The following is a 46,152-nucleotide window of genomic DNA, read 5'->3' as shown; positions in this document are numbered from 1 at the left end:
GATAGTAATACCACTACCGATGATCCATCAGAGAATATAGTAGTTGGCAACACCACGGATCTAGTCGTTAGTAAAACAGTAAACAATACAACTCCAGATGAAGGAGATACGGTAATCTATACGATCACCCTTACCAACAGTGGTCCCGCTACTGCGACCAATGTTTCTATCACGGATCTGTTACCAACAGGGGTGACCTATGTATCCGATACCCCAAGTCAGGGTAGTTATGTGAGTGGTACCGGAGTTTGGAGTGTTGGTAGTATCAATAATAGCAGCAATGCTACCTTAAGTATCAGCGCTACAGTAGATGCAGGTACTAGTGGAGATACCATCACCAATACAGTGAGTAGCGTAAGTCTGGATCAGACCGATAGTAATACCACTACCGATGATCCATCAGAGAATATAGTAGTTGGCAACACCACGGATCTAGTCGTTAGTAAAACGGTGAACAATACAACCCCGGATGAAGGTGATACGGTGATCTATACGATTACCTTAACCAACAGTGGTCCTGCTACGGCAACCAATGTATCTATTACGGATCTGTTACCAACAGGAGTAACCTATGTATCCGATACCCCAAGTCAGGGTAGTTATGTAAGTGGTACCGGAGTTTGGAGTGTTGGTAGTATCAATGATAGCAGCAATGCTACCTTAAGTATCAGTGCAACAGTAGATGCAGGTACCAGTGGAGATACCATCACTAATACAGTAAGTAGTGTAAGTTTGGATCAGACCGATAGCAATACAACAACGGATGATCCTAGTGAAAACATCGTAGTTGGCAACACCACGGATTTAGTCGTTAGTAAAACGGTGAACAACACAACACCAGATGAAGGTGATACGGTGATCTATACGATTACCTTAACCAACAGTGGTCCTGCTACGGCAACCAATGTTTCTATTACGGATCTGTTACCAACAGGGGTAACCTATGTCTCAGATACCCCTAGTCAGGGTAGTTATGTAAGTGGTACCGGAGTTTGGAGTGTTGGTAGTATCAATGATAGCAGTAATGCTACCTTAAGTATCAGCGCTACAGTAGATGCAGGTACTAGTGGAGATACGATAACCAATACAGTAAGTAGTGTAAGTTTGGATCAGACCGATAGTAATACCACTACCGATGATCCATCAGAGAATATAGTAGTTGGCAACACCACGGATCTAGTCGTTAGTAAAACAGTAAACAATACGACACCAAATGAAGGAGATACGGTGATCTATACGATTACCTTAACCAACAGTGGTCCAGCTACTGCGACCAATGTTTCTATCACGGATCTGTTACCAACAGGAGTAACCTATGTATCCGATACCCCAAGTCAGGGTAGTTATGTGAGTGGTACCGGAGTTTGGAGTGTTGGTAGTATCAATAATAGCAGCAATGCTACCTTAAGTATCAGCGCTACAGTAGATGGAGGTACTAGTGGAGATACCATCACTAATACAGTGAGTAGCGTAAGTCTGGATCAGACCGATAGTAATACCACTATTGATGATTCTAGTGAAAACATTGTGGTAGGAGGAATAGACTTGGTAATTGAAAAAGGAATTTTGGAGTCTGGACCTTATTTAACAGGAGAAACATATACTTATAATATTCTTGTTTCAAATAATAGTTTAAACGACGCTACCAATGTATTAATAACTGATCAACTTCCTTCAGGAATAACATATTTGTCAAACAATAGTTCCGAAATCTATAATGTTTCAACGGGAGTATGGAATGTGGGAACAGTTACAGCTGGAAACACAATTGAATTAGAAATTAGTTTCTCTGTTGATACTGCTTCTGCGGGGATGACGATTACCAATGTAATTACAGAAATCTCCCTGGATCAAACAGATATAAATGAAACTCCTGATGACTTAGAAGAATCAATTGATGTTGAAGTAGGTGCAGAAGACGGAATTACAATTTTTTCTGCAATGTCACCAAATGGAGATGGAGTAAATGATGTGTTTGTAATTAGTGGACTAGAAAGATTTGAAAACACCTTGGAAATTTATAATAGATGGGGTGTTAAAGTGTATGGAACTGAAAATTATGGAAGAAATGATAATTTCTTTAGGGGGACTTCAAATGGAAGAAATACTATTGAAGAAAGAGATGAATTACCTGTGGGAACATACTATTATATTTTAAAGTATGTAGTTCCAGGAGAAAATAGTAAAAGCAGAGCTGGTTATCTGTATATTAATAGATAAAAACTTTAAAGTGTCAAAATATAATTATACAGTGTTTACAGGATCATATTACAGAAAGTAGACTTAAAAACAACACATCGTTTTTTAGAAACTATAATTAGAGTAATAGGTTATTTTTTACCAGCTTCTCATAAAAAAAATAAATTTGTATTTTTTTATGTAAATTTATCGGTGGAAAATGAAAAAAATCTATACTGATAGTGAATTAACCTTGTTATTATATCAAGGAGAGGAGTTGGCGTTTGACGAAATTTACAAGCGTTATTCTGGTAAAATGTTTAGTTATGCTTTAAATGTTTTAAAGAAAAGACAAATCTGTGAAGATTTGGTTCAGAATATTTTTCTTGATATTTGGAATAAAAAGACAAGTAGAGAAATAGAAAACCTATCTGCTTTTTTGTTTAAAGCTATAAAATTTCAAATATTTAATCATTTTAGAAAAAATTCTTTATCAAAAGAAAATCTAACCAGATTTAATTTGATTCAGGATACCATAGAAATTAATGATACTATGGAATATACAGAACTTGAAACATATATAAAGAAATGTATAGAAGAACTCCCGGATAGATGTAAGTATATTTTTTTACTAAGTAGGTTTGAAAATAAATCAAATAAAGAAATAGCTAAAGAACTTGGGATTTCTGTACAAGGGGTTAAAAATCAAATATCTAAGGCTTTGAAGCTAATAAGAGCTAAATTAATAGAAAGAAAATTTTTACTACCGTGAAATAAAACATACTATTTTTTAATATGTATATAGAAGAGCAATGAGCAAGACTGATAAAAATAAAATCATTAGTGATTTTTTGAAGGATGAAATTTCTTCTAAAGATGAAAAGATTGTAGATATTTTCTTGGATTCTTACCAGAAAGATACTTCTTGGGAGGAATGGAAACCTTCAGACGAGGATGATTATAACCCATCAGAGTTTGATAAATTAAAGAACCAAATAAAATCTCAAGAACAAACACCAATAAAAAAGAATAATACTAATGTATGGTATCGATATGCGGCGATTTTTGTTGTATTAATTGGTGTTGGCATGTTTTTTTATTTGATAAACCCTATTAATGTAAAGGGTGATTTTGAAAAAGTTACATTGCTATCTGAAGATGGAAACTCTAAAACCTTTGAAGAAACTACAATACTTGATTTGACCAAGGAACAAGATCCCTTTGCTATGGGAGATACAAAAAAAAGCATAAATAAATACATTACATTACATGTCCCAAGGGGTAAAAAATATAAGGTTATTCTTTCAGATGGGACAGGTGTTTATGTAAATGCTGATAGTGAATTAAGATTTTTGAATAATTTTCAAAATTCCCAAGAAAGACAAGTTTTTTTATCAGGAGAAGCTTATTTTGAGGTAGTTAAAGATTCGTTTAAGCCTTTTGTTGTAGCAGCTAATGATTTAAATGTAAAAGTATACGGAACCAAGTTTAATGTATCCGCTTATGAAAATGAAAGAAATGAAGGAATCTCACTTTTAAGTGGTAAGGTAGGTGTATTTATGAAAGGAAAGCATGCTAATAATAAAGAGATAATGCTGATCCCGGACGAAGTTGCTATATATACTAAAATTGATGATAAAATTACCATATCCAAAGCCAATGCAAAGAGAAGTATTGGTTGGACGCAAGGTATATTGTATATTGATGATGAGAGATTTGATGATTTAATAAATGAATTAGAACGGTCTTTTAATGTTACAATAACCAATAATTATAGTAATTTATCTGAAGAAAAATTTACAGGAGAATTTGAAATGAAAGAAGGTTTGGAGTATATACTTACAGTTTTTTCAGAGAATTATCCATTTGATTTTTCTATAAAAAATAACGAAGTGGTTATTAACCCTGTTTTAAACTAATGTAGTTGACCTGATCTTCAATTAAGGTTTTAAAATGCGATATACATTTCTTTTATATATATTCTTCTTTTTTAATTTAACATTTTCTCAAGAAGAAAAAATAACTTTAACATTAACAGAGACCTCTGTGGTATCAATTTTTGATCAAATTGAGGAAAAGACTGATTATAGGTTTTTTTATAGAAAATCTCAGATTCAAAAAATTGAGAAGATATCAATAAATGTAATAGAAGAGTCTATAACAAAGATTTTAGAGATTATATTAAAGAATACTCCTATAAGCTATAGTATTATAGGGAATCAGGTGATTTTGGTGAAAAAAGAAGAAGTAAATACAAACGCAAAAACCCCAATTACCAAAAAGAATGATTTTGTAATTATTGGAAATGTAAAGAATGATAAGGGGCAACCATTAAGTGAAGTTAATATCTATGTTAAAAGCAGCACAAAAGGTACAGTTTCTGATATTAAAGGTAATTTTTTGATTCAAAAAGTTGATCCCAAATCAATATTGATTTTTAGTTATTTAGGATATGTTACCAAAGAAGTACCGTTAAATAAAAGAAGATCTATTAATGTCGTTTTATATGAAGAAACAACAGATATAGATGAAATAGTATTAGTGGGGTATGATACCTTTAGAAAAAAAGATGTTACGGGAGCTATATCTTCTCTAAATATGAAACATGTTAGTCGTGAAAGTGCAATTTCACCTCAACAACTATTACAAGGACGAATAGCAGGTGTACAAGGGATTTTGGACTCTGGAGAGCCAGGAACAAGCATAACTCTTAGAATTCGGGGGACCTCGTCGATAAGAAATGGTAATGGTCCTCTATTTGTAGTGAATGGAATTCCTCTATCTTCTTTTGCTATTTCTCCTACAGGAACCAATATAGGTAGTAGTGATGATGGGCAAGGAAATACGACCTCTAGAAATCCATTAAACTTTATCGATCCTAATGATATAGAAAGCATAGATGTTTTAAAAGATGCTTCAGCAACAGCAATTTATGGGTCTAGAGGAGCAAATGGAGTGATTATTATTAAAACAAAAGAGGGAGGAAAAGGTATGCGATTACATTATAGTTCTTTTGTGGGAATAAGTACTATAACTAAAAAAGTTAATATTCTATCTCCAAAGGAATTTAGAGAATTTGTTGACCCTTCTTTAGATTTTGGAAGCAGTACTGATTGGCAGGATGTAATTTTTAGAACTGCGTTTAATAACAACCATAATATTTCATTCGAAGGGAATGATAAGAATGAAAAAACAGGGTATAGACTATCCCTTGGAATTATGGATCAAGAAGGAATTATTGAAGATAGTGGAATCCAGAAATATTCAGGAACAATAAATACAACTCATAAAATACTAGATGATAAGTTAAATATTAGAATCTCAGCTATTGGGGCAAATGTTTTAGATCAAAATCCTCAAATTTCTAATGATGCAGGAGCCAATGGGGATTTGTTAAGTGGTGCCTGGATATCAAATCCTACTCGCCCTATTTTTAATGCAGATGGATCATTTTTTCAACCAAATGAAAATGATAGAAATCTTGCCGCAGTTATTGAGTACACCGAGGATAAGACAAACACTTTTAATTTTTTAGGAAATCTTTCTGCAGATTTAAAACTAGGTAAAAATTTTTCCTATGGTTTTGGTTTTGGCTTGGGACGATACAATTCAGAAAGGCAAAGTGCAATTTCTAGAGATCTTAATATATCCAGAATACAAGGGTTAGGAAGAGCTACCATATCCGATGTGCTTTCTTCAAATCTTTTAATAGATCATACTTTAAAATATACCAAAACATTTGCGGGACAGCATCGATTTAGTACTGTTTTTGGGTATTCATATCAAAAATTAAAATTGAAAACGAAGAGGATAGAAGCAACTAATTTTCAGACTTCTGATATAAATGTGATGCTTAATAATCTAGAGTCGGTTCAGACGAATATCCCAGGGTCTATTAAAATAGGAAGCAATAAAGCTATCGACGAGTTTCAATCTTTCTTTGGTAGAGTTAATTACTCTTTTATTGATAAATATATTTTTACTACTACACTGAGAGCAGATGGATCTAGTAGATTTGGAGTAAACAATAAATATGGATATTTCCCCTCTTTGGGGGTTGCCTGGAGGATTTCTGAAGAGAGTTTTATCCCTGAAGTAATAGACAATTTAAAATTGAGATTGGGATTTGGAATAACAGGAAATCAAGATTTTGAAGGAGGTAATCAACTAAGATTTCAACGTTTTGGAAGTAATAATCAACTACAAAACTTACGTTTCGAAAATCCTGACCTAAAATGGGAAACAACAACTCAATTTAATGTAGGAATAGACTATACGTTGTTTAAAAACAGAGTGCGAGGCAGTATCGATCTATACACCAAAAAAACTAAAGATCTTTTGATAAGAACAGAGAGTGCAGAACCCGCTCCAGCCGAGTTCTTGTTTAAAAATATAGATGCAGAGATTGTTAATAAAGGAATTGAGTTTGATATAGAGTCAACAATAATTGACAAAAAGGAATTTAAATGGATGTCTGCATTTAATATAAGTATTAATAAAAATGAAGTGACTAAGATTGATAGAGTAATATCAACAGGAGCTATTAATGGTCAAGGATTAACAGGTGCGTATACACAAGTAATAACTCAAGGAAGACCACTTTATTCATATTTTTTAAGCGATTTTAAAGGACTGGATGATAACGGATTTAACGTTTTTAATAATGGAGGGGAACCTGTTTTTGTTGATAAGACACCGTTTCCAGATTATAGTTTTGGGTGGTATAATTCTGTAGTTTATAAAAAATGGAATTTAAATGTTTTCTTATCAGGACAAGTAGGTGCTCATATTTATAATAATAATACAAATGCTTTTTTTCTAAAAGGAGCTTTGATTAATGGAGGTAGAAATGTAACTCATGATGTTGCTTTTGGGAATGAAAACAGTGAAAATTCCAATAATGTATCGACAAGGTTTTTAGAAGATGGATCCTATCTTAGATTTCAAAACATTGAATTAGGATATACCTTTAATACTCATAATCTTAAATATGTTGATTATTTTAAATTGTCATTAACAGCAAAAAACTTATATACAATTACAAATTATAGTGGTCAGGATCCCGAAGTAAATATCGACAAAAGTATTGATGGAGTTCCATCTTTGGGGATCGATTATTCTGCTTATCCAAAAGAACGTTCCTTTAACTTTGGTTTCTTAGTAACTTTTAAATAATTTCTTTTTTATTTCCTTAATTATCGATCTGATACGAATAACTCAAATAAATTTTTGAGTATTAAATTTATAAAGTGATTAAAGATAAATTTCTTGGTTTTTTAGTCCAAAGTAATTCTCACTATTTTCAAACTTATAAACCTTTTAGCTCAAAAAGGTGTGTTTTTTTATTTTTTTATCAGAAATAAATTATCTCTCCTATCCCTTGATATAACTACAAAAAAGTGAATTATTGTTTCTTTTTGAGTGATCTTTTAAAAAAAAAATGATATCAGAGGTGTACCATTTTCGATTTCATGTTACTTAATTAATGCGTTAACTTCTCAAACGATATAGTATTGATTTAGAAAGAATAACACGTCTGTAAATGAAAAAACTTATTAAAAAATACCTGGATAATTCTGCTTCTAAAAAAGAGCAGAAGATACTCTCTGGGTTTTTGGATTCTTTTCAGAAAAAAAAGTGTTTGCAAGAATATAATCTAAATGAATATATAATTTATGATAAGGATCAATTTTATAAATTAAAGAAAAAATGTGTTGAAGCAGATAGAAGTAAGAAAAACTATTCATTGGCACAGGTTGTTAAATACGCCGCGATTCTTATCGTCTTATTTGGGGTGTCCACTTTTCTTTATTTTATCTCGTATGAGAATAATAAAATTTTCTCGAATTACTTAAACGAAATTACTATTACAGATACTAATGGTGAGATTAAGGTAATAGAAGAACACATTGTTTTTGATCTTCAGAAAAATGACAGCATTATAGATAATATCTCCAATGAGATAGAATATATATCAATAAATGTTCCCAAAGGAAAAACTTTTAATATGGTACTAGTAGACGGTACCAAAGTTTTTTTAAATGCGTCATCCAGTATACAAATTCCTACTGATTTTAAATACACTCAGGAAAGAAAAGTTGTACTAAAAGGCGAAGCTTATTTTGATGTTACAAAAAACAAGGAAAAACCATTTATAGTTGAATCTTGGGCTTTAAAAACCACTGTACTAGGAACAAAATTTAATGTGTCTGCGTACCCCGAAGACCCAAAAAGTTCGATAACTCTTATTGAAGGAAAAGTCGGTGTTCAGCAACAAAATTCTAAATCAAAAAACGAGATGCAAATAATGCATCCAAATCAGAAAGCGGTATATCAAAAAAATAATAATGAAATCAAACTAACATCAGTTAAGGCTATCAATTCTATAGCCTGGATTGAAGGTTATCTATATTTTAAAAATGAAAATTTTACACAGGTAGTAAGAAGAATAGAACGTAACTATAATATTAAAATAATAAATAAATACCCTGATTTAAATAACGAAAGTTTTACTGGAAAATTTGATTCTAAAAAAGGGATAGAACACCTACTAAATGTTTTTTCTCAAAATATTCCTTTCAACTATAAAGTAAATAAAAGTGAAATAATTATAACCTCTAAAACTAATAAGCCAATGAAGTAAAGAAACAAATGGAATCAGGAGATAGTAGTAGTTATAGTATAGAGTTATTATTTCCTATAAATTCTTTTGTATTCTAATTAGTATGAATTGTAGCCAATTGATAAGTTGTTAATTTTTTTTGTTCTCAATGATTTGACAAGGAGAAGATTACAAATGACTAATAGTGATATTATCAGTTTCATTAATTACTTCTTCTTGTTAATGAGAACAAGAAGGAAGAGAATTTTATGACTTTGACCTGATTAAATATTAGGTGTTCATTAGGATATTCAAAAAGAAATTAACCAAGTAAAATTAACTAAACTAAATTTTTAAAATTATGATAAACATATTACCGAAAAATCTCCTTTTTAGCTTGGGATTTTTGCTAATGGGAATAACCACCGTAGCGCAAGATAATATAACCGTAAAAGGTACTGTCTCTGGCAGTGGAGGAGTAATACCTGGAGTAAATATAATAGTTCGAGGAACTGATAATGGATCAGTTACCGATTTTGATGGGAATTATACCATTTCTAATGTAGCACCTGATGCAGTTATTGTATTTAGCTATTTGGGGTTTAAGACTGTTGAAATACCAGTTAATAATCAAACGGTTATTAATGTTGATTTAGAAGAAGACTCTGCCGAATTAGAGCAGGTTGTATTAGTAGGATATGGGTCTGTGGCAAAAAAGGATGTTACAGGAGCGATATCAACTTTACAAGCGAAAGATTTTAATGCGGGAGCAATTTCTTCCCCAGAACAGTTGATACAAGGAAGAACCCCTGGTGTTCAGATTACTTCTGATGGAGGAGAACCGGGTGGAAGTGTAAATGTAAGAGTAAGAGGAACATCCTCTGTAAGAAGTGGTAATGGACCATTATATGTAGTTAATGGAGTACCATTAAATGGGATAGGAGTTTCTCCCACTGGAGCCAATGTAGGAAGCAATGATAATGGCTTAGGAAACACAACCGCTAAAAACCCATTGTCTTTTATTAATCCCAATGATATAGCCAATATAGCAATACTAAAGGATGCATCGGCAACTGCAATTTATGGATCAAGAGGAGCTAATGGAGTGATTATGATTACAACCAAAAAAGGAAAATCAGGGTCTGGAGCATTAACATATACGACATCAGTGAGTGCTAGTACAATTACAGAAAAATTAGACCTGTTAGATGCTGATGAGTTTAGAACTTTTGTAGACCCTGCCTTAGATTTTGGGAGTAGTACAGATTGGCAAGATGTGATTTTCAGAACTGCTCTAAGTAAAAACCATTACCTCTCATATGGAGGAGGAAGCGATGATGGAAAATCAATTTATCATTTATCAGCAGGAACAACAGATCAAGAAGGTATTGTAGAAGGTAGTGGTATGAAAATGTACACGGGAACAATAAATACTTCTTATAAATTGTTTAATGACAGGCTTAATATTAAAGCTTTCGCAGCAGGAACTAATATATTGGATCAAAACCCTCAGATATCCAACGATGCAGGGTTTACAGGAGATATATTAAGTGGAGCTTGGAGAGCAAATCCAACCAGACCTATTTATAATGCTGATGGAACTTTTGCCCAACCGGATATAAACGAACGTAATCCCGCTGCGATACTAGGACTTACAACAGATAGAACGAATACGTTTAGAGTTTTAGGAGATTTTTCTGCCGAACTTGAACTTATGAAAGGCTTATCCTATAAGCTAAACTTTGGGGTAGATAGATCAAATTCGGAAAGACAGAGTGCCTTATCAGGAGACCTCAATGTTGCGAGAGTAGCTGGTCTTGGGATAGCATCTGTTTCTACTGTGTTTTCTTCAAATTTATTATTAGAACATACACTTAATTACAAAAAGGAATTTGGAGATATTCATAGTATAAATGCTCTTGCTGGGTATTCTTATCAAAGCTTTAAAGTCAAAGGAAGAACATTTAGTGCTACTAATTTTCAATCTACCGACCTTAATGTGATGTTAAACAATCTTGAATCAGCTCAATATAGTATTGGTGGTACTGCTAGTGCCGGAAGTATTGCAACAAAAGATGAAATTCAATCTTACTTCGGAAGAATCAATTATACTTTAATGGATAAATACATCCTAACAGGTACACTTAGAGCAGATGGATCCAGTAAATTTGGAGAAAACAATAGATATGGATACTTTCCATCAGTTGCATTTGCCTGGAGATTATCTGACGAAGAATTTATCCCAGATTCATTTAGTGACCTTAAGTTAAGATTAGGGTATGGGATTACAGGAAATCAGGAATTTGATGGAGGTAGCCAGATTGTATTGCAAAGATTTGATTCAAATAATAACCTATCAGCTCCAAGATTTGGAAACCCTGACCTTAAGTGGGAGTCGACAACACAGTATAATGCAGGTATTGATTTTGGTTTTTTTGATGGTAGATTAAGAGGATCAATAGATTTTTATGATAAAATTACAAAAGACTTGTTATTGCGTTTAGATACAGCTGAGCCTGCTCCTGCATCATTTTTCTTTGGTAATTTAGATGCAGAGGTTCAAAACACTGGATTAGAATTTAATATTGAAGGAGATATTATTGAAAGTGAGGACTTTAATTGGACAACTAATTTTAATATTAGCTTCAATAAAAATGAAGTTACCAAAATAGATAGAAGAATACAAACGGGAGCCATTAGCGGCCAGGGGCTAACAGGTGCTTTTGTACAAGTGATTACCCAAGGAGAGCCTTTGTATTCATACTTTCTAAGTGAGTTTAAAGGTTTTGACAGTGATGGGGCTAGTATAGAAGAGCCAGCCCGATTAATAGGAAAAAGCCCATTGCCAGATTATACTTTTGGGTTTACAAATACATTGAATTATAAAAATTGGGATTTGAGTTTGTTTTTTGCAGGTCAGATAGGAGGGTACATTTACAATAATAATCGTAATGCATTATTCTTAAAAGGATCACTAATTAATGGTGGTAAAAATGTTACAAGAGATGTAGCTAACAGCAACGAGAGTCCAACAAATGGAAATAATGTTTCTACAAGATTCTTAGAAGATGGTTCTTTTGTTAGGTTACAGAATATGGTATTGGGGTATACTTTTAATACAGATAAGTTAAAATATTTAGATGATCTTAGAATTTCTGTAACTGGTCAAAATTTATTAACTTTTACAGACTATAGTGGTCAGGATCCAGAAGTTAACGTTGATAAGAGTATAGGCGGCGTACCTTCTTTAGGAATTGACTATTCTGCATATCCAAGAGCTCGCACGTTTACACTAGGTTTAACAATGTCTTTTAAATAAAAAAATATGAAAAATAATAATAACGTAAGAATTTTACTTGGGATATTGAGTATATATCTAATATCTGCATGTACAGATTTAGAGTTTGAAAATGAAGGGGGAATTATCCCAGAAGGAATAGGTGAGTCTACAGAACTTTTAAGCTCTGCCTATGGACAATTGAGAGAGTTTGCTAATGAGCGTGTAATTTTTGGGCTATCAGGGCATAGTACAGATGAAATGCTAGGACCAACCAGAGGTACAGATTGGTTTGATGGAGGAGTATTTCAACAAATGCATTTACATACATGGACTCCAGATCATTTATTTATTAGAACCTCATGGAGTGATATTAATAGAGGAGTTTTTAGAGCAACTCAAGCAATAAGTGGAGATGGAGCAACACCTCAATTGATAGCAGAAGCTAAAACAGTAAGAGCATATTTTATGTTTTATGTATTAGACTTTTGGGGGATTACGGTGTTTAGAGAAGCAGAAGATGGAGTTAGTGTTAATCCAAGAGTACTTACCTCATCAGAGTCTGTAGCTTTTCTTATACAAGATTTAGAAGAAGCATTAGCAGATTTGCCAGAAACATCTAGTAAAAACTTAGCTAATAAAAATACTGCCAGGGCCTTACTTACCAAATTATATCTAAATAAAGCCGTGTATGAATCTGATAATAGAGCCGCAGGGTCATTTAGCTTTGCAAAACAAGATATGGATAAAGTTATTGAGTATGCCAATGATATTATTCAATCTGGGCAGTATTCTCTAACTTCTGGATTAGAAGGGTATTTTAATACGTTTGCCGAAGCCAATGAAGGACAAAGTAGTGAGTTGATCTTCTCTGTGCCAGAATCAGAATTGACTGACTTTAAGAGAAGATGGAACTGTTCTCTGCATTATAACCAAAAGCCGTCAGGATGGAATGGATTTGCTACATTATCAGATTTTTATGATTCATTTGATGCTAATGATGTTAGGTTAGGAGGAGATTATAATAGCGCAACAAACCCTTATACAACTAGCACTGGAACAAAAGCAGGTTTTTTAATAGGGCAACAATTTGATGAAAACGGAACAGCTTTAACAACTAGGAACGGTACTCCACTAGCCTATACAAGAGATGTAGATGTTGCAATTAACACTGAAGAAAAAGGTATTAGAGTATTGAAATATATCCCTGATTTTACAGGAGGAGTAGATAATGCAGATGACCCTAATAATAGCTATGTTTTATTACGATATGCAGATGTTTTGCTAAATAAAGCAGAAGCAATCTATCGAGGTGGATCTGATGCTGCATTAGGACAAGCAGCCAGTGATGTTTTTGATGAAATTAGAGTTGCAAGAGGACTAACTGCAGGTTCATTAAACCTTACAGATGATGAGATTCTAGCAGAAAGAGGAAGAGAATTGTATTGGGAGGGCTGGAGAAGAAATGACCTTGTAAGATTTGGAAAGTATCTAAGTGCTTGGCAATTGAAAGAAGCTTCGGGATCAGAACGAATTTTGTTCCCTATCCCTACGACTGCGTTACTGTCTAACCCTGATTTAAGTCAGAACCCAGGATATTAACCTTGTTTTTTTGTTTGTTTCCTTGTTGCTAATATACAAGGATTAGAAAATAATGTCTCCAAAAAATGATATTGAGGGATGCATTTTTTGAGGCATTATTTTATTAAAAATGTCATTTCTGAACGAATAAGATTTCGAGAAAGTAAGTGATGATATGCTTTATGAGTAAGGTGAAGGTTGAATTTGTTAATTATTCTGACTTCTATTATTAGAAATAGGGTGAAATGAAATCAAGATGTCATATACAGTAATTTCATAGTTAAAAAGGTGATTATGCGTAATACATTTCTTATAATATTTTTAAGTATTCTGACACTGTCTTGTTCCAAACAAGAAAAGCCTATTGTAGATGAGTCAAACAGAGAAATTAAAAAAATGTTTGAGAGGCTTCCATTTGAAGAAACTAATATTTCTTTTACAAATGAAATAGCTAATAATGAAGAGTTAAATATCTTTAAATACCGAAACTTTTATAATGGAGGAGGAGTAGCAATTGGCGACATTAATAATGATGGATATGCAGATGTTTTTCTTACTGCTAATATGAAAAAAAATAAACTATACCTTAATAAGGGCTCTTTTGTTTTTGAGGATATTACTATAGATTCTGGCGTTCAGGGAAAAAACAATTGGTCTACAGGAGTAGTCATGGTAGATATTAATAGTGATGGATGGTTGGATATATATGTGTGCAATGCCGGAGATGTAAAAGGAGATAATCAAAAAAATGAATTGTACATAAATAATAAAGACCTCACATTTACCGAAGCTGCGGAAGAATACAATTTGGCAGATAGCGGTTTTACAACTCATGCAGCTTTTTTCGATTATGATAAAGATGGAGATTTAGATGCTTATATTTTAAACAATAGCTTTATTCCCGTTAGCTCATTAGGATATTCAAATAAAAGAGAAATAAGAAGTGAAGACTGGAATATCCCAGATTTTCTCAAAGGCGGTGGGGATAAATTATTGAGAAATGATAATGGTCATTTTGTTGATGTAAGCGAAGAAGCTGGGATTTTTGGCAGCTTGATAGGTTTTGGATTAGGAGTTACTGTAGGAGATCTTAATAATGATCAATATCCTGACTTGTATATCTCTAATGATTTTTATGAGAGAGATTATCTATATATCAATAAAAAAGACGGAACATTTTCTGAAGAAATTAAAAGTTGGACGTCTCATATAAGTATGTCTTCTATGGGAGCTGATTTATCTGATATTAATAATGATGGTATGCAAGATATATTTGTGACAGATATGCTACCAGAAGATAATGTGAGACTTAAGGAAACTAGCGATTTTGAACGATACGATGTACTTCAGTTAAAAAGAAAACAAGATTTCTATAATCAATATATGCAAAACTCATTGCAACTAAATAATGGGAACAACACTTTTTCAGAAATAGCTTTTTATTCAGGAGTAGCTATGAGTGACTGGAGCTGGGGAGCATTACTTTTTGATATGGATAATGATGGGTATAAAGATATTTATGTAAGTAATGGTATTTATCATGATCTTACCAATCAGGATTTTATGGACTTTTTTGCTAATGATATTCTTCAACAAATGGTTTTGACAGGCAAAAAAGAAGTTATAGATACTATTATTCATAAAATGCCTAGTACACCTATTGCTAACAAAGTTTTTAAAAATAATAAAGACCTTACATTTACAGATAGAGCCCCTCAATGGGGGTTAGAAGAACCTAGCTTTTCTAATGGAGCAGCATATGGAGACCTGGATAATGATGGAGATCTTGATATAATAGTGAATAATGTAAACCAGCCCACTTTTGTTTATAAAAATAATACAGATGAATTACAATCAAGTAATTATTTGAAAGTAAAACTAAAGGGTAAAAATAAAAACACCTTTGCGATAGGAACCAAAGTAAAAGTGTACTTAGATGATAATAAACAGATTCTTCAGGAATTAAACCCTTCTCGTGGGTTTCAATCTTCTGTTGATTATGTGTTGACAATAGGCTTGGGAGATAAAAAAATAATTGACTCTCTAAAAATAATATGGCCCGAAGGGACAGAGTATGTAAAGAAAAATATTGCAGTTAATCAACAACTCACATTTGACCAAAACAAAGTACCAGGTAAGGAATTAAAAAAAATAGAACCCCAAAGCAGAAAATTGTTTAAAAAGAAAGAAATAGCCTTTTTTGATAAACATGAAGAAAACAATTATATAGATTTTGATTACGAATCTCTTATATATAAAATGAGTTCTAGAGAAGGACCAACAATTACGTTTGGAGACCTTAATAATGATGGTGAAAATGACTTATTTATAGGAGGAGGAAAAGATCAGGAAGGACAGATTTATCTCCAAAAGAATAAAAAATATATCAAAAGTATTTCAGAAATATTTGCCGAAGATCGTATGTATGAGGATACCGCAGCATGTTTTTTCGATGCAGATGGAGACAATGATCTAGATCTTATAGTTGGGGCCGGAGGAAATGAAACATCAATGATCGATAGCGAATATGATTTACGCTTATATCTTAACGATGGTAACGGTAAATTTAATAAAAGCGAAACACATCTTCCTGTTAACGTTTATAATACTGCTGTAATTTCCCCCTATGATTATGATCAGGATGGTGATGTTGATCTGTTTGTTGGCAGTAAAGGAATACCTGGCGTTTATGGAGTAAATCCAAAACATTTTTTATTAGAAAATGATGGTCTGGGTAACTTTAAAAATGTAATAAAAGAAAAAATACCAGAAAGTAAACATCTCGGTATGATAAGCGAAGCAGAATGGAAAGATATAGATAATGATAAAATTAAAGACCTCATAATTGCTGAAGAATGGGGACAGGTACACCTATTTAGAAATGAAAAAAACCGTTTTGTTTCTATAAAAAGTAATCTAAATGAAATACATGGTAGATGGTCAGCCTGTAAAGTAGCAGATATTGACAATGATGGTGATATAGATCTGGTGTTGGGAAATCAAGGAATAAATTCTATTTACAAATCAAGCCCAGATAAAGAATTGAAAATGTATGTTCATGATTTTGATAATAATGGAACAATTGAACAACTGTTTACAATAGGAGAAGGCAAAAAAGATATTCCTATACACCTAAAAAGAGAATTGACAGGGCAGCTGAGTTTCTTGAAAAAGAAAAACATGAAATACTCAGAGTATGCAAAAAAAACAATTCAGGAGTTGTTCCCTAAGGAGAAACTTACTCAGGCAATTGTTAAGAAAGTTAATAAGTCAGAAAGTATTGTAGCCATAAATGATGGGAACTTTAATTTCGAAATAAAAGAACTCTTACCACAAGCACAATTTTCTTGTATAAATGACCTTGAGATTATTGATGTAAATAAAGACGGGCATTTAGATATTTTGTTTGGCGGAAATGATTATTCCCTAAAACCTCAATTCTCACAATTAGACGCATCGTTTGGAGGCATTCTTTTAGGTGATGGAAATGGAGATTTTAGTTGGTTAGACTATAAAGATTCAGGCTTTTTTGTAAAAGGAGTGATTAACGATATAGAAGTATTGACAGATGACAAAAACAATTTACAAGTAATTGTAGGAATTAATAATGAGGCACCATTACTGTTTGATAATGAGTAAAAAACTAGTATACATATTAAGTTTTGTATTACTTTTTTCTTGTAACGATAGAAAAAACACACTTTTCTATACAGTACCATTTTCAAAGACAAACATTAATTTTTCTAACACCCTTACCGCTACAAAAGATTTGAATATTTTGGATTATCTGTATTATTATAATGGGGGCGGAGTTGCTATTGGAGATATAAATAATGATGGTTTGCCAGATATATATTTTACAGGAAATCAGGTAAAAAATAAATTGTATTTAAATAAAGGAAACTTTGAGTTTGAAGATATTACTAAAAAAGCAAAGGTAGAAGGGAATTCCCAATGGAATACGGGAGTTACCATGGCAGATGTCAATGCAGATGGTCTTTTGGATATTTATGTTTGTGCAGTGACAGGGATTAATGGACTGCAAGGGCATAATGAACTTTTTATAAATAATGGAGATCTCACTTTTACAGAGCAGTCAAAAGAATACCAACTAGATTATCAGACCTATAGTACGAATGCCTCTTTTTTTGATTATGATAATGATGGAGATTTGGATATGTACCTATTAAATCATGCAGTACATACAGAAGATTCTTATGGTCCATCACAGCTTAGAGAGAAACGTAATTTCAAAACAGGAGATAGACTACTACAAAATAATACCGGAAAATTTAAAGATGTAAGTGAAGAAGCCGGGATTTATGGCGGATTAATAGGATATGGATTAGGGGTGTGTACAGCAGATTTTAATAATGATGGATACACTGATATATATGTGTCTAATGATTTTCATGAGGACGACTATTTTTATATAAATCAGGGAGATGGCAAATTTAAAGAAAGTCTTAAAACATATTTTGGACATATCAGTAGATTTTCTATGGGCAATGATGCAGGTGATATAAATAATGACGGTTACTATGACTTAATAACTCTAGATATGCTTCCAGAAGAGGAACAAGTATTAAAAGCATCAGTAGGAGAAGATAATGCAGATATTCATGACTTTAAGGTTGATAATTTGGGATATCATTATCAATATGCAAGAAATATGCTTCAGCTAAATACTAAGGGAGAGTATTTTTCAGAAATAGCGCTACTCAGTGGTGTTGAGGCTACCGACTGGAGCTGGAGTCCCTTAATTGCAGATTTTAATCTCGATGGAGAACAAGATATAATGATTACCAATGGAATTCCTAAAAGACCTAATGATCTGGATTATATCAAATATGTATCTAATAAAGAAATTAATGCAAAACTTAATGAACCAGGAATAATTGATGAGAAGGTACTTAGTAAAATGCCTTCTGGAGCTTCCTTTAATTATATTTTTGAAGGGAGTGATTCTTTAAAGTTCAAGGATCGATCTTCTCTATGGTTTCCAGAAAAAAAATCCTTTTCCAATGGAAGTGCTTATGCCGATTTAGACAATGATGGAGATCTTGATATCGTGATCAATAATATTAATGAGGCTCCTTTTGTATATGAAAACACAGAAAATAGTGAGAATCATTATCTAAAAGTTAAGTTGGATTATTTGGATAAAAATTCATTTGGTATAGGAACCAAAATGATGGTATATCATGATGATAAAATACAAAGCAAGCAGTTGTTTGCTTCAAAGGGGTTTCAGTCCTCTTCAGAATTGGTATTTCATTTTGGTTTTCAACCTTCTGCAAAAATTGATAGTATTTTGATGGTATGGCCAGATCAGACATTTCAAAAAATATCAATAACCAAACTAGATACCACATTAACAATACGACCTAAAAAGAATAGAGAAAAAGTAGATTATACTAAGCTGTTTTCAAAAGAAAAGCCATTGTTTTTAAAAACAACAAACAATTTTGGAATTGATTATATCCACAAAGAAAATGATTTTACAGATTTTAATAGACAACAATTAATTCCATATAAATTATCAGATAAGGGACCAGCAGTGGCTATCGGAGACATTGATAAGGATGGAGATGAAGATATTTTTTTTGGAGGAGCAAAAGGAACATTGCCTATATTTTATTATCAAGAACAAGGGGTTTTTAAAACAAAAGCAGACACTATTTTTGATAGAGACGCCTCTAAAGAAGATGTATTCGCAATATTAGAAAACCTAGATCAAAAGCAAGGAAAAGATTTATTGGTAATCTCTGGAGGGGGAGAATATTTTGGAAAGAAAGAGCCATTGCTAGATCGATTGTATACCAATGATAGCAAAGGAAATTTTATAAAAAAACAATCATTTCCGAAGTACTATGAAAACGGATCTATTGTCAAAACTTCTGATATAGATAATGATGGAGACCTAGACCTTTTTGTGGGAGGGTATGCAGTTTCTAACGATTTTGGGAATACCCCTGTATCATACCTTATAGAAAATACAGCTTCTGGTTTTAAAATAATTAATAATGCAGAATTGCAAAAAGTAGGAATGGTCACTGATGCTGTATTTTCTGACTATGATAATGATGGAGATTCTGATTTAATAATAGTTGGGGAGTGGATGTCTCCTGTTTTTTTTCAAAACAACTCTGGTGTGTTTACTATGGTCGAGGTTTTTAATTCAAAGCTTAATGGGTTGTGGCAATCTATAGTACCTTTTGATATTGATAAAGATGGAGATGTTGATTATATTATGGGTAATTGGGGAAAGAACTCAAAGTTTAAGGCTTCAAAAAATAACCCGATGCTAATGTATTATGGAGATTTGGATAAAAACGGAGATACAGAAACTATAATTGCTATTCACAAAAACAAGAAATACTATACAATTAATACGTTTGATGAATTGAGTGGGCAATTAAGGTTTTTAAAAAAGAAATTCGTGTCCTATAAGTCCTTTGCAGGAAAATCTATTGAAGAGATTTTTGATAAAAAAGAACTACAACAAATGAGTGTATTACAAGTACATGAGTTGGCATCTGGATATTTGAAAAACAATAAGAATGGAAGCTTTTCTTTTTACCCTTTTGATGATAAATTACAGATGGCACCAATAACAAATATGCTAGTTGATGATTTTACAAACGATATGGTTCCTGAAGTGTTATTGGTCGGTAACTATTTTGGAGTCACTCCATATCAAGGTCGAATGGATGGATTCTCGGGGGCAGTACTATTTGATGATAAAACATATAAAATGGGTAATGAAATAGGACTGGACCTATATCAAAAACAAGTTAGTGGATTACATATAATAAAAATAGGTGGTGAAAGACATCTATTAATAACCCAGAATAATGATTCAATAGCATTATATAAACTAAATGCTAATTAAAATAAAAGCAATATGAAATACAATGGTAAATTAATGAGAATGTGGATGCCGGTGCTAGTACTTTTTATTTCTTGTTCAGATCATACTAAGCCTATTATAATTACAGCAGAAAATTATCATAAATCTGTTGATAAAGTAACAGAAATCATGATCCATGATATTTTTTCACCCCCTGTTGCAAGTAGAATATATGCATACCCTAATATTGCAGCCTATGAAATACTGGCACAAAAAGACAGTACTCTTTCTTCGATTTCTGGACAACTGAATGGTCTTACAAAGATTCCTAAACCTGGAAAGGATGAAGAAATTAATGATAGATTATCTTCATTGGTTGCTCATTTTGAATTAAGCAAGAGATTGATTTTTTCAGAGAATAAGATGCAAGAATTTATAGATAGCGTATATACAAGTTGGGAACAAATAAATAAAGAAGAGTATCTGGTTTCTAAAGCATATGGATTAAAGGTGGTCGAACATATTGATAAATGGAGCGGTACTGATAACTATGCTCAGACCAGAACTATGCCCAAATACTCTGTAGATTATGATGCACCAGAGAGATGGCAACCTACCCCTCCTGCATATATGGATGGGATAGAACCACACTGGAATAAGATCCGTCCTTTTTTTCTTGAATCTGCAGATGAGTTTAAGCCAATAGCTCCTCCAGATTTTTCTTTAGATAAAGAAAGTGTTTTCTATAAAGAGTTGCAAGAAGTATATGATATTAGTACAGAAATGTCTAAAGAAGGAGATGAGTCCGAAAAAATTAAGATTGCACAATTTTGGGACTGCAATCCATATGTGTCTGTTACTCGTGGACATCTTATGTTTGCTACCAAAAAAATTACTCCTGGTGCTCACTGGGTGGGGATTACCAAAATAGCGTTAAGAAAAGAAAATGCTGATTTTAACCAAACTGTTTTTGCATATACCAAAGTTTCTATAGCAATTGCCGATGCCTTTATTAGTTGTTGGGATGAAAAATACCGTAGTAATTTGGTGCGCCCAGAAACCTTAATTAATAGACATATTGACGAGCAATGGAAACCCATTTTGCAAACTCCTCCGTTTCCCGAATATGTTAGTGGGCATTCGGTTGTTTCTGGGGCTTCGGCAGAAGTTTTGACCAATATTTTTGGAGATAATTTTTCTTTTAATGATAACACCGAGATTCCATACGGTTTACCAATTCGGCAATTTTCATCATTTAAAGAAGCAGCCCAAGAAGCAGCAATGAGCAGACTTTATGGAGGGATTCATTATAGAGCGGCAGTAGAAGTTGGGTTGAATCAAGGAATACAAATTGGAAAAAAAATGAATAATAAATTGGTAATGAAGAGATCAAAATGAAGAATAAAAGAAAAATAATAACCACTCTTCTAGTTTCTGCCTGCGTATATTTTTTATGGTTTCTATATATTAAAGAGTATGATTACACCATTACGATCAAGGCAAATACATCACCAGGAGTTGTATATACAAGTGTGATGAAGTGGGCTAATGATTTAGAGTCAACACAAGGTGTTAAAACTATTCATCTTAGTGATAAAAAATTCTCAAGTATTCATCATACTTCCTTCTTAGATTCATTACCCCTGTTTTTTGAATGGAAAATTAGACCACTCACTGATTCTCTTACTGAGGTGAAAATAGGAGTTAAGAATCCAAATAATGCCATAAGAAATCGATTACAGAAATTAGTAATTAGTACACCGCTAGAAAAGCGTATTCATAAAGAATTTATAAGTTTTAATAATGGTCTAATAAAACATGTAGAAGAGTTTAAGGTTAAAATCAAAGGAAAGAGTGCCAGTCCAGAAGCATATGTTGCTTATGTAAATATCGCTTGCGATCAAAAAGAAAAAGCAACATATATGTTAAGGAATAGTGGATATATAAACTCTTTTTTAAAAGAACATAATATAAAGCTCGTTGCTAATCCATTTATAGAAATATCAAATTGGGATATAGAAAATGAAAAACTACAATTTAGCTTTTGTTTCCCTATCTCAAAAATGGATCACTTTCCCTTATATAGTGATATTAAATACAAAAAAGTAGTGTCGGAGCCTTCTATTAAAGCTGTGTTTTATGGTAATTATAGTTTTTCAGATCGTTCTTGGTATGCTTTGCATCAATATGCTATTAATAATAACATAGAAATCAAACCATCATTGGTTGAGGTGTTTTATAACAACCCTCATGTTGGAGGAAATGATTTAGAATGGAAAGCAGAAATATTTATGAAAATTAATTAAAATAAACAGTAAAAATGAGCTTGATATCTTTTATTGGTTTTACACTATTGGTTGGTGTAATATCATATTTATCTACAAGAAAAGTAAATGAAAAATCATCAGATGGGTACTTTTTAGGAGGACGTAGTCTTACGGCATCTGTAATTGCAGGATCACTATTATTAACCAATCTATCAACAGAGCAAATTGTTGGACTTAATGGAGCAGCATATAAAGAAGGAGTTCTTGTTATGGTCTGGGAAACATTGGCCGCAATTGCAATGGTAATTACAGCGATATTTTTACTGCCAAGATATCTCAAAGGAGGAATAACTACCATCCCTCAATTTTTACAACGAAGATATGATACTACTACCAAAGCAATTGCTTCGGGGTTGTTTTTAACGGGGTATGCAGTCATTTTGTTACCAACAGTTTTATATTCTGGAGCACTGGCTATAAATACAATGTTTGAAGTCCCTGAACTTTTAGGAGTGTCTGATAATACAGCATTGTGGATTACCATTTGGGGTATTGGAGGGATAGGCTCTATTTATGCTATTTTTGGAGGATTAAAGGCAGTAGCTGTTTCAGATACCATAAATGCAGTAGGATTACTTATTGGTGGAATATTGATTCCTGTATTTGGATTGTACGCTATTGGAGATGGAAGTTTGGTAGCAGGAATTGACACATTATTTGAATCTCATCCAGATAAATTTAATGCCATTGGTTCTAAAGAAGCTTCGGTGCCATTTTCTACTATTTTTACAGGAATGATGTTAGTGCAATTGTTTTATTGGGGAACCAATCAAGCAATTATTCAAAGAGCATTAGGGGCAAAAAATCTAAAAGAAGGTCAAAAAGGACTTTTATTAGGGTCTTTTATCAAAATATTGGGACCAATTATTGTAGTATTACCAGGAATCATTGCATTCCATATGTTTAAGGGGGAGTTAGCTAACCCGGACGAAGCTTATCCTATGTTAGTAAGTAAAGTACTACCAGTTTCATTAGTAGGCTTTTTTGCAGCAGTATTGTTTGGTGCTATTTTAAGTTCATTTAATAGTGCATTAAATAGCTCGGTTACCTTATTCGGAATAGATATATATAAAGAGTATATAGATAAAGAAGCAAATGAAAAAGGAATTGTTAAAGCAGGAAAAACCTTCGGAATATTTTTAGCGTTAATATCGATGTGCATTGCTCCACTATTAGTATATGCCACAGATGGATTGTTCGGATATTTACAGGAAGCAAATGGTATTTATAGTATACCAATTTTAACGATAATTGTAGTAGGGTATTTAACAAAACGAGTACCTGCCATTGCTGCAAAAATAGGGATTATTTCTGGCTCTCTACTATATGTAATCAGTCAGTTTATTCTTAAACCATTTGTTGTAGGAACTGAAGATTACCCACATTTTTTACATGTTATGGCAGTACTTTTTGTTTTGAATATAATGATTATGCTTGGGATTGGGAAGTTTTACCCTAAAACCAAAGAATATAAACAAAAATATACAGAACAAGTTGATATAGCTCCATGGAAATATGTAAACCTATGTGGAGGTTTAATTTGTTGTATTGTAATAGGAGTTTACCTCTACTTTTCCTAAGTAAATGTCATAAAAACCCAAATTCGATATAAAGGATTTAGAAAAATAGAATACGTTAAAGGTTAGTTTATAATGGTTTTTTATGGTACTTGCTTTAACCTACAATAGGGCTTATTGTATTAGTGTTCTGCTCTATTGTATAAAATCCAAATTTAAAACCTACATCTTCTGCATAGACAAAACTTTGTATGGCAATATCATATTTTATTGGAGCATTTAGTTTTTTCATTGTATCTATAATACGATATAATTTAGTTTTTGAAATTCCTAAACGAGATGCAAATTTTGCCGGAGATCCGGTAGCTTGTAAACGAATGAGTTGATCCATGCGTTCTATGATTTCGATCTGTCTGATAATAATACCCATAAGTTGTTTTCCTTTTGATGATTATTGTTGGTAAATACGGGGAATAGAATGTTTACGTGCTCTTTTTTTGAATTAATTAATTTTTGAGTTTAAAATTTTGAACTCTTTAACTCGCCTTTGTGTTGTTTTTTACTACCATATTATAAGTTTTTAATCGTATTCTATCTGAAAATCAGATTTTAATTCATTTTTTTGTATATTCGCATATATAAATACAAATATAGTTTAAAATATTGAACAAAACAAAAATATTGAGTCAATATATTAAACTTTAGTATAATTTGTAGAACTTAACATTATTGGGTTTAAGATTTTAACTTTTAGTATGGATTTACAAAAAATTAAAGAGATCGCAGAGGAAAAAGGCAAGCTGATTAAAGACTTGATAGAAGAGACAGGTATTAAGAAAGGAACCTTGTTTAATTACATGAAAGGGAAGACGGCTATTACCTTAGAAGCTTTTCTTAAAATATCGGATGTTTTGAAAGTACCCCCTCTGGAATTATTAGCATTGGTTCAAAATATTAAACTAGATAGAGCAACCACTCAAATGATTCAGGATATTAAACCAAATAGTAACATTGAGAAGAGCAATCCAGATAAGGTTAATGTGATGATGATTCCTTTAGTTAACCAATATGCATATGCAGGATATTTAAGTGGGTTTGAAAACGATGGATATGTAGGAGAACTACCTAAAATGCCTTATTTGGCAGATCGGCAATATAAAGGGAACTACCTGTTTTTTGAAGTTAAAGGAGACTCAATGGATAATGGTAGCTATGAGAGCTACTTAGAAAGAGATCTTATCCTTTGCAGAGAGGTAAGACAAGATTTTTGGAGTAGTAAACTGCATATCAATAAGTGGGATTTTGTAGTAGTTCATAAAGAAGAAGGTATTCTTTTAAAAAGAATTGTAAAACATGATGTAGAAAAAGGAATACTAACACTACATTCATTAAATGAGTATTATGAAGATACAGAAGTACATCTAAAAGATGTAGCCAAAATTTTTAATGTAGTAGATGTTAGAAGACATAGAAACAGAAGATAATAACTCTTTTGTTTTAACGGAAGAAGCCCTACGTAGATTCCTAGAGCCATCTGGCTTTTAGGTTTTTGTACTTAGTTCTGCCAATCGGAAGAAACTCTCCATTTTTTAGTTCAGCAATATACTTGCTTCCTGGTTTTACAATAACCTCTTTTACTTCAGACATTTTTACTATGTATGATTTATGAATACGTTCAAAAGTATGAGGCAGTAGTTGCTCTAATTTTTCAAGAGATTTATCGTGTAGTTCTTTTTTTCCGTTGGTAAGAAAAAGTTCGGTATACATCCCTGCTCCCTTAATAAAAAGAACATCTTCTATAGGAATCAATTGTATTCTGCTTCTTTTTTTTATAGCCAAAAGTTTGACTTTATGACTTTCTGTTTTTTCTTTTAATAATACTCTGTTAAAAGCTTGCTCTATTCTTTCTCTATTAAATGGTTTAGGAACAAAATCTATAACTCCATATTCAAAAGCTGAGATTGCCTGATCACTGTTTGCCGAGATAATTATAGTATGAAACGACTCTGAAACAGCAGAACTCAAAATATCAAAACCATTTTCACCATTTAGGTTTAAATCAAGTAGTACGATATCTAAAGAATTATTTTTAATAAACTCTAAAGCATCAGATAATGCTTCTACATGATGCAAAGAGAGTAGAGTATTCGCAAAAAAATCTCTGGTCATTCTCTCTATTCTTTTGGCAATTCGAGATTCATCTTCAATAATTAAAATATTCATAATGCTTATAGGTATATTTTTATTGTATTTTTCCAACCTAGAGAAGTGGTCTCAGAAGAAAAATCCCATTTAGATCCATAACTTTCAGATAATCTCGCTTTTATGTATTTGGTTCCGGTTCCTTCTTTTGTCCTCGTTGTATTGTTTCGCGCATTGGCAATTGTTAAGAATGTATAGCACTTATAGGTGTTTCCAGTTTCATAAATTAACCTAAACAGAATACTGTTGTTATCAAGTGGCATACTATGGGTTATTCCGTTTTCTAATAGGGTATGCAGTATAGCAGGAGGTATTTTTTGATTATAATCTATTCCTTCTTCTTCCCATAGATAATCAACTTCTTTTCTATATTTCATTATGTCAAGATGAGTACGGCATAGTTCTATTTCTTGAGTAATAGGGATAAGAGTTTGGTCTTCAATTTTGTTAAAAAGATCAAATTCTTTGGCTAGAGCTTCAATAAATGAAACTCCTTTTTGAGGGGATTCTTCAACCCAATCTATTAGAGAAGTCAAGGTGTTCATCAAAAAATGAGGCTGAATGTTTTTTTTCAGTAATTCTAATCGAAGGCGAGTGGATTGAACAAGAGAATTTTCATAAGCTATCCGTTGTTCTTTTGTTCTTACAGATAATATATAAAACATCCCTAGAAGAATAACTCCGAAGCCTGCAAATAAACTAATATCATAATAAGTAAGTGCGTTAATGAGTGCGCATAAAAGCAATGCTAATAACACAATAATAGCTCCTTTTATTTTTTTATAAACCCCATATAGGACTATTGAAGTCGAAAAAAACCACATAGTCATTCCCATATTATATGCAGTAAAATCATACCTGTCATGCACAATTAAAAAGACAAATAATAAAACCCCTATATACCCAATCATAATGCTTCTTTTCTTAGGGAAAGGAAACTGCAATGAAAAATATAAAGGAACTAAAATAGCTATACAAAATGTTAGACTACCTATAATCTCTAATCTAAAGTGATGTTGACTATAATGAATAGAGATATAATGATTAATGTATTCTATAACAATAAGCGCAAAAAAGAGGAAGCAACTAATGCTAAATATAAGAATTGGATACTCTTTTTTATCACTCAAGAAGAGAAAAAAGAAATACAAAGAAGCTATTAAAAAGACCCCCGCAAACATATGCATAAAAGAAGTGTCAATAAGAGGATCTCTCAATAAATAATCATAGTAATCTACTATGATTCGTAGTTTTCGGGAATGGTCAGGATAATAGTATAAACTGGTTCTTAACGCTAATACATGTGTTCCTTTGGTAGCCAGTTCTTCAGGAATATGATAAGTAGCCCATAATTCACCAGAAGGCTCGTGATCGGCTTCCTGTCCTGGGTTTCCATTTTTACCAATAAGGACTCCATCCCAAAAAACTTCATATTCGCCAAATGTATTTATAAAGACACCATAGGGCTCAAACGGCTTTGGGGTTTCGGTAATGTTTACTTTGGTTCTCGACCAGAAAATTTCACCACCATCTACAAAAACTTTATTGCTCCAATCTCGATCATCCCAATCTTTGGCAGCCCATTCAGGGTGATCTCCTAATTTATAGATGGGATTATAAGATCTAAAGTTAGTATTCTTAGCGCAAGAGGTAGTTATTAAAACAGTAACTATTACAAAGAAAAAATGTAATGATTTAAAGTCCATCTTTTGTGTTGGTATAAAACATAGTATAAAATTAGTTTAAAAATATGGCTTCGTAGAGTTGTTCATCTGGATATAGAGCAGTTGGTAAAATATTCCTTGAAAAGATAATCATAGAAACCGAGTTTTACCCTAATCATTAAAAAAAACGACAGTATGAAGCATAATTTAATAGTTATTGTAGTAGCATTTATGAGTGTTTTTACAATGGCTCAGGAATCAAAAATAGGGAAAGCAGAAATTTCAGGAATAGTAATTGAAAAATCTACAAATAAAGCATTGCCTTTTGCATCAGTGATTTTAAAAGATAGATCGAAAAAATTGGTCGAAGGGGTAATAACCGATGACGAAGGAAGTTACAATATGATGGAAATCCCTATTGGCAACTATATATTAGAGATAACGTACAATGGATTTGAAACATTTTCTCAGGCTATAGAAATAAAAGAAATTAGACAAAAACTAAAATTAAGCCCTATTGCTTTAATAGAAAAAGCTGTTTCTCTGGATGAGGTGAAAATTACTAGTGAGGTGTCCCAGGTATCTTTAAAATTGGATAAAAAGGTATTCAAGGTGGGTAAAGATGTATTGTCGCAAAGTGGCTCTGTAACAGATGTATTAGGTAATGTGCCTTCTGTATCAGTCGATCCTTCAGGTACGGTACAACTACGAGGCAATACAAATGTTACGATTTTGATTAATGGTAGACGCTCTGGTTTAACTTCTTTTCAAGCCTTAGAACAAATACCTTCGGATCAGGTAGATCGGGTAGAAGTAATTACTTCTCCTTCTGCAAGATATGATGCCTCTGGAGCGGCTGGAATCATTAATATTGTTATGAAAAAAAATACCAAAGGCGGGCTAACGGGACAATTAAGAACCGTTGTGGGAATACCTGATGATTACAGATTATACGGGAGTTTTAGCTATAAGACAGATAAACTAAACTTATTTGCCAATGCCGGAATACGATATACAGATTATGAAGGAGAATATACAAAAGAGCAAACATCAACAAGAAATAACGAAAACGTACACCTTAATCAACGAGAAGATCAGGATAGACATGACGACGGGCAACTTTTTTACATAGGTGCAGATTATTACCTAAACAAAAACAATTCAGTTACTGCTGCTTTTTATAGGAATCAAACAGAAGATACAGACCAAACGAGACTTGTCTATGAGTATGCTTCTTCTAATATGGATTTGGATAGTATTTTGGTAACTAAGGCTAGCTCAAAAGAAAATAGATCCTATAACCAATTAGAGATGAACTATACTAAAACTTTTGACAAAGAAGGAAGAAAGTTAACCTTTGATTTGCAATATGATTTTTGGGACAGTACGAAAAAATGGGAGATACAAACGAAAAAGGAGGCTCCTGTTGTAGCGCCAATTTCTACCTTGCAAACAAGATCTACAAACAAAAATAATGATATCGTTCTACAATCAGACTACATAACACCTTTTGCAAAACACTCAAAATTAGAGGTAGGAGGTAAATATGAAAATAGACATGTCAAAGATGGATTTATTGCTAATGAACTTGTAGATGGAATGTATCAGTTGTTAGATAATTTGGATAATGAATTAAAGTATGATGAGCAGATTATAGGAGGGTATATCCAGTATGGAAACAAAATTAATAAGTTTAGTTACTTGTTAGGAATGCGAATAGAGGATACAAATATTAAGATTAAAGATAAAGAAGGAAGTTTTAATGACACTAATTCATACACTAATGTGTTTCCCACAGCCAGTTTAGGGTATGCAGTTGGGGAGAAAACAGATGTACAGATTAGTTATAGCAAAAGAATAAACAGACCATCGTTATGGCAATTAAATCCATTCTCAGAACTGGAAGATTTCAATGTACGGTTTTTCGGAAACCCAAAATTAAGACCAGCATTTACAGATATTGTTGAATTGTCAGTATTGCAAAAAGAAGCAAAATTTACAATAACCCCAAGTATATACTATTCCTACACAACCGACGATACGCAATGGTATACAAATCAGGATGAAAGAGGTGTATTTGTTAGCACCATTGTCAATCTGGATATAGAAAAGAGATACGGATTTGAGCTTTCTGCTTCGTATAAACCTATAAAATGGCTTAGTATTAATGGTGATTTTAATGCATATCATTTTAGTCAGGAAGGAAAAGTAGGAACTCAAACACTTGATTTTTCTGATGATACGTGGTACACCTCGTTAAATACTAAAGTAAAACTAAAGCATGGTATTTCTTTACAGAGTAGATTTAATTATCGTGCAAAGAGAGGTAATGCCCAATCCAAGATAAAGTCAATATCATATTTAAATCTAGGAGCAAGTAAAAAAATGTTTAAAAATCGAGGAGATTTGATTTTTAATGTTAGCAATGTTTTCGATAGTCGTAAAACTCGAGAAGAGATAAGAGGAACAGATTTTTTTGTTAATGGGGTAAGAAGTCGTAATGCAGCAAGATGGTCATTAAGCTTTGTTTATAAATTCAATGGAAAATCAGTTCATAAAAATAGACGAGTACAAAGGAGCAATAGAAACTAGTTGTGATAGGTCAAATAAAATAACTCTTTTTTAAGCAGAAGTAAGTAATGATTCCCTAAAAGACGGACTTTCCTCTTTTGGGGAATTGATTGAAAACGGATTTATATCCTGATCATTCTTAGGATTGTTAATAACCTATTTAATAACTCATTTTTGATTTTTCTAAAGGAAAACTGATACTTAGTATTTTTATAAAAGATTAAAAGGTCTTTTATTGTTAATAATTTATGTATTACCATAGTTTTAAAGTTGTCTTTCAGGAGGTTCCAGGAGAAATTAGCCTGTGTTTTTCTATTTCGGGATGTACACTTAGGTGTAAAGGATGCCATTCTCCTTTTTTATGGAAAAAAAACAGTGGATCATTACTTACTCTACCCTTGTTCGAATCTATACTCAAACAATATGCTGATCTGGCAACATGTGTACTTTTTATGGGAGGTGAATGGCATAAAGAAGAATTAGTAGCACTACTGAAATTATCAAAAAAGAGAAATTATAAAACTTGCCTTTATACAGGTGAAGATCATGTCTCCAGAGAATTGATAACGCACCTTACATGGGTCAAAACCGGAAAATGGGACCAATCATTAGGCGGGCTGGAAAACGAAAAAACCAATCAAAAGTTTATAGAAGTAAGAACGAATACAATACAAAATTATCTATTCATTAAAAATTAAAACACATGATACGATTAACAGAGGAACAAGTAAGGGAGAAAATTCATTTTATAGATGATTACATACAATCAAATAATGCAGCAGACGGTTCTAAAGTTGATGCCAATGCCAATGTAACGTCCAAAAATATTGCAACAATGGAAGCAGAGTTGAATAAGGATATCAATATTCAGGTAAACAGGGCTTTGGTAAAACGAAAAATAGCCCTGCTTTTTGGAGAAGATCTAGCCAATGAATATACCAGACAGATAGAAGAACATGAAATATATGTGCATGACGAAACCTCACTTAAGCCCTATTGTGTATCTATAAGTATGTACCCGTTTTTGTTTGACGGACTTACCAAATTAGGAGGAGAAAGTAAAGCTCCGCAACATTTAGAGAGTTTTTGCGGAGAGTTTGTAAATCTCGTTTTTGCAGTAAGCTCCCAATTTGCAGGAGCACTGGCTACAGTAGAATTTCTGATGTACTTTGATCATTTTGCAACCAAAGATTACGGAGTAAATTATCTAGAGACCAATGAAAAACTAATAGCGAACCATTTGCAACATGTAGTATACGCAATTAATCAACCAGCGGCAGCTAGAGGGTATCAATCCGTATTTTGGAATATCTCTTTATATGATGAAGCGTATTTCACAAGCATGTTTGGCGATTTTGTATTTCCGGATATGACTAAACCACAATGGGAAAACGTAAAAAGATTACAAACTTTTTTTATGAAATGGTTTAATGAAGAACGTACCAAAGCGATACTTACATTTCCTGTAGTAACAGCAGCAATGCTTGTAAAAGATGGTAAACCTGTAGATACAGAATTTACAGAAATGTGTGCGCAAGAACTAAGTGAGGGTAATTCATTTTTTATCTACCAATCTGAGAATGCAGATAGTTTGGCATCTTGTTGTCGATTGCGTAATGAAATTAGTGATAATACCTTTAGTTATTCACTTGGGGCGGGAGGTGTAGCAACTGGTTCTATTAATGTAATTACTCTTAATATGAATCGCCTAGTCCAAAAAGGAGCAAACATTATTGAAGAAGTAAGAAAAATACACAAATACCAGGTAGCCTATAGAAAATTAATTGAAGAATATCATGCATCTGGTCTATTACCAGTATATCAAGCTGGATTCATATCCTTAGACAAACAATTCCTAACCGTAGGAATCAATGGAATGGTAGAAGCAGCAGAAAGTAAGGGTATCGAAGTAGGAAATAATGCTAAGTATAAGAGTTTCGTAAATAAATATTTAAAAGCAATTTATGAAGAAAATAAGAAAGGGAAACAAGAATATGGATGTATGTTCAATACAGAATTTGTTCCTGCAGAAAACCTGGGTGTAAAAAATGCAAAATGGGATAAAGAAGACGGATTATATGTGCCTAGGGATTGCTATAACTCCTATTTTTATGCAGTAGAGGATATACAAACAAATACATTAGATAAAATACTACTTCATGGTAAGGAAATTATACAATATCTGGACGGAGGGTCTGCCTTACATCTTAATCTGGAAGAAACACCAAATAAAGAAGGATTTAGAAAATTAATACATGCTACGGCAAATGCAGGATGTAATTATTTTTGCTTTAATATTAGGATTACCATATGTAATGAGTGTGACTATATTGATAAAAAAACCAGTCATACCTGTACAAAGTGTGGATCAAAAAATATAGATTACGCTACTCGAGTGATTGGATATTTAAAAAGAGTATCTAGTTTTAGTTCAGGAAGACAACAAGAACATCAATTTAGGCATTATCATATTGATCAATCTAAACATGCCTTGGCAAATAAAAGAATTAAAGATTTGATAAATGCGCAAGGAAGAGGTCAAATAGATGTTAATATAAAAGGCAAAATCTTAAAAAGAGGATAAATTACTTTAGAATAATCTCTATTATTAACTAAAACATGATTTAAATCATATATAATAGCAAGTGGTGCTTATATATTTGTTTAAATAAAGATAAAAAGGTCTTTTTATGATTAATTAAAACTAATACAACTATGTTATCTAAAAAACAAGCGAGAAATTTCTTCTTGGGAGGAACATTGGTCACTTTTCTGGCATTTATTGGATTAACGATATACTCCTTTAGTGAGGAGCAAGATCAATCTAACTATACCAATATTACAGAACAAGTGGTTCGTGGTAAACATCTATGGGAAACAAACAATTGTATGGGGTGTCATACAATTTTGGGAGAAGGAGGCTATTACGCTCCAGAATTAACCAAAGTGTTGGATCGAAGGGGAGAAGGCTACGTAAAAGCTGTCTTAATGACTCCTGTGCCTTGGGCTCCAAATGGCAGAAAGATGGTTGCCTATGGTTTTTCTAAAGAGGAAGCAGATGATTTAATAGCTTTTTTTGATTGGATAGACGATATCGACCTTAATGGTTTTGATACAGTAGTGTCTCCATTAGCGAAAGACGAAAACTAATTAACTTAAAAAGCATACATAATTATGAAATATAAATCACAAAAAGTAGCCTATTGGTTTTTTGCCCTCTCTATGCTACTTCTAATTTTACAAATCGTTTATGGATTTATTATGGGATTCGCTCGTATTGGTCTAGATGGATTACATGATTTTATTCCTTTTAATACAGCTAGAGCTGTTCATACTAATTTATTAGTAGTTTGGTTATTATCAGGATTTATGGGAGCAGCATATTATATTATTCCAGAAGAAGCTCAGCGAGAACTAGTTAATGTAAAGCTCGCCTATGTACAACTAATTTCACTTGCACTAGTAGGCGTAACGGCTATTATAGGATATCATTTTAACTGGTGGGAAGGGCGTAAATTTTTAGAAATCCCAAGGCAACTAGATTTTTTGGTAGTGGCCAATGTGCTCCTGTTTTTGGGGTTAATTTTAGTAACACTTTTCAAAGGAAAGCGAAGAACGACTACATCATTAGTACTTTCTATGGGGTTGTTATTTGCGGCATTACTCTATCTCCCAGGGATGTTACCGTTTGATAGCCAAGTAACAGATTCATTCTTTCGCTGGTGGGTTGTACATTTATGGGTAGAAGGTGTATGGGAGTTGATTATGGGAGGTATTCTGTCTTTCCTTTTGATCAAGCTTACAGGAGTGGATAGAGAGGTGATAGAAAAATGGCTTTATGTAATAGTTGGATTAACATTCTTATCAGGAGTATTAGGTACGGGGCATCATTATTATTATATAGGAGTTAATAAAATATGGTTAATCGTAGGAGGAATATTTTCGGCATTAGAACCTCTGGCATTTTTGGCAATGGCACTATTTGCAGTAAACATGTACCGAAAAGGAGAGAAAAAACATCCTAATACAATAGCATTATTCTGGACCATAGGGTCTGCGATTGTATCTTTTGTAGGAGCTGGATTATTGGGTTTTGCACATACTTTACCTCAAACAAACCTTTATACTCATGGTACTTTGGTTACCGCTATGCATGGTCACCTAGCTTTTTGGGGAGCGTATGCAATGATTGTATTTGCGATTATAAGCTATTCCTTACCAAATTTAACGGGGAGGAAATTATACAACAGCGTTCGAGGTAGAGCCTCATTTTGGACATCAAATATAGGAATGGTTGGGATGACTGTAGCTTTTGGAGTTGCAGGAGTTGCCCAAGTATATCTGGAGCGTAAGTTTAAAATGGAATTTATGGCAGTTCAAGAAGAAATCAGTATACATTTTGTTGTATTAATTCTTTGTGCAGCCCTATTTGCAACAGGGATTATACTCTACATAATTGATTTTATAAAACACGGTCGCCCTAATGACGAAGCTATGGAAATTATAGAAGATTAAGATTACTAGTGGTTTGTTTAATGAAGGTCTAAAAAGTAATTAATATGTACCTGCATTTGTCTTTGCTTCAGGAAATGTAGTTGGAGTATTAAAGTACAGTGATAATGATATAGTTAATAGTTTGGTGGATTTCAATTGTCACAGATACTCACTTTTTAGACCTTTTTCAGTACTAAAAAAATAAATTATGGATGATTTACTAGGGCATACTTTTCCTGCGAATGGAAAAAAAACAGAACTCCCAAAAGATGCAATTGGAGCGATTCTTAATACTCCTTTTTATAAGCCTATTGGAAAGGAAATAGAAGTTTTTGAACATGCATACAATAATAAACTTCCTATTCTCTTAAAAGGTCCAACAGGAACTGGAAAAACTCGATTTGTAGAATATATAGCACATCAATTAGGGAAAAAATTAATTACAATTTCTTGTCATGAAGAAACTTCATCTACAGATTTGATAGGTCGCTATATTATTAAAGGAGCAGAGACAATATGGATAGATGGTCCTCTTACCAAAGCGGTAAAAGAAGGCGCAATAATTTATCTGGATGAGGTGGCAGAAGCCCGACCAGATGTTATTGTAGCAATTCATGCATTAACAGATCACAGGAGAGAGTTGTTTATTGATAAGTTGGGAGAAACCATAAAAGCACATCAGGATTTTATGATGGTAGCCTCTTTTAACCCAGGTTATCAAAAAGGATTTAAAGAGTTAAAGCCATCAACCAGACAACGATTTATAGCTTTATCCTTTCAATATCCTTCTTCTAAGGTTGAATCAGAAATTATTTCGAAAGAAACAGGGGTCGAAGAAAAATTAGCAAAGAAACTGGTGAATATTGCGAATAAAATTAGGAATCTTACCGAATTAGGATTGACCGAAACCGTCTCTACGCGATTATTGGTCGATGCCGCAAAATTGATACACTCAGGATTGCCTAAACGTCTTTCGGTTAAAGTGGCTGTAGTAGAGCCTCTTACCGATGATGAAGAAATAACAAGTGCATTGACAGATTTATGTGATTTAATGATATAAGTACCTCCTCCCTATGTTTGAGCCTGATGAATATCTATATAGCAAAGTCGTTAATTTTCTTAAAAGAAGAAGAAAAAGGAAGTCAGAGGAAACGAATCAACATGATGTTAAACTAGACAATATAAAACCTAGACTTACTATTTTGGCTCGTGCTATAACAGGCGAAGCTATAGAAATTTTTGAAGCAGAACGCGAGGGAGGATACAAAAACAATAACTTCTTTTTACCTGCTAACTTTTCAGAATTTACCACTATAGATGATAATGTATCGTTCTATTTGTTTAGAACCGTATACTTATCGGTACAAAAAAAACTAGGGTTTAATTTTGTACCTACAGATGAATACACCATAGAAGAAGCTCAAAATAAAGCCAGAGAAATGGCTAATGAAATTTTGATCGATGCTCAGGAACAATTCCCTTTTGTAGAAAAAATACATCAAAAACTAAAAACACACTTTGAAGAAATAACACCAAAAGAAAAACAAGTAGATTATACCTTGATTTATGGTAAGTGGATGCGTAACGATATATCGATACCATCAAAAAAGGTATTAAAGAACTTTTCAGAAAAAGCTCAAGAAGCAATTCAGGATGAAATACAGACCATTCTAAAAGCTAATGCCGTAGAAGAAATGGTAAATCTAGAAGTAGACAAAAAGGCTCAGGAAGATTATGTGCTTACTCATAATTTTGAAAAGGTAGAAACTGCCGAAGAATACGAAAGTGGATGGCGTGACTTTGATGGCGATGATGAATTAGAAGAACATGGCAATGCATTGGATGAGCTTACTATGAAAAATACTGTGAGGGTAGATGACCCTACGCATTCTATTTATCAAGCCGATTTTATTGAAAACTCCACAATTTCAGAAAGTGTTGAAACCGATACCTCAGGGTATCATATAACGTATGATGAGTGGGATTTTTCCAAACGAGTATACAAACCTGATTTTTGTAAGGTGTATCCCAAAAATCAGCTAGAAACGGATGTTGCATATTACAAAAGAACATTAAATAAAAATGCTTCTACTTTAATGGGGTTACGTAAAATGCTTGCTTCGGTTAACAATAAATACCAACAACAACGTAGACAGGTACAAGGAGAGGAGTTTGATTTGGATATGATTACTGATTTATATACTGATGTACGCTCTGGGCATACCCCTTCTGATAAAATCTATCTAACTAAACGAAAAAAGGAAAAAGACTTATCTATTCTGATTCTATTAGATGTAAGTTTATCTAGTGATGGATATGCAGCAGGAAATAAGGTGATTGATGTAGAAAAGCAAGTGTCTATTATTTTTGGAGAAATTTTAGAAGAATTCAATGTTGATTTTTCTATACAATGTTTTTATTCTAAAACCAGAAACTATTCAACCTACATAACATTAAAAGGATTTGATGAAGATTGGAGTAAAGCCAAATTTAAAATTGGATCAGTATCCCCATGTGGGTATACTCGTATTGGAGCAGCTCTTAGACATTCTGGAACTTTATTAGACCAGAGAGATACCAAAAATAAATGGGTAATCCTTATTTCTGATGGGAAACCTAATGATTTTGATAAATATGAAGGTAAATATGGGATTAATGATGTAAAGCAAGCACTTCGAGAACTAAATCAAAGGCATATAAACTCATATGCACTGGCTATAGAAGCACAGGCAAAATACTATTTACCACAAATGTTTGGGCAAAATCATTATCAAATTCTTACTACGCCCATAGAGCTTCTGCAATCATTGGCAGAACTCTACGAAAAAATAAAACATAAAAACTAAAATGAATTCATTTTTACCAGTAGTTGAGAAACTACCAGAAGGGCATCCTGTAAAAGTATATTATGAAGAGAGTGAACTGATTCAGGATATACTATTTGAATTATCTGACGCAGAGATTGCCGAGGATTTTCAAAAATATTACAACATCTTCAATCAATTAGTTACAATAGAAAAGCGATTTGCCAGAAAAGAGAATCAATTATTTCCATATTTAGAAAAACATGGATGGAATGGTCCAAGTCGGGGAATGTGGTCTTTTCATGATAACTTAAGAGATCAAATACGGTTGTTAAATACACATAATTCTGAAAAAAACACTGCCAAAATCATAGAAAACCTACCGTATTTAATTGAAGGGATAAAGCGTCTTTTGATGATCGAGGATATGAGACTGTTTCCAAATGCCATGCAAATACTAACCGAAGAAGACTGGAAAGAGTTTTATGAGGGAGATGAAGAAATGGGATGGATGCTATCTGAGCCCCCAACTCCTTATCCTCCTAAAGAAGAAACGTACATTCATCCAAGTGAAGATTTTACAGAGCGAGAATTGTCATTTTCTTTACAAGATACTTTTCATTATGATGAAGGGTATATGACACCCGATCAGGTAAATCTTTTACTTCGATTCTTACCTATTGATATTACTTATGTCGATGAAAATGATAAGGTAATATTTTACAATAGAGGAGATGATCGTGTTTTTCCCAGAAGTAAAGGTATAATTGGTAGGGGAGTACGTTTTTGTCATCCACCAAAAAGTGTGGATATGGTAATACGTATTGTAGATGAATTTAGAGCAGGAACCAAGGATGTTGCCGAGTTTTGGTTTAATTATAGAGGAAGAATAATTCATATTAGATATTTCGCTATACGTGATCATGATAAAAAATATAGAGGTGTTATAGAAATGTCTCAAGACATAACAGATATTCGAAAGCTTGAAGGACAAAAGCGATTGTTAGATTGGGATTAAAGTCAAGAAAACAGTAAAAAAACATGAGTGTACGACAAATTGATACCAAAAACATATATTATCCTCCTGGAGGAATTCTTATGTGGATTATCATTTTTTTAGAGTTAATAACTTTTGGAATGGGTATAGTAGCTATGATAAATTGTGGTAAGCAAGAACCGGGGCTTTTTCATGAATCAAGGTTGCTGTTAAACCCGGTTTATGGAGTTGTTAATACAATTATTTTACTAACGAGTGGTTTTTGTATGGCTATTTCTGTTTATTATTTAAAAAAAAGTAATAAACAAAAATCAAAAATCTTAATATTAGCTACAATGTTATTTGGGGTATTGTTTTTAATTGTAAAAACCATTGAGTACAAAGTAAAAATTGATATAGGGCAAACTATTAATTACAACCTGTTTTTTACATTTTACTGGCTTCTTACCCTATTTCATGTCATACATATTATTGTTGGATTAGTAATATTAGGCTCTGTATATTTTGGATTAGTAAAAGACAAAACAAGCATTGAAGATGTAGAATCAAGTGCTGCGTTTTGGCATATGTGTGATTTGATATGGTTATTAATTTTTCCTATTATTTATTTATTTTTTTGACATCATGAATTGAGAACCCATAGCTCTAAAAAAACACAGCAAATGAAAAATCATATAATTATTACCTATATACTTTTAATAGTCCTAACTATTATTTCAGGATTAATCTCTGGGGTGGAAGATAATGGTATTCCTTTTGTAATTCTGTTATTATCTGTATTAAAATTTATTGGTGTGTCGTTTTATTTTATGGATTTAAAAAAAGCACACATATTTTGGAAGTCGGCTATATTTTGTTACCTGTCTGTTTTGGTAATTGTAGTATTGATAATCTAATCAGAATTGAGAGGTGTTTATAGAAGAAGTTATAATTAAGACCCGACTGGAGCTAGATCATTTTGGTAGTGATAATGTTAACAGGGCACGCTTTTGTAGCCTGTTCACAAGCATCAAAAATAGTATTGTCTGATGATTTGATGGTAAAAAAACCTTTCTTTTCGATCCCATGTAATAAGACTGTTTTTCCATCTTTTTTAGACATCTGAAACTGCTCTGGAGCCAATTCGACACAATAATTGCATCCTATACATTTATTGCGTTGTAATGTTACTACTACCATGTATTATTGATTCTTTACAATTTTATAAAGTTTGTCTGATAATCGAATTCTAAAATCCAGAGGTATGGTACAGGAATCACCTTTTTGAGCTTTATCTAGAGGCTCATCGTTTACAAACATTTCAGTAAGTACAAATTCTTTTGTACCAGTTGTTGGACCTGTGATCAATAGTGTGTCTCCAACAGATAAATCATAGGCTTCAATTTTAAATTCCCCAATTTTGTTTTTAGGGAAATAGTGCTGCCCTTTTCCGATATAAACTTTCTTTTGAGTAGCTTTAGAACCATCAACGTCGCTCCATTCACCTAATTTTTGACCTAAATAATACCCACTCCAAAAACCACGATTGTATACTTTTTTTAGTTGATCCATCCAATCAAGAACCTTTTCTTTAGTATAGGTTTCTTCATAGTAGGCATCAATCGCTTCTCTATAGGTTTTGATTACTGTAGCTACATATTCTGGGGCTCTACCACGACCTTCGATTTTTAATACTTTGACACCGGTATCAATTACCTGATCTAAGAAATCTAGTGTGCATAGATCTTTTGGAGACATCAGATATTCATTGTCTACTTCTATCTCAAAACCAGAATCCTGATCGATCACAGTGTATTTTTTTCTGCAATTTTGTTTGCAGGCACCCCTGTTTGCCGATGAATTATGTGAATGAAGGCTTAAATAACATTTTCCTGACACGGCCATACATAAGGCACCGTGACCAAAAATTTCAACCTCTACCAAATTGCCCGAAGGTCCTTTGATTTGATCTTTTTCGATTTGCTCAGTTATCTTTTTTACCTGGCGTAAGCTAAGTTCTCTACTCATCACCATTGTATCAGCAAACATGGCATAAAAACGAACCGTTTCTATATTGGTGATATTAATTTGGGTAGAGATATGAATCTCTATATCAATTTGTCTGGCATATGCTATAACCGCCTGATCCATAGCAATGACTGCAGTAATATTTGCTTCTTTCGCAGCGTTAAGTAATGTTTTTATGATGGATAGATCATGGTCGTAGATAATTGTATTGAGAGTGAGATAGGTACGAATATTTTTTTCTGCACATCGTCGTGTAATTTCGGCTAAATCATCAATAGTAAAATTGATGCTAGCTCTAGCACGCATATTTAATTGCTCTACCCCAAAATATATAGAATCAGCGCCATTGTCTATTGCTGCTTGCAAGGATTCAAAGTTACCTGCAGGAGCCATTAATTCGATTTTTCCTGATGTTGTCATAACAGTATGCTTGAAAGTTTTATGATAATAAGGTGATAATGTATATCTATGCTTGTGTTTTTTCTATTGCGATGCGTACATCTACAGCAGTAATTTCGTTTTTTGTTCCGATTAATGGATTGATATCCATTTCTACAATTTCTGGAGCTGCTTCTACTAATGCAGATAATCGTTGAATAATTTCTATAAATTGAAATTCATTGATTCCATCTTTTCCTCTACTGCCTTGTAATAATTGATACCCTCTCAAAGAGGTGATCATTTTTTTTGCTTCTACTTCGGATATGGGACTTAATCCAGCAGCTACATCATTTAGGATTTCAATAAAAATTCCACCTAATCCACACAAAATAGTATGATTAAACCCAGGTTCTTTTTTTACTCCAACAAAAAGTTCTAAACCTGATAACATGGGTTGTACCATAACTGCCGTAGCATCGTTAATACGCATTAGAGAATCAAAATTCGTAGTAACTTCTTCTATGGTATTCACATTAAGAATAACCCCTTGTGCATCAGATTTGTGTAAGGGACCTACTACTTTCATTACTAGAGGGAATGGAATTTGCTTTATTTTGGAAAGAAGATTTTCTTTTGAATTTTCAATGATTTCTTTGGATCGGGGAATTCCTGAAGCGTCAATGATTTGTGTAGTATCTTCTGGTGTTAAGTAGCCATTGTTAGCTCGGTCAATTATAGATCGTATTTTTTTAGTGTTTATTTTAGGTAACTCTATATGGTTTGATGAAGGTGATGAGGTTTTGTATACCTGAGATAAAGCTTTGCCAAGAACCACTTCATCCGGGAAATTAATATTTCCTTTGGATAAAAACGTTTCTATTTCTTTACGAGCATTAATTACAGAAGGAAGAACAGGAAATATAGGTTTAGAACATACGTCTAATTTTACACTTAGTACATCATATACATTTTCTACGTCAAACAAGCCAGGACTTCCAAAAACAACAACCATTGCATCTATAAAATCAAATTTATGCTCGCAATAATCGATGATTATTCCTAGTTGCTCAGCTGTTCCTGTGGCCAGAAAGTCAATAGGATTACTCACTGATGATCCTGGGTGTAAATAACTTTCTAGTTTTTTGGCATCTTCACCATCAATAGCAGGGATTTGTAACCCACCTTTAGAAAGTACATCAGTAAGCATTACAGCAGATCCACCAGCATGGGTAATGATTGCAATATTTTTTCCTTTAAGTTTTTTATATTTAAAAATTGAAGCTACGCTTAGCAATTCTTCTCTGCTACTGCAGTATACGATTCCAGCTTTCTTAAAAAGTGCTCTTACAGTCATATCAGAACTGGCGATGGCACCTGTATGGGATGAAGCTGCTCTACTTCCTTCGGCAGTACTTCCTGCTTTGATAGCTGCTATTTTTACTCCTTTACTAATTAATGAAGAAGCATGTTTAAGTAGTTTTTGAGGGTCTTTAATAGTTTCGAGATACAATAATTTTATAGAAGCATCTGTCTCTGGGTTATGATGAAGATCCATATATTCTAATACATCTTCTACCCCTGTTTGTGCTCCATTACCTACAGAGTATACATTAGCAAATTGTACTCCTAACAACATTCCTGCTTCCATAATAAATACGGCTGTAGCCCCCGATCCAGAGATTAAGTCACATCCTTCTGAACCGAATTGGGGGATAGGCGTAGTAAACACACCTTTATAATTTTTATTGAGTACTCCAATACAATTTGGACCGATTAAACAACCATTAACACTGTTGATAACGGCAACAATTTCTTTTTCAATAGAAGCGCCGGTTTCATCAGTTTCGCTAAAACCCGCAGATATAATGATAAATGCTTTAGTGTTTTTTTCTTTTGCTAAAACTGTAACGGTCTCTAGGCAATATTTTGCAGGAATAGCAAGTATAGCCAGATCGGTATCAGGAATATCAATAACATTAGAGTAGGAAGTAATGCCCTGTACTTGTTGTTCTTTGGGATTAACAATTCTTAGCTCGCCCTTATATCCTCCATCAATACAGTTTTTTACAATTTTCCCTCCTGGTTTTCTAATTGTATTCGAACCTCCTATAATAACGATGCTTTTAGGATCTGTTAATTGCTCGTTTATCATCCTGTTATTTTTATAATGGGGGTAAAAATAGAGTAGGACTATTACTTATTTAATGATATAAGTCATAGTTATGTAGGAAACCTACAAGTGAAAAGGATAAACTCGTATTGTTTTATAAAAGAGGGTAGGTAGAGAAGATATTATTAGTCAAGTGTGTCAAAATCTTTTAAAGAAATGACTGTTCCATTTTCTTTAATCTTATCTACAAGGTTATCAATAGTTTTATCTCTAAAATCTTTTAGCAACTTTTGCTTAAAAGGAGAAACAGTAGCATGTACAGGACATGGGTTTTTATCATCACATTTGGATAACCCTAAGAAACATTGATCAAATTTATCTGTGCCATCTATACTTTTTATAACATCCCAAACTGATTTTTTTCTGTTTTTTGCATTTAGATAAAAACCACCATTAGGTCCTTTGGTAGAAGAAACAAGTTTGGCAGTAGCAAGTTGTCGCAATAATTTGGCTAAAAAAGGTTGAGGAGTTTCTAACTCTTCGGCAATTTTTTTTGCCCCTATTTTTTTTGACTCATCACTATGTATTGCCAAATAAAGTAGAGATCGGATTGCATACTTGCAAGCGTTGGATAACATAAAATATCTTTTATAAATACCAAATATAATAAAAAGATGTTTTTGTCCTTAATTAAAGCGGTATTCTATGGTGAAACCTTATAGTCAGGAAGTTTTAATTCTCTGAATTATGACTTAAGTCATATTTATTACCTCTTGATTCGTATATGTTTGTAAGAAAAAAAATACAAGATCGAGGTGAGTTTAAAAGAAAAAATTAAAAAGCTTAAAGAAGAAAAAAATGCAGTGATTTTGGCTCATTATTATCAAACACCAGAGATACAAGAAATTGCAGATTATGTGGGAGATAGTTTGGGGTTGTCTCAAAAAGCAGCAGAAACAGATGCAGATATTATTGTTTTTGCAGGAGTGCATTTTATGGCAGAAACCGCAAAAATATTAAATCCTAAAAAGACAGTAGTGCTTCCTGATTTGAACGCGGGGTGTTCACTTGCAGATTCTTGCCCTCCTGATTTATTCGAAGCATTTGTAGAGAAACATCCAAACCATAAGGTAATTACCTATGTAAATTGTAGTGCAGAGATTAAGGCAATGACAGATATTGTATGCACATCATCAAATGCACTAAAAATTGTGGAGTCTATACCCAAAGACAAGCCGATAATTTTTGCACCGGATAAAAATCTGGGAAAATATATTATGAAAGAAACCGGTAGAGAAATGTTATTGTGGGATGGTAGCTGTGTAGTTCATGAAGCATTTTGTATAGATAAGCTATTAGCACTACATAATGAATATCCTGATGCTGTAATTATCGCTCATCCCGAATCAGAAGAACACATCTTAAAAACGGCGACCTATATTGGTTCTACTTCGGGCATGATAAATTATGTTAAGACGCATCCTGAGAAAAAATTTATTGTCGCTACAGAGGCAGGGATCTTGCACAAAATGCAGCAAGAGGTACCGGATACAACCCTCATTCCTGCTCCTGCAGAAGAAGATAACACCTGCGCATGTAGCGAATGCGGCTATATGAAAGTGAACACCTTGCAGAAACTATATGATTGCCTGAAGAATGAGAGCCCTCAGATTGATGTTGATTCTGATATTAGAGAAAAAGCTTTAATCCCTATTCAGCGCATGCTGGAACTATCCAATTAATATACCCTATGATGGATACAAATTATTTGGTTATAGGTTCTGGTGTGGCTGGATTGACGTTTGCCGTAAAAATAGCAGAACAATTTGCAGATAGAACAGTCACAATAGTGACCAAGGCGAATGAAGATGAATCGAATACAAAATATGCACAAGGGGGAGTAGCGGTAGTATTAGATGGCAAGGAAGATTCCTTTCAAAAACATATTGATGATACTTTATTGGCAGGTGATGGATTATGCGATGAAGAAGTAGTGTCGCTTGTTATTAAAGAAGGTCCCCAACGATTAAAAGAATTAATAGACTGGGGCGCTAATTTTGATAGTAATGATCAGGGTAAACTAGATTTGGGTAAAGAAGGAGGGCATTCAGAATATCGGGTGGTTCATCATAAAGATATAACAGGGTATGAAGTAGAAAGAGCACTGCTACATCGTGCGCATCAATTACCCAATATCACTATTTTAACGCATCACTTTGCCATAGATTTAATTACAGAACATCATTTACAGCTTACTAATCCTGATAGCATTACCTGTTTTGGAGCTTATGTACTAGATCAAAACTCTGGGCATATCAAAACTATAAAAGCAGACAATACACTATTGGCTTCAGGAGGTATAGGTTATGTATACGGGCATACTACCAATCCAGTTATTGCTACAGGAGATGGAGTTGCCATGGCATATAGGGCAAAGGCTAAAATAAGGGATATGGAGTTTATCCAATTTCATCCTACAGCTTTGTATGATGCAGAAGAAGGATCTTCATTTTTGATCTCTGAAGCCGTTAGAGGTTTTGGTGGGTATCTAAGAAATAAGGAAGGGCGTAGATTTATGCTGGATTATG

32 protein-coding genes (1 of these 32 running past the window's edge) are annotated in these 46,152 nt (G+C 33.0%); 25 read left to right on the top strand and 7 right to left on the bottom strand.

What is annotated here, in order from left to right:
* From C1X07_RS19275 to C1X07_RS19220, 12 genes are all read left to right on the top strand, one after another.
* Positions 1–2,220, top strand: a 2,220-nt coding sequence (locus C1X07_RS19275; RefSeq protein ID WP_128755328.1) for a T9SS type B sorting domain-containing protein, incomplete at its 5' end; no start/stop codon positions are given.
* Between the two features lie 178 nt (positions 2,221–2,398).
* Positions 2,399–2,950: an RNA polymerase sigma factor gene (locus tag C1X07_RS19270; protein ID WP_103071671.1), complete on the top strand. Its 552-nt coding sequence runs from the start codon at positions 2,399–2,401 to the stop codon at positions 2,948–2,950.
* A 40-nt stretch (positions 2,951–2,990) separates the two neighbouring features.
* Complete coding sequence (locus C1X07_RS19265) at positions 2,991–4,097, top strand: FecR family protein (protein WP_103071670.1); 1,107 nt, start codon at positions 2,991–2,993, stop codon at positions 4,095–4,097.
* A 34-nt stretch (positions 4,098–4,131) separates the two neighbouring features.
* Positions 4,132–7,353, top strand: a complete 3,222-nt coding sequence (locus C1X07_RS19260) for a SusC/RagA family TonB-linked outer membrane protein (protein ID WP_103071669.1) — start codon at positions 4,132–4,134, stop codon at positions 7,351–7,353.
* 367 nt (positions 7,354–7,720) lie between these two features.
* Complete coding sequence (locus tag C1X07_RS19255) at positions 7,721–8,821, top strand: FecR family protein (RefSeq protein ID WP_103071668.1); 1,101 nt, start codon at positions 7,721–7,723, stop codon at positions 8,819–8,821.
* Positions 8,822–9,140: 319 nt separating this feature from the next.
* Positions 9,141–12,098, top strand: a complete 2,958-nt coding sequence (locus tag C1X07_RS19250; protein WP_206604255.1) for a SusC/RagA family TonB-linked outer membrane protein — start codon at positions 9,141–9,143, stop codon at positions 12,096–12,098.
* Positions 12,099–12,104: 6 nt separating this feature from the next.
* On the top strand, positions 12,105–13,658 hold the full coding sequence (locus C1X07_RS19245) for a RagB/SusD family nutrient uptake outer membrane protein (RefSeq protein ID WP_103071666.1): 1,554 nt from the start codon (positions 12,105–12,107) through the stop codon (positions 13,656–13,658).
* A gap of 273 nt (positions 13,659–13,931) precedes the next feature.
* Positions 13,932–17,276 (top strand): VCBS repeat-containing protein, encoded by a 3,345-nt coding sequence (locus C1X07_RS19240; RefSeq protein WP_103071665.1) that lies wholly within the window; start codon positions 13,932–13,934, stop codon positions 17,274–17,276.
* Positions 17,269–20,532, top strand: a complete 3,264-nt coding sequence (locus tag C1X07_RS19235) for a VCBS repeat-containing protein (RefSeq protein ID WP_103071664.1) — start codon at positions 17,269–17,271, stop codon at positions 20,530–20,532. The genes C1X07_RS19240 and C1X07_RS19235 overlap by 8 nt, the downstream gene beginning before the upstream one ends.
* A 12-nt stretch (positions 20,533–20,544) precedes the next feature.
* Positions 20,545–21,888 (top strand): vanadium-dependent haloperoxidase, encoded by a 1,344-nt coding sequence (locus tag C1X07_RS19230; RefSeq protein ID WP_394335674.1) that lies wholly within the window; start codon positions 20,545–20,547, stop codon positions 21,886–21,888.
* The gene (locus C1X07_RS19225; RefSeq protein WP_103071663.1) at positions 21,885–22,796 is read left to right on the top strand and encodes a hypothetical protein; all 912 of its coding nucleotides are present in this window, start codon (positions 21,885–21,887) and stop codon (positions 22,794–22,796) included. The genes C1X07_RS19230 and C1X07_RS19225 overlap by 4 nt, the downstream gene beginning before the upstream one ends.
* Positions 22,797–22,810: 14 nt before the next feature.
* Positions 22,811–24,397: a solute:sodium symporter family transporter gene (locus C1X07_RS19220; protein WP_103071662.1), complete on the top strand. Its 1,587-nt coding sequence runs from the start codon at positions 22,811–22,813 to the stop codon at positions 24,395–24,397.
* Between the two features lie 94 nt (positions 24,398–24,491).
* Here the strand turns inward: C1X07_RS19220 and C1X07_RS19215 are convergent, their stop codons facing one another.
* Positions 24,492–24,764 (bottom strand): hypothetical protein, encoded by a 273-nt coding sequence (locus tag C1X07_RS19215; protein WP_103071661.1) that lies wholly within the window; start codon positions 24,762–24,764, stop codon positions 24,492–24,494.
* 325 nt (positions 24,765–25,089) lie between these two features.
* Between C1X07_RS19215 and C1X07_RS19210 the strand changes: the two genes are divergently transcribed.
* Positions 25,090–25,818: a LexA family transcriptional regulator gene (locus C1X07_RS19210; RefSeq protein WP_103071660.1), complete on the top strand. Its 729-nt coding sequence runs from the start codon at positions 25,090–25,092 to the stop codon at positions 25,816–25,818.
* Positions 25,819–25,858: 40 nt separating this feature from the next.
* Here C1X07_RS19210 and C1X07_RS19205 read toward each other — a convergent pair whose 3' ends face one another.
* Positions 25,859–26,557: a LytR/AlgR family response regulator transcription factor gene (locus tag C1X07_RS19205; protein ID WP_103071677.1), complete on the bottom strand. Its 699-nt coding sequence runs from the start codon at positions 26,555–26,557 to the stop codon at positions 25,859–25,861.
* Positions 26,558–26,562: 5 nt separating this feature from the next.
* A complete protein-coding gene (locus C1X07_RS19200; RefSeq protein ID WP_103071659.1) occupies positions 26,563–28,242 on the bottom strand; it encodes a histidine kinase in 1,680 nt (559 codons plus the stop codon).
* Between the two features lie 153 nt (positions 28,243–28,395).
* On the opposite strand from C1X07_RS19200, the gene C1X07_RS19195 reads away from it, so the two are divergent.
* From C1X07_RS19195 to C1X07_RS19150, 10 genes are all read left to right on the top strand, one after another.
* Complete coding sequence (locus C1X07_RS19195) at positions 28,396–30,792, top strand: TonB-dependent receptor domain-containing protein (RefSeq protein ID WP_103071658.1); 2,397 nt, start codon at positions 28,396–28,398, stop codon at positions 30,790–30,792.
* 227 nt (positions 30,793–31,019) lie between these two features.
* Complete coding sequence (gene nrdG, locus C1X07_RS19190; RefSeq protein ID WP_103071657.1) at positions 31,020–31,469, top strand: anaerobic ribonucleoside-triphosphate reductase activating protein; 450 nt, start codon at positions 31,020–31,022, stop codon at positions 31,467–31,469.
* A 5-nt stretch (positions 31,470–31,474) separates the two neighbouring features.
* Positions 31,475–33,355, top strand: a complete 1,881-nt coding sequence (gene nrdD / locus C1X07_RS19185; RefSeq protein ID WP_103071656.1) for an anaerobic ribonucleoside-triphosphate reductase — start codon at positions 31,475–31,477, stop codon at positions 33,353–33,355.
* 131 nt (positions 33,356–33,486) lie between these two features.
* Positions 33,487–33,921, top strand: a complete 435-nt coding sequence (locus C1X07_RS19180; RefSeq protein ID WP_103071655.1) for a c-type cytochrome — start codon at positions 33,487–33,489, stop codon at positions 33,919–33,921.
* A gap of 24 nt (positions 33,922–33,945) precedes the next feature.
* A complete protein-coding gene (locus C1X07_RS19175; RefSeq protein WP_103071654.1) occupies positions 33,946–35,286 on the top strand; it encodes a cbb3-type cytochrome c oxidase subunit I in 1,341 nt (446 codons plus the stop codon).
* A 187-nt stretch (positions 35,287–35,473) separates the two neighbouring features.
* Positions 35,474–36,325, top strand: a complete 852-nt coding sequence (locus C1X07_RS19170) for a CbbQ/NirQ/NorQ/GpvN family protein (RefSeq protein WP_103071653.1) — start codon at positions 35,474–35,476, stop codon at positions 36,323–36,325.
* 13 nt (positions 36,326–36,338) lie between these two features.
* A complete protein-coding gene (locus C1X07_RS19165; protein WP_103071652.1) occupies positions 36,339–38,111 on the top strand; it encodes a nitric oxide reductase activation protein NorD in 1,773 nt (590 codons plus the stop codon).
* Between the two features lies 1 nt (position 38,112).
* Positions 38,113–39,087 carry a DUF438 domain-containing protein gene (locus C1X07_RS19160; protein WP_103071651.1) on the top strand — a complete coding sequence of 325 codons (975 nt, stop codon included), beginning with the start codon at positions 38,113–38,115 and terminating at the stop codon, positions 39,085–39,087.
* A gap of 23 nt (positions 39,088–39,110) precedes the next feature.
* Positions 39,111–39,686 carry a cytochrome c oxidase subunit 3 gene (locus C1X07_RS19155; RefSeq protein WP_103071650.1) on the top strand — a complete coding sequence of 192 codons (576 nt, stop codon included), beginning with the start codon at positions 39,111–39,113 and terminating at the stop codon, positions 39,684–39,686.
* 42 nt (positions 39,687–39,728) lie between these two features.
* Positions 39,729–39,962, top strand: coding sequence for a cytochrome C oxidase subunit IV family protein (locus tag C1X07_RS19150; protein WP_103071649.1), 234 nt, complete (start codon positions 39,729–39,731; stop codon positions 39,960–39,962).
* Between the two features lie 52 nt (positions 39,963–40,014).
* Here the strand turns inward: C1X07_RS19150 and C1X07_RS19145 are convergent, their stop codons facing one another.
* The 4 genes from C1X07_RS19145 to C1X07_RS19130 all read right to left on the bottom strand — a co-directional run bounded on the left by C1X07_RS19145 (position 40,015) and on the right by C1X07_RS19130 (position 44,202).
* Positions 40,015–40,245, bottom strand: coding sequence for a ferredoxin (locus tag C1X07_RS19145; protein ID WP_103071648.1), 231 nt, complete (start codon positions 40,243–40,245; stop codon positions 40,015–40,017).
* A gap of 3 nt (positions 40,246–40,248) precedes the next feature.
* Complete coding sequence (locus C1X07_RS19140; RefSeq protein WP_103071647.1) at positions 40,249–41,493, bottom strand: peptidase U32 family protein; 1,245 nt, start codon at positions 41,491–41,493, stop codon at positions 40,249–40,251.
* Positions 41,494–41,539: 46 nt separating this feature from the next.
* On the bottom strand, positions 41,540–43,606 hold the full coding sequence (locus C1X07_RS19135) for an acetate--CoA ligase family protein (protein ID WP_103071646.1): 2,067 nt from the start codon (positions 43,604–43,606) through the stop codon (positions 41,540–41,542).
* Between the two features lie 143 nt (positions 43,607–43,749).
* Entirely contained in the window at positions 43,750–44,202 is a 453-nt protein-coding gene (locus C1X07_RS19130; protein WP_103071645.1) for an RrF2 family transcriptional regulator, read from the bottom strand.
* Between the two features lie 177 nt (positions 44,203–44,379).
* Between C1X07_RS19130 and nadA the strand changes: the two genes are divergently transcribed.
* Both nadA and nadB read left to right on the top strand, forming a co-directional pair.
* Positions 44,380–45,306, top strand: a complete 927-nt coding sequence (nadA, locus tag C1X07_RS19125; protein WP_103071644.1) for a quinolinate synthase NadA — start codon at positions 44,380–44,382, stop codon at positions 45,304–45,306.
* A gap of 8 nt (positions 45,307–45,314) precedes the next feature.
* Positions 45,315–46,152: the 5' portion of an L-aspartate oxidase gene (gene nadB / locus C1X07_RS19120; RefSeq protein ID WP_164914203.1), read on the top strand. The gene runs 740 nt beyond the window's last position; the window shows 838 of its 1,578 coding nt (coding positions 1–838); the start codon lies at positions 45,315–45,317; the stop codon falls past the right edge of the window.

This window comes from Aquimarina sediminis, assembly GCF_002895435.1.
Lineage (GTDB): Bacteria > Bacteroidota > Bacteroidia > Flavobacteriales > Flavobacteriaceae > Aquimarina > Aquimarina sediminis.
Note: the sequence above shows the minus strand (reverse complement) of the source record. Positions and strands in the feature narration are given on the sequence as shown.

Excerpts from the sequence above, each read along its gene's own strand:
- nrdD (WP_103071656.1), top strand. The coding sequence starts at position 31,475 with ATGATACGATTAACAGAGGAACAAGTAAGGGAGAAAATTCATTTTATA.
- C1X07_RS19195 (WP_103071658.1), top strand. The coding sequence starts at position 28,396 with ATGAAGCATAATTTAATAGTTATTGTAGTAGCATTTATGAGTGTTTTT.
- C1X07_RS19200 (WP_103071659.1), bottom strand. The coding sequence starts at position 28,242 with ATGGACTTTAAATCATTACATTTTTTCTTTGTAATAGTTACTGTTTTA.
- C1X07_RS19240 (WP_103071665.1), top strand. The coding sequence starts at position 13,932 with ATGCGTAATACATTTCTTATAATATTTTTAAGTATTCTGACACTGTCT.
- C1X07_RS19155 (WP_103071650.1), top strand. The coding sequence starts at position 39,111 with ATGAGTGTACGACAAATTGATACCAAAAACATATATTATCCTCCTGGA.
- C1X07_RS19215 (WP_103071661.1), bottom strand. The coding sequence starts at position 24,764 with ATGGGTATTATTATCAGACAGATCGAAATCATAGAACGCATGGATCAA.
- C1X07_RS19130 (WP_103071645.1), bottom strand. The coding sequence starts at position 44,202 with ATGTTATCCAACGCTTGCAAGTATGCAATCCGATCTCTACTTTATTTG.
- nrdG (WP_103071657.1), top strand. The coding sequence starts at position 31,020 with ATGTATTACCATAGTTTTAAAGTTGTCTTTCAGGAGGTTCCAGGAGAA.
- C1X07_RS19145 (WP_103071648.1), bottom strand. The coding sequence starts at position 40,245 with ATGGTAGTAGTAACATTACAACGCAATAAATGTATAGGATGCAATTAT.
- C1X07_RS19265 (WP_103071670.1), top strand. The coding sequence starts at position 2,991 with ATGAGCAAGACTGATAAAAATAAAATCATTAGTGATTTTTTGAAGGAT.
- C1X07_RS19245 (WP_103071666.1), top strand. The coding sequence starts at position 12,105 with ATGAAAAATAATAATAACGTAAGAATTTTACTTGGGATATTGAGTATA.
- C1X07_RS19260 (WP_103071669.1), top strand. The coding sequence starts at position 4,132 with ATGCGATATACATTTCTTTTATATATATTCTTCTTTTTTAATTTAACA.
- C1X07_RS19170 (WP_103071653.1), top strand. The coding sequence starts at position 35,474 with ATGGATGATTTACTAGGGCATACTTTTCCTGCGAATGGAAAAAAAACA.
- C1X07_RS19140 (WP_103071647.1), bottom strand. The coding sequence starts at position 41,493 with ATGACAACATCAGGAAAAATCGAATTAATGGCTCCTGCAGGTAACTTT.
- C1X07_RS19205 (WP_103071677.1), bottom strand. The coding sequence starts at position 26,557 with ATGAATATTTTAATTATTGAAGATGAATCTCGAATTGCCAAAAGAATA.
- C1X07_RS19210 (WP_103071660.1), top strand. The coding sequence starts at position 25,090 with ATGGATTTACAAAAAATTAAAGAGATCGCAGAGGAAAAAGGCAAGCTG.
- C1X07_RS19220 (WP_103071662.1), top strand. The coding sequence starts at position 22,811 with ATGAGCTTGATATCTTTTATTGGTTTTACACTATTGGTTGGTGTAATA.
- C1X07_RS19250 (WP_206604255.1), top strand. The coding sequence starts at position 9,141 with ATGATAAACATATTACCGAAAAATCTCCTTTTTAGCTTGGGATTTTTG.
- C1X07_RS19160 (WP_103071651.1), top strand. The coding sequence starts at position 38,113 with ATGAATTCATTTTTACCAGTAGTTGAGAAACTACCAGAAGGGCATCCT.
- C1X07_RS19135 (WP_103071646.1), bottom strand. The coding sequence starts at position 43,606 with ATGATAAACGAGCAATTAACAGATCCTAAAAGCATCGTTATTATAGGA.
- C1X07_RS19150 (WP_103071649.1), top strand. The coding sequence starts at position 39,729 with ATGAAAAATCATATAATTATTACCTATATACTTTTAATAGTCCTAACT.
- C1X07_RS19175 (WP_103071654.1), top strand. The coding sequence starts at position 33,946 with ATGAAATATAAATCACAAAAAGTAGCCTATTGGTTTTTTGCCCTCTCT.
- C1X07_RS19225 (WP_103071663.1), top strand. The coding sequence starts at position 21,885 with ATGAAGAATAAAAGAAAAATAATAACCACTCTTCTAGTTTCTGCCTGC.
- C1X07_RS19165 (WP_103071652.1), top strand. The coding sequence starts at position 36,339 with ATGTTTGAGCCTGATGAATATCTATATAGCAAAGTCGTTAATTTTCTT.
- C1X07_RS19235 (WP_103071664.1), top strand. The coding sequence starts at position 17,269 with ATGAGTAAAAAACTAGTATACATATTAAGTTTTGTATTACTTTTTTCT.
- C1X07_RS19230 (WP_394335674.1), top strand. The coding sequence starts at position 20,545 with ATGAAATACAATGGTAAATTAATGAGAATGTGGATGCCGGTGCTAGTA.
- C1X07_RS19270 (WP_103071671.1), top strand. The coding sequence starts at position 2,399 with ATGAAAAAAATCTATACTGATAGTGAATTAACCTTGTTATTATATCAA.
- C1X07_RS19255 (WP_103071668.1), top strand. The coding sequence starts at position 7,721 with ATGAAAAAACTTATTAAAAAATACCTGGATAATTCTGCTTCTAAAAAA.
- C1X07_RS19180 (WP_103071655.1), top strand. The coding sequence starts at position 33,487 with ATGTTATCTAAAAAACAAGCGAGAAATTTCTTCTTGGGAGGAACATTG.